Annotated in this window: 62 protein-coding genes (2 of these 62 cut by a window edge); 50 read left to right on the top strand and 12 right to left on the bottom strand. The window is 69.4% G+C overall.

Annotated features, from left to right (window positions below):
• The 3 genes from FDZ84_RS09640 to FDZ84_RS09630 all read left to right on the top strand — a co-directional run.
• Positions 1-510, top strand: the 3' portion of a protein-coding gene (locus FDZ84_RS09640; RefSeq protein ID WP_168585610.1) for a hypothetical protein. The gene continues 669 nt to the left of window position 1, outside the view; 510 of the gene's 1,179 nt are visible here — the last part of the coding sequence; the start codon falls outside the window, past its left edge; it ends in the stop codon at positions 508-510.
• 49 nt (positions 511-559) lie between these two features.
• The gene (locus tag FDZ84_RS09635) at positions 560-1,417 is read left to right on the top strand and encodes a sugar phosphate isomerase/epimerase (protein ID WP_168585609.1); all 858 of its coding nucleotides are present in this window, start codon (positions 560-562) and stop codon (positions 1,415-1,417) included.
• A 207-nt stretch (positions 1,418-1,624) separates the two neighbouring features.
• Complete coding sequence (locus FDZ84_RS09630; RefSeq protein WP_168585608.1) at positions 1,625-2,413, top strand: acyl-CoA thioesterase II; 789 nt, start codon at positions 1,625-1,627, stop codon at positions 2,411-2,413.
• A gap of 299 nt (positions 2,414-2,712) precedes the next feature.
• On the opposite strand, the gene FDZ84_RS09625 is transcribed toward FDZ84_RS09630, so the two are convergent.
• Positions 2,713-4,341 (bottom strand): long-chain fatty acid--CoA ligase, encoded by a 1,629-nt coding sequence (locus tag FDZ84_RS09625; RefSeq protein ID WP_168585607.1) that lies wholly within the window; start codon positions 4,339-4,341, stop codon positions 2,713-2,715.
• 172 nt (positions 4,342-4,513) lie between these two features.
• Between FDZ84_RS09625 and proC the strand changes: the two genes are divergently transcribed.
• The 7 genes from proC (at position 4,514) to FDZ84_RS09590 (ending at position 10,005) form a co-directional block, all read left to right on the top strand.
• On the top strand, positions 4,514-5,335 hold the full coding sequence (proC, locus tag FDZ84_RS09620) for a pyrroline-5-carboxylate reductase (RefSeq protein ID WP_168585606.1): 822 nt from the start codon (positions 4,514-4,516) through the stop codon (positions 5,333-5,335).
• 336 nt (positions 5,336-5,671) lie between these two features.
• Positions 5,672-5,896, top strand: a complete 225-nt coding sequence (locus FDZ84_RS09615) for a helix-turn-helix domain-containing protein (protein ID WP_029535864.1) — start codon at positions 5,672-5,674, stop codon at positions 5,894-5,896.
• 261 nt (positions 5,897-6,157) lie between these two features.
• Positions 6,158-6,259, top strand: a complete 102-nt coding sequence (locus FDZ84_RS09610) for a 30S ribosomal protein bS22 (RefSeq protein ID WP_010241351.1) — start codon at positions 6,158-6,160, stop codon at positions 6,257-6,259.
• A 166-nt stretch (positions 6,260-6,425) separates the two neighbouring features.
• On the top strand, positions 6,426-7,460 hold the full coding sequence (locus FDZ84_RS09605) for an NAD-dependent epimerase/dehydratase family protein (RefSeq protein WP_168585605.1): 1,035 nt from the start codon (positions 6,426-6,428) through the stop codon (positions 7,458-7,460).
• A gap of 64 nt (positions 7,461-7,524) precedes the next feature.
• Positions 7,525-8,457: a lysophospholipid acyltransferase family protein gene (locus FDZ84_RS09600; protein ID WP_168585604.1), complete on the top strand. Its 933-nt coding sequence runs from the start codon at positions 7,525-7,527 to the stop codon at positions 8,455-8,457.
• A 384-nt stretch (positions 8,458-8,841) separates the two neighbouring features.
• Positions 8,842-9,429 carry an HdeD family acid-resistance protein gene (locus FDZ84_RS09595; RefSeq protein ID WP_168585603.1) on the top strand — a complete coding sequence of 196 codons (588 nt, stop codon included), beginning with the start codon at positions 8,842-8,844 and terminating at the stop codon, positions 9,427-9,429.
• Between the two features lie 162 nt (positions 9,430-9,591).
• Entirely contained in the window at positions 9,592-10,005 is a 414-nt protein-coding gene (locus FDZ84_RS09590) for a VOC family protein (protein WP_168585602.1), read from the top strand.
• 106 nt (positions 10,006-10,111) lie between these two features.
• Here FDZ84_RS09590 and FDZ84_RS09585 read toward each other — a convergent pair whose 3' ends face one another.
• On the bottom strand, positions 10,112-10,999 hold the full coding sequence (locus FDZ84_RS09585) for an HAD family phosphatase (protein WP_246869145.1): 888 nt from the start codon (positions 10,997-10,999) through the stop codon (positions 10,112-10,114).
• A gap of 695 nt (positions 11,000-11,694) precedes the next feature.
• Here FDZ84_RS09585 and FDZ84_RS09580 point away from each other — a divergent pair.
• The 8 genes from FDZ84_RS09580 to FDZ84_RS09545 all read left to right on the top strand — a co-directional run bounded on the left by FDZ84_RS09580 (position 11,695) and on the right by FDZ84_RS09545 (position 19,187).
• Positions 11,695-11,931: a glutaredoxin family protein gene (locus FDZ84_RS09580; RefSeq protein ID WP_168585600.1), complete on the top strand. Its 237-nt coding sequence runs from the start codon at positions 11,695-11,697 to the stop codon at positions 11,929-11,931.
• Positions 11,932-12,330: 399 nt separating this feature from the next.
• Positions 12,331-13,185, top strand: a complete 855-nt coding sequence (locus FDZ84_RS09575; RefSeq protein ID WP_168585599.1) for a redox-sensing transcriptional repressor Rex — start codon at positions 12,331-12,333, stop codon at positions 13,183-13,185.
• A complete protein-coding gene (locus FDZ84_RS09570) occupies positions 13,182-14,567 on the top strand; it encodes a glutamyl-tRNA reductase (RefSeq protein ID WP_168585598.1) in 1,386 nt (461 codons plus the stop codon). The genes FDZ84_RS09575 and FDZ84_RS09570 overlap by 4 nt, the downstream gene beginning before the upstream one ends.
• Positions 14,564-15,502 (top strand): hydroxymethylbilane synthase, encoded by a 939-nt coding sequence (hemC, locus tag FDZ84_RS09565; RefSeq protein WP_168585597.1) that lies wholly within the window; start codon positions 14,564-14,566, stop codon positions 15,500-15,502. Before FDZ84_RS09570 ends, hemC begins: the two co-directional genes overlap by 4 nt.
• A gap of 14 nt (positions 15,503-15,516) precedes the next feature.
• The gene (locus tag FDZ84_RS09560; RefSeq protein WP_168585596.1) at positions 15,517-17,049 is read left to right on the top strand and encodes a bifunctional uroporphyrinogen-III C-methyltransferase/uroporphyrinogen-III synthase; all 1,533 of its coding nucleotides are present in this window, start codon (positions 15,517-15,519) and stop codon (positions 17,047-17,049) included.
• A gap of 65 nt (positions 17,050-17,114) precedes the next feature.
• The gene (locus FDZ84_RS09555; protein ID WP_168585595.1) at positions 17,115-17,354 is read left to right on the top strand and encodes a hypothetical protein; all 240 of its coding nucleotides are present in this window, start codon (positions 17,115-17,117) and stop codon (positions 17,352-17,354) included.
• A complete protein-coding gene (locus FDZ84_RS09550) occupies positions 17,338-18,486 on the top strand; it encodes a methyltransferase domain-containing protein (protein ID WP_246868901.1) in 1,149 nt (382 codons plus the stop codon). Before FDZ84_RS09555 ends, FDZ84_RS09550 begins: the two co-directional genes overlap by 17 nt.
• Before the next feature lie 560 nt (positions 18,487-19,046).
• Positions 19,047-19,187: a hypothetical protein gene (locus FDZ84_RS09545; RefSeq protein WP_168585594.1), complete on the top strand. Its 141-nt coding sequence runs from the start codon at positions 19,047-19,049 to the stop codon at positions 19,185-19,187.
• A gap of 673 nt (positions 19,188-19,860) precedes the next feature.
• Here the strand turns inward: FDZ84_RS09545 and FDZ84_RS09540 are convergent.
• The gene (locus FDZ84_RS09540) at positions 19,861-20,154 is read right to left on the bottom strand and encodes a hypothetical protein (protein ID WP_168584087.1); all 294 of its coding nucleotides are present in this window, start codon (positions 20,152-20,154) and stop codon (positions 19,861-19,863) included.
• Positions 20,155-20,178: 24 nt separating this feature from the next.
• Positions 20,179-20,526, bottom strand: a complete 348-nt coding sequence (locus FDZ84_RS09535; RefSeq protein ID WP_168585593.1) for a hypothetical protein — start codon at positions 20,524-20,526, stop codon at positions 20,179-20,181.
• A 231-nt stretch (positions 20,527-20,757) separates the two neighbouring features.
• Between FDZ84_RS09535 and FDZ84_RS09530 the strand changes: the two genes are divergently transcribed.
• From FDZ84_RS09530 to FDZ84_RS09445, 18 genes are all read left to right on the top strand, one after another.
• Positions 20,758-21,603: a helix-turn-helix transcriptional regulator gene (locus tag FDZ84_RS09530; RefSeq protein ID WP_168585592.1), complete on the top strand. Its 846-nt coding sequence runs from the start codon at positions 20,758-20,760 to the stop codon at positions 21,601-21,603.
• A complete protein-coding gene (locus FDZ84_RS09525) occupies positions 21,600-21,821 on the top strand; it encodes a DUF397 domain-containing protein (protein WP_246868900.1) in 222 nt (73 codons plus the stop codon). Before FDZ84_RS09530 ends, FDZ84_RS09525 begins: the two co-directional genes overlap by 4 nt.
• Positions 21,822-21,840: 19 nt before the next feature.
• A complete protein-coding gene (locus FDZ84_RS09520; protein ID WP_168585591.1) occupies positions 21,841-22,047 on the top strand; it encodes a DUF397 domain-containing protein in 207 nt (68 codons plus the stop codon).
• 142 nt (positions 22,048-22,189) lie between these two features.
• Positions 22,190-23,173, top strand: coding sequence for a porphobilinogen synthase (gene hemB / locus FDZ84_RS09515; protein WP_168585590.1), 984 nt, complete (start codon positions 22,190-22,192; stop codon positions 23,171-23,173).
• Positions 23,170-23,757 carry a hypothetical protein gene (locus FDZ84_RS09510; RefSeq protein ID WP_168585589.1) on the top strand — a complete coding sequence of 196 codons (588 nt, stop codon included), beginning with the start codon at positions 23,170-23,172 and terminating at the stop codon, positions 23,755-23,757. The genes hemB and FDZ84_RS09510 overlap by 4 nt, the downstream gene beginning before the upstream one ends.
• Positions 23,758-23,797: 40 nt before the next feature.
• Positions 23,798-24,325 carry a hypothetical protein gene (locus tag FDZ84_RS09505; protein WP_168585588.1) on the top strand — a complete coding sequence of 176 codons (528 nt, stop codon included), beginning with the start codon at positions 23,798-23,800 and terminating at the stop codon, positions 24,323-24,325.
• A gap of 73 nt (positions 24,326-24,398) precedes the next feature.
• The gene (locus tag FDZ84_RS09500; protein ID WP_168585587.1) at positions 24,399-24,953 is read left to right on the top strand and encodes a hypothetical protein; all 555 of its coding nucleotides are present in this window, start codon (positions 24,399-24,401) and stop codon (positions 24,951-24,953) included.
• A gap of 52 nt (positions 24,954-25,005) precedes the next feature.
• Positions 25,006-25,677, top strand: coding sequence for a hypothetical protein (locus FDZ84_RS09495; RefSeq protein WP_168585586.1), 672 nt, complete (start codon positions 25,006-25,008; stop codon positions 25,675-25,677).
• Positions 25,677-26,096 carry a hypothetical protein gene (locus FDZ84_RS09490; RefSeq protein ID WP_168585585.1) on the top strand — a complete coding sequence of 140 codons (420 nt, stop codon included), beginning with the start codon at positions 25,677-25,679 and terminating at the stop codon, positions 26,094-26,096. Before FDZ84_RS09495 ends, FDZ84_RS09490 begins: the two co-directional genes overlap by 1 nt.
• Complete coding sequence (locus FDZ84_RS09485) at positions 26,089-26,523, top strand: hypothetical protein (protein WP_168585584.1); 435 nt, start codon at positions 26,089-26,091, stop codon at positions 26,521-26,523. The genes FDZ84_RS09490 and FDZ84_RS09485 overlap by 8 nt, the downstream gene beginning before the upstream one ends.
• A gap of 83 nt (positions 26,524-26,606) precedes the next feature.
• A complete protein-coding gene (locus FDZ84_RS09480) occupies positions 26,607-26,975 on the top strand; it encodes a hypothetical protein (protein WP_168585583.1) in 369 nt (122 codons plus the stop codon).
• A 34-nt stretch (positions 26,976-27,009) separates the two neighbouring features.
• On the top strand, positions 27,010-28,359 hold the full coding sequence (gene hemL / locus FDZ84_RS09475) for a glutamate-1-semialdehyde 2,1-aminomutase (RefSeq protein ID WP_168585582.1): 1,350 nt from the start codon (positions 27,010-27,012) through the stop codon (positions 28,357-28,359).
• The gene (locus tag FDZ84_RS09470) at positions 28,356-28,991 is read left to right on the top strand and encodes a histidine phosphatase family protein (RefSeq protein ID WP_168585581.1); all 636 of its coding nucleotides are present in this window, start codon (positions 28,356-28,358) and stop codon (positions 28,989-28,991) included. The genes hemL and FDZ84_RS09470 overlap by 4 nt, the downstream gene beginning before the upstream one ends.
• Positions 28,988-29,584: a TlpA disulfide reductase family protein gene (locus tag FDZ84_RS09465; protein ID WP_190820583.1), complete on the top strand. Its 597-nt coding sequence runs from the start codon at positions 28,988-28,990 to the stop codon at positions 29,582-29,584. The genes FDZ84_RS09470 and FDZ84_RS09465 overlap by 4 nt, the downstream gene beginning before the upstream one ends.
• A 296-nt stretch (positions 29,585-29,880) precedes the next feature.
• The gene (locus tag FDZ84_RS09460; RefSeq protein ID WP_168585580.1) at positions 29,881-30,663 is read left to right on the top strand and encodes a cytochrome c biogenesis CcdA family protein; all 783 of its coding nucleotides are present in this window, start codon (positions 29,881-29,883) and stop codon (positions 30,661-30,663) included.
• Positions 30,663-32,285 carry a cytochrome c biogenesis protein ResB gene (locus FDZ84_RS09455; RefSeq protein ID WP_168585579.1) on the top strand — a complete coding sequence of 541 codons (1,623 nt, stop codon included), beginning with the start codon at positions 30,663-30,665 and terminating at the stop codon, positions 32,283-32,285. Before FDZ84_RS09460 ends, FDZ84_RS09455 begins: the two co-directional genes overlap by 1 nt.
• Positions 32,285-33,283 carry a c-type cytochrome biogenesis protein CcsB gene (gene ccsB / locus FDZ84_RS09450; RefSeq protein WP_168585578.1) on the top strand — a complete coding sequence of 333 codons (999 nt, stop codon included), beginning with the start codon at positions 32,285-32,287 and terminating at the stop codon, positions 33,281-33,283. The genes FDZ84_RS09455 and ccsB overlap by 1 nt, the downstream gene beginning before the upstream one ends.
• A 236-nt stretch (positions 33,284-33,519) precedes the next feature.
• On the top strand, positions 33,520-35,142 hold the full coding sequence (locus FDZ84_RS09445) for a MinD/ParA family protein (RefSeq protein WP_168585577.1): 1,623 nt from the start codon (positions 33,520-33,522) through the stop codon (positions 35,140-35,142).
• Positions 35,143-35,185: 43 nt separating this feature from the next.
• On the opposite strand, the gene FDZ84_RS09440 is transcribed toward FDZ84_RS09445, so the two are convergent.
• Positions 35,186-35,377 (bottom strand): hypothetical protein, encoded by a 192-nt coding sequence (locus tag FDZ84_RS09440; RefSeq protein WP_168585576.1) that lies wholly within the window; start codon positions 35,375-35,377, stop codon positions 35,186-35,188.
• A gap of 218 nt (positions 35,378-35,595) precedes the next feature.
• On the bottom strand, positions 35,596-35,820 hold the full coding sequence (locus tag FDZ84_RS09435; RefSeq protein ID WP_168585575.1) for a BldC family transcriptional regulator: 225 nt from the start codon (positions 35,818-35,820) through the stop codon (positions 35,596-35,598).
• 174 nt (positions 35,821-35,994) lie between these two features.
• Here FDZ84_RS09435 and FDZ84_RS09430 point away from each other — a divergent pair, with 174 nt between their 5' ends.
• Genes FDZ84_RS09430 through FDZ84_RS09420 form a run of 3 tightly spaced genes read left to right on the top strand, consistent with a single transcriptional unit; the run spans position 35,995 to position 38,009 of the window.
• Positions 35,995-36,309, top strand: a complete 315-nt coding sequence (locus FDZ84_RS09430) for a DUF4229 domain-containing protein (protein ID WP_256413673.1) — start codon at positions 35,995-35,997, stop codon at positions 36,307-36,309.
• Positions 36,306-37,409 (top strand): PLP-dependent cysteine synthase family protein, encoded by a 1,104-nt coding sequence (locus tag FDZ84_RS09425; RefSeq protein WP_210435494.1) that lies wholly within the window; start codon positions 36,306-36,308, stop codon positions 37,407-37,409. The genes FDZ84_RS09430 and FDZ84_RS09425 overlap by 4 nt, the downstream gene beginning before the upstream one ends.
• Positions 37,410-37,442: 33 nt before the next feature.
• Positions 37,443-38,009: a DUF3558 family protein gene (locus FDZ84_RS09420; RefSeq protein WP_246868899.1), complete on the top strand. Its 567-nt coding sequence runs from the start codon at positions 37,443-37,445 to the stop codon at positions 38,007-38,009.
• Between the two features lie 126 nt (positions 38,010-38,135).
• Here the strand turns inward: FDZ84_RS09420 and FDZ84_RS09415 are convergent, their stop codons facing one another.
• From FDZ84_RS09415 to FDZ84_RS09405, 3 genes are all read right to left on the bottom strand, one after another.
• A complete protein-coding gene (locus FDZ84_RS09415) occupies positions 38,136-39,008 on the bottom strand; it encodes a 1,4-dihydroxy-2-naphthoate polyprenyltransferase (protein WP_168585573.1) in 873 nt (290 codons plus the stop codon).
• A gap of 55 nt (positions 39,009-39,063) precedes the next feature.
• Positions 39,064-40,254, bottom strand: coding sequence for an o-succinylbenzoate--CoA ligase (gene menE, locus FDZ84_RS09410; protein ID WP_168589924.1), 1,191 nt, complete (start codon positions 40,252-40,254; stop codon positions 39,064-39,066).
• 280 nt (positions 40,255-40,534) lie between these two features.
• On the bottom strand, positions 40,535-41,458 hold the full coding sequence (locus tag FDZ84_RS09405; protein ID WP_168585572.1) for a 1,4-dihydroxy-2-naphthoyl-CoA synthase: 924 nt from the start codon (positions 41,456-41,458) through the stop codon (positions 40,535-40,537).
• 133 nt (positions 41,459-41,591) lie between these two features.
• Here FDZ84_RS09405 and menD point away from each other — a divergent pair, with 133 nt between their 5' ends.
• Positions 41,592-43,262 carry a 2-succinyl-5-enolpyruvyl-6-hydroxy-3-cyclohexene-1-carboxylic-acid synthase gene (gene menD, locus FDZ84_RS09400; RefSeq protein ID WP_168585571.1) on the top strand — a complete coding sequence of 557 codons (1,671 nt, stop codon included), beginning with the start codon at positions 41,592-41,594 and terminating at the stop codon, positions 43,260-43,262.
• A 592-nt stretch (positions 43,263-43,854) separates the two neighbouring features.
• Positions 43,855-45,354, top strand: coding sequence for a M1 family metallopeptidase (locus tag FDZ84_RS09395; RefSeq protein WP_168585570.1), 1,500 nt, complete (start codon positions 43,855-43,857; stop codon positions 45,352-45,354).
• Positions 45,355-45,374: 20 nt separating this feature from the next.
• On the opposite strand, the gene FDZ84_RS09390 is transcribed toward FDZ84_RS09395, so the two are convergent.
• Positions 45,375-46,571, bottom strand: a complete 1,197-nt coding sequence (locus FDZ84_RS09390; RefSeq protein WP_246868898.1) for an isochorismate synthase MenF — start codon at positions 46,569-46,571, stop codon at positions 45,375-45,377.
• Between the two features lie 190 nt (positions 46,572-46,761).
• Between FDZ84_RS09390 and FDZ84_RS09385 the strand changes: the two genes are divergently transcribed.
• From FDZ84_RS09385 to FDZ84_RS09375, 3 genes are all read left to right on the top strand, one after another.
• Entirely contained in the window at positions 46,762-47,259 is a 498-nt protein-coding gene (locus tag FDZ84_RS09385; protein ID WP_246868897.1) for a DUF3592 domain-containing protein, read from the top strand.
• 175 nt (positions 47,260-47,434) lie between these two features.
• Positions 47,435-48,310 (top strand): 1,2-phenylacetyl-CoA epoxidase subunit PaaC, encoded by an 876-nt coding sequence (paaC, locus tag FDZ84_RS09380; protein WP_168585569.1) that lies wholly within the window; start codon positions 47,435-47,437, stop codon positions 48,308-48,310.
• A gap of 205 nt (positions 48,311-48,515) precedes the next feature.
• Positions 48,516-49,100 (top strand): hypothetical protein, encoded by a 585-nt coding sequence (locus FDZ84_RS09375; RefSeq protein ID WP_168585568.1) that lies wholly within the window; start codon positions 48,516-48,518, stop codon positions 49,098-49,100.
• 3 nt (positions 49,101-49,103) lie between these two features.
• Here the strand turns inward: FDZ84_RS09375 and FDZ84_RS09370 are convergent, their stop codons facing one another.
• On the bottom strand, positions 49,104-49,964 hold the full coding sequence (locus FDZ84_RS09370; RefSeq protein WP_168585567.1) for an inositol monophosphatase: 861 nt from the start codon (positions 49,962-49,964) through the stop codon (positions 49,104-49,106).
• A gap of 177 nt (positions 49,965-50,141) precedes the next feature.
• Here FDZ84_RS09370 and FDZ84_RS09365 point away from each other — a divergent pair, with 177 nt between their 5' ends.
• From FDZ84_RS09365 to FDZ84_RS09350, 4 genes are all read left to right on the top strand, one after another.
• Positions 50,142-51,266 (top strand): glycosyltransferase family 1 protein, encoded by a 1,125-nt coding sequence (locus FDZ84_RS09365; RefSeq protein ID WP_168585566.1) that lies wholly within the window; start codon positions 50,142-50,144, stop codon positions 51,264-51,266.
• A 188-nt stretch (positions 51,267-51,454) separates the two neighbouring features.
• Positions 51,455-51,622 carry a hypothetical protein gene (locus FDZ84_RS09360; protein ID WP_210435493.1) on the top strand — a complete coding sequence of 56 codons (168 nt, stop codon included), beginning with the start codon at positions 51,455-51,457 and terminating at the stop codon, positions 51,620-51,622.
• Positions 51,543-51,980 carry an N-acetyltransferase gene (locus FDZ84_RS39950; protein ID WP_256413672.1) on the top strand — a complete coding sequence of 146 codons (438 nt, stop codon included), beginning with the start codon at positions 51,543-51,545 and terminating at the stop codon, positions 51,978-51,980. The genes FDZ84_RS09360 and FDZ84_RS39950 overlap by 80 nt, the downstream gene beginning before the upstream one ends.
• A gap of 66 nt (positions 51,981-52,046) precedes the next feature.
• Positions 52,047-52,736, top strand: coding sequence for a demethylmenaquinone methyltransferase (locus FDZ84_RS09350; RefSeq protein ID WP_168585563.1), 690 nt, complete (start codon positions 52,047-52,049; stop codon positions 52,734-52,736).
• Between the two features lie 140 nt (positions 52,737-52,876).
• On the opposite strand, the gene FDZ84_RS09345 is transcribed toward FDZ84_RS09350, so the two are convergent.
• Positions 52,877-53,740 (bottom strand): LysR family transcriptional regulator, encoded by an 864-nt coding sequence (locus tag FDZ84_RS09345; RefSeq protein WP_246868896.1) that lies wholly within the window; start codon positions 53,738-53,740, stop codon positions 52,877-52,879.
• Between the two features lie 91 nt (positions 53,741-53,831).
• Between FDZ84_RS09345 and FDZ84_RS09340 the strand changes: the two genes are divergently transcribed.
• Positions 53,832-54,500, top strand: a complete 669-nt coding sequence (locus FDZ84_RS09340; protein ID WP_168585562.1) for an SLC13 family permease — start codon at positions 53,832-53,834, stop codon at positions 54,498-54,500.
• Positions 54,501-54,958: 458 nt separating this feature from the next.
• On the top strand, positions 54,959-55,199 hold the 5' portion of the coding sequence (locus tag FDZ84_RS09335; protein WP_168585561.1) for a hypothetical protein. Its footprint extends 74 nt past the window's final position; the window shows 241 of its 315 coding nt (coding positions 1-241); it begins with the start codon at positions 54,959-54,961; its stop codon lies off the right edge, out of view.

The raw sequence follows: 55,199 nt of genomic DNA, 5'->3' as shown, positions 1-55,199 counted from the left end.
CCGCGGGTTCCGGTCCCGGCCGAGCCCGACGCGGAAGGCACGGCTGTGCTGGCCTACCCGCAGCCGCAGCAGGTCCAAGCGCAGCCGCAGCCGGAGGACCAGCAGGCCGAACCGGAGGACCCGTACGACTTCGATTCCTACGACGAGCCCGAGGCCGAGTTCGTCGAGGACGAGGACTACGACCCCGAGCTGCCCGCCGGCCTCGACGCGGACGATTACAGCGAGGAAGAGGAAGAGCCCGCCTCCGCGGGCAAGGTGTGGGGCACGCTGGTCCTGCAGGGCGTCGCGGGCCTGGTCGGCGGCGGGCTGGTCTGGGTCGGCTTCCGCTGGTTGTGGGGTACGAACGCGCTGGCCGCGCTGGGCGCCGCGCTGGTGATCACCGGTCTGCTGGTGTTCATCGCGTGGAAGTTCCTGCGCACCAACGATCTGCAGACGATCCTGCTGGCGGTGCTGGTCGGCTTGTTCTGCACGGTGTCCCCAGCGGCGCTGCTGCTGTTCAGCCACTCGTGAGCCACCAGCGCGCCACCACCCACGCACCGTCGGTCATGCTTGGCAGGCGATGACAGTGCAACCGCCACCGCGTGAGGACGTTCCCGGCCGGATCCCGGTCGGGTTGTCCACCGCGTCGGTGTGGCCGCAGCCGGCGAGGGCGGCGTTCGAGATGGCCGCGGACCTCGGCTTCGACGGTGTCGAGGTGATGGTCTGGGCGGACGCGGTCAGCCAGGACGTCTCGGCGCTGCATCGGCTTTCCGAGCGGCACGGAGTGCCGATCCTGGCGATCCACGCGCCGTGCCTGCTGATCACGCAGCGGGTTTGGTCGCCGGAGCCGGAGGAGCGGTTGCGGCGGGCCGTGGTGGTGGCCAGCGAACTGGGCGCGTCGACGGTCGTCGTGCACCCGCCGTTCCGCTGGCAGAAGCGCTACGCCGAGCGGTTCGGCGAGCTGGTCGCGGAGCTGGAGGAGACCAGCGGGATCGCGGTCGCGGTGGAGAATATGTTCCCGCTCCGCCCGCCGAGCACCTTGAACCGGCTGCGCGGCGGCAAGAGCAGCGGGTTGTCGGCGTTCAAGCCTTCGCCGGACCCGACGGAGGTCGGCTACCGCAACTACACGCTCGACCTGTCGCACGCCGCCGCCGCGCACGTGGACGCCATCGACCTGCTGAAGCGGATGAAGGACGGCCTGGCGCACGTGCACCTGGCGGACGGGACCGGAGCGCCGCGGGACGAGCACCTGGTGCCAGGGCAGGGCAATCAGCCGTGCGCGGAGGTGTGCGAGGCGCTGGCCGCCGACGGGTACAGTGGCGCGGTCGTCCTGGAGATCAACACCCGCAAGGCGCGGAATCCCCAGCAGCGCGCGGCGTTGCTGTCCGAGGCCCTGCTGTTCGCCCGGCTCCACCTGGAGCCGCTCCACGCGACCTGAGGTCTCAGGGCCCGTGAGCGCTTTTCGGCGCGGTAGCACCCGAAAGTGCTCACGGCCGTCGGATTCTCGTTCCGCGCGCACGCTTTCCGGTGGTCGGACCGGCTAACCGATGCCTAGTGATCAACTTCTCCGAAGGTCACTAGAATCGGTGACCATGAACCCGTTGCGCGCATCGGCTGCCGAGCGCTTCCGTCCGCTGGACCGCACGTGACCGAGGTCCTGGATCCCTTCGCGGCGGCCACTTCGGTGCGCCCGCTCGGCGACGGCACCTTCGTCGCCAGCCTGCATCCGGAGTGGGCCGTCGGAGAACGCCCGCACGGCGGTTACCTGCTCGCGCTGCTAGCCCGCGCTCTCGGCGACATGACCGGGCTGGCGCCGTTGTCGGTCAGCGCGCAGTTCCTGCGCCCGCCCCGGGTCGGCCCGGTGCTGGTCCGGACCGAGGTGCTCAAGGTGGGCAAGACGGTGACGTCGGCCCGCGCGCTGCTGGAGCAGAGCGGCCGGGTCTGCGTGGACGCCACGGCCACCCTCGGCAAGGTGCCCGAGACGGAGCCGGAGTGGTCGGATCTGCCGGACATGCCGGTGAATCCGCCGTCGACCGCGATCGACCTCGCTGCGACGGAGGCCCGGAAGTTCTTCGCACTTTCGCGGGTCTGCGACATGCGGCTGGACGCGAACACCGCGGACTTCCTCAACGGCGGCACCGGCGAGCCGCGGCTGCGGCTGTGGGTCAAACCCCGCGAGGCGCAGCCGGACCTGCTGTTCGGGCTGGTCGCCGGGGACCTGACGGTGCCGGTGACGCTCAACCTCGGCCGGTTCGGCTGGGCGCCGACGGTGCAGCTCACCGCCCTGCTGCGGGCGCACCCGGCGAACGGCTGGCTGCGGCTGCTGGTGGACTGCCGCGCGGTGCACGGCCAGTGGTTCGACGAGGACATCACGGTGGTCGACTCGGTGGGCCGCCTGATCTGCCAGGCCCGCCAACTCGCCATCGCCCCCTGATCCCCGCAATTTCCATTGAAATTGGACATTCGATTTCAATGGAACTTGCGGACCTCCGGCGTGTCGGGCGACGACACGCCGGAGACTGTGGACAACTCCCGCAAATTCAATGGAAATTGGACATCTGATTTCCATTGAGCTGGTCATACACAAGTCCGGGATCCCGGAGTCGAGAAGGCCGCTGAGGTTCCGCCACTCGTTCCGCCACTCGTTCCGCCACTCGTTCCACCACTCGTTCCGCCACTCGTTCCGCAACGCAAGAAGCGGTTGGAAAAGCTCAATTGAAATCGCGGGGCGCATCAGGTGAGGTTGGTGACGTCGAGCTGGCCGTCGGCGTGCTGCTTGCGGAGGCGCTTCTTGTCGAACTTGCCGACACTCGTCTTCGGCGCCTCCGGGATGAACGTCCAGTACTCCGGCAGCTGCCACCGCGCGACCTTGCCGGCGAGGAAGTCGCGCAGCTCGGCCGCGTCGACCTGGTGGCCGTCGCGCAGCACCACGGCCACCAGCGGTCGCTCCGACCACTTCTCGTCCGGCACGCCGATGACTACCGCCTCGGCAACCGCCGGGTGCCCCATCACCTTGTTCTCCAGATCGACCGACGAGATCCACTCGCCGCCGGACTTGATCACGTCCTTGGCCCGGTCGGTCAGCTGCAGGAACCCGTCGGGCGTGATGTACCCGACGTCGCCGGTGCGCAGCCAGCCGTCGCGGAACTTCTCCGGGTCGTCGTCGCCGTAGTACGCCCCGGCGATCCAGGGCCCGCGAACCTCCAGCTCACCGACGCTCTCGCCGTCGCGCGGCAGCACCGCACCGTCGTCGCCGACCAGCCGGCCTTGCACCCCGGTCGGCAGCCGCCCCTGGCTTGCGCGGTAGGTCCAGCGGTGTTCCTCGGTGGCATCCACCGGCGGTCGGGCCACGCTGCCCAGCGGCGACGTCTCGGTCATGCCCCACGCGTGCAGCACGACGATGTCGTACTTCTCATGGAACGCCTTCATCAGCGACGGCGGGCACGCCGCCCCGCCGACCACGACCTCTCGCAGGGAGGACACGTCGTGCGGGTCGGACTCCAGGTGCTGCAGCACGCCCTGCCAGATCGTCGGCACGGCTGCGGCCATCGTCGGGCGCTCCGCGGCGATCATCTTCAGCAGCGGGTCCGGCTGCAAGAACCGGTCCGGCATGATCATCGTCGCGCCGACCATGAACGCCGCATACGGCAGACCCCACGACATCGCGTGGAACATCGGCACGACGGCAAGCGACCGGTCCGACTGCGAGAGGGCCATGCCGTCGGTCATGCACACCTGCATCGAGTGCAGGTAGATCGACCGGTGCGAGTAGACGACGCCCTTCGGGTTGGCGGTGGTGCCGGAGGTGTAGCACATGGCGGCTGCCGAGCGTTCATCGAGCTCCGGCCAGTCGAACTCGTCCGGCTGCCCGGCCAGCAGCTCCTCGTAGCCGTGCACCGCCACCCCGGCCGGTGCCTCCAGCGCGGCCTTGTCGCCGCCCACGACGATCACGTGCCGCACCGTCTTCAGCTCCGGCAGCAGCTTCTGGAACAACGGCAGCAGCGTCGAGTCGACGAGCACGACGTGGTCCTCGGCGTGGTTCGCGACGTAGATCAGCTGCTCGGGGAACAGCCGGATGTTCAGGGTGTGCAGCACCGCGCCCATGGCCGGCACCGCGAAGTACGCCTCCAGGTGTTCGGCGTTGTTCCACATGAACGTGCCGACCCGCTGGTCGCCGGTGACACCGAGGCCGCGCAGCGCGTGCGCCAGCCGCGCGGTCCGGCGGCCGACCTCCGCGTAGCTGCTGCGTCGCGCCCCGTCGCCGGTCCAGGTCACGACCTCGGCGGACGCGCCGTGCGGTCCGCTGCCCTGCTCGAGGATCCGGGCGATCGAGAGGGGGCTGTCCTGCATCGTGCTGAACATGATCAGGGCTCCTTCAGGCTGGTCACTCAGGCGCGAACGATCGCTCGGCTGCGGGGGCGCTCTGGTGGCAGAAACAGTAGCTGCTGAAAACGACTTTTCGGCAGGGCTCGTCGCGCAGCGTGCACTGGCGGTTCGTGCCGCATGCGCTGCGTGGTCTGGCACCCTGAGCAGCATGACGACGATCGCCGTACTCGGAGCCGGAAAGATCGGTGAGTCCCTGCTGTCGGGGCTGCTGAAGGCGGGGCGCGCCCCGTCGGACCTGCTGTTCACCGAGCGGTTCCCGACGCGTGCCGCGGAGCTGACCAAGACCTACGGCATCACGCACGCCGACGTGGCCGATGCGGTGCAGAGCGCGGACGTCATCGTCGTCGCCGTCAAGCCGCAGGACATCGAGCCGCTGCTGGACGAAATGGCGCCCAACCTGCCCAGCGGCAAGCTCGTGGTGTCGCTGTGCGCGGGTCTGCCGACGAAGCTGTTCGAGCGCCGGCTGCCCGAAGGCACCGCGGTGGTCCGGGTCATGCCGAACACCCCGATGCTGGTCGGCGAGGCGATGAGCGCGATCTCCGGCGGCGCGCACGCCTCGGACGCGGACTTGGCGCTGGTCGAGGAGCTGCTCGACAGCGTCGGCGTGGTCGTGCGGGTGCCGGAGAGCCAGCAGGACGCGGTGACCGCGCTGTCCGGCTCGGGCCCGGCGTACTTCTTCTACCTGGTCGAGGCCATGATCGACGCGGGCATCCTGCTGGGCATCCCGCGGGCCACCGCCGCGGACCTGATCGTCCAGTCCGCGGTCGGGGCGGCGGCGATGCTCCGCGAGGGCGGCGGCCACCCGGTGATGCTGCGCGAGGCGGTCACCTCGCCGGCGGGTACGACCATCGCGGGCATCCGCGAGCTGGAGAAGCATGGCGTGCGCGCGGCGCTCATCGACGCCATCGAGGCGGCTCGCGACCGCTCCGTCGAGCTCGGCAAGGCCCACGAGGATGACGAACCCGCCTGAGCGGCAGCACCTTCTCTGAACTCGTCTTGCGTGGCGATACGGGTGTCGGAACCTGGGACGCCGCCCCGTCTGCAATGCGCGGCCTCGGGGAACTGCCCTCGCCAAGAGCCCCGACGGGCACCGGTCTGCGAGCCCGCTTGCGGGGGTGGGCCCAGGCGGCTGGCGCCGCTTCAACTGCAGGTCGCCGGAGGTGGTGCGAACTACTCAGGAGCAAGGGGGACGTTCGACCATCGCAGGTGTCCCGCGTGTCCCGCTACTCTCGATAGAGCACGTGCGTGAGATTTCCGTCGGAGGGGAAGCCGACGGCGCGACACGTGCCGAAGGGCACGGTGAAGCATGTCTGCGAACTCCGAACCCAGCCAACAGGCGCCGCCGAGCATGGGTCAGGTGCGGTTCCTCACCGTCGCGGAAGTCGCCAAGTTGATGCGGGTGTCGAAGATGACGGTCTATCGGCTCGTGCACGCCGGCGAACTCCCCGCCGCACGGGTCGGGCGATCGTTCCGCGTCGCGGAGAAGGACGTACACGCGTACCTGGAGAGCGCCTACTACAACGCCGGCTGAGACTGTCCGGCTGAGCTGAATGCCCAGGTCATCGGCCGCGGGCCCGTTGGCTTGCCGACGTGGCACGAACGTCGCGGGCCCGAACCGAGGCGCCGCGCGGCGGCGGGTGGAAGGAGCCCGCAGGCGTTTCGAGGACCACGGCGGAAGGGCCGGAGACCTGGGCAGGTAAAGTTTTGGGTTGGTCGTGCCAGGTGTGCGCGTTCATGCGGCTGCACCGGTGCGGGAGACGTTCGAACTGCCGTCAAGAGTGAAGGAGTCCGCATGGGCTCGGTCATCAAGAAGCGCCGCAAGCGCATGTCCAAGAAGAAGCACCGCAAGCTGCTCCGCAAGACGCGCGTCCAGCGTCGCAAGTTGGGCAAGTGACCTGAGCACCGCCGTCGACCGCTGGGTCGGCGGCGGTTGTGTTTTCGCGCCCGGTTCGACCCGGATGCGCAACCGACCCAGTCCCGTAACTTCGAATGCCCGGTGACCGGCGCATTCGGCGGTAGCATCGCAGTCGGCGGCCGTGCCGGAGAAGGCTGGGAGACAGATGGGCCCGAATGTCGTGCTGGTGACAGGGGTCAGCCGTTTCCTGGGCGGATATCTCGCCGCGCGGCTGGCCGCCGACCCGGCCGTGGAGCGCGTTCTCGGCGTGGACACCGTGCAGCCCGGTCGCGATCTGCTGCGCCGGATGGGCCGCACCGAGTTCGTCCGCGCCGACATCCGCAACCCGCTGATCGGCAAGGTGATCGCGAACGCCAAGGTCGACACCGTGGTGCACGCGGCGGTCAACTCCCCTTCCGGGCCCGGTGGGCGGGCCACGGTGAAGGAGATGAACGTCATCGGCACCATGCAGCTGCTGGCCGCCTGCCAGCAGTCGCCGCTGGTGCGCAAGGTGGTGGTCCGGTCGACCTGCGCGGTCTACGGGTCGAGCTCGCGGGACCCTGCGGTGTTCACCGAGGACATCGAGCCGAAGGACCTGCCGTCGTCCGGGTACGCCAAGGACGCGGTGGAGATCGAGGACTACGTGCGCGGCTTCGGCCGGCGGCGGCCCGACGCGGACATCACGACGCTGCGGTTCAGCAACCTGATCGGCCCGCGCATAGACGCGAGCCTGACCCGCTACTTCGCGCTGCCGGTGGTGCCGACCGTGCTCGGCTTCGACGCGCGGCTGCAGATGGTGCACTCCGAGGACGCGTTGGCGGTGCTCGAGCGGGCGACGATGGCGGATCGGCCCGGCGTGTTCAACGTGGCCGGTGAGGGCGTTCTGATGCTTTCGCAGGCGATCCGGCGCGCCGGTCGCATCGCGATGCCGCTGCCGAGCACCGCCGTGTCGCCGCTGGCCGGGTTCTTCCGCAACGCCCGGCTGGTTGACTTCTCACCGGAGCAGTTGCGGTACCTCAACTTCGGCCGGGTACTGGACACCACGAAGCTCCGCGAGGAGTTCGGGTTCATCCCGCGCTGGACCACCCAGCAGGCCTTCGACGACTTCGTTCGTGGCCGGAGCCTGCGGCCGGTGATCGACCCGGAGAACATCATGGCGCTGGAGCGCAGCGTCGGAGACCTGTTGGCGAGGCATCGGTGATGGAGGCGGCATGAGCGGCAGTCGTGCGTTCTGCGCTTGTGCCCGGCCGGGTATGGGGGCGTGAATGGCGGATGCGCAGGTGATCCCGCTGCGTGCGGCGGACCGGGACCGGCTCGATGCGTCCGAGCCGTCGGTGCCGTCGGTGCCGGACGAGCCCGGGTGGGAAGACGCCGTCATAGACGTGCTGGCGTTCGCCCGGCGGCGGTTGCTCGGTGACTACAAGGTCGACGAGTTCGGCTTCGACCAGGAGTTGACCGACGAGGTGTTCCTCCGCTTCCTGCGGCCCTTCTACGAGAAGTGGTTTCGCGTCGAGGTGATCGGCGGCCACCACGTGCCCGCCGAACGCGGCGCGCTGGTGGTGGCCAACCACTCCGGCACGCTGCCGTGGGACGCGTTGATGACCACCGTCGCGCTGCACGACCACCTCCCGGCGACCCGGCACCTGCGGATGCTCGGCGCCGACCTGGTGTTCCGGATGCCGGTGCTCGGCGCGCTGGCCCGCAAGGCCGGCCACACGCTGGCCTGCAACCCGGATGCGGAGCGGCTGCTGACCAACGGCGAACTGGTCGGAGTGTGGCCGGAGGGCTTCAAGGGCATCGGGAAGCCGTTCAAGGACCGGTACAAGCTGCAGCGCTTCGGGCGCGGCGGGTTCGTCTCGGCGGCGTTGCGCACCGGGGCGCCGATCGTGCCCTGCTCGATCGTGGGCGCGGAGGAGATCTACCCGAAGCTGGCGGACATCAAGCCGCTGGCGCGGTTGCTGGGGGTACCGTACTTCCCGGTCACGCCGCTGTTCCCACACTTCGGCCTGCTGGGGGCGGTGCCGTTGCCGTCGAAGTGGTACATCGAGTTCGGCGAGCCGATCGAGACCTCGTCGTACCCGGCGGGCGCGGCGGACGACCCGATGCTGGTGTTCAGCCTCAGCGACCAGGTCCGGGAGATCATCCAGCAAACCCTGTACCGCCTCCTCGCCCAGCGAACCAACGTCTTCCTGGGCTGACACGGCTGACACCGGTTTCAATTGAAACTGCGCTTCACCGAGGCGGTGCGTCGCGGGGGATTGTAAGGCGGGGGCCGGGTCGGTGCCGCGTTGCGGAGGGGGGCCGTCCGGGGGTCTATTTGTGCCGGTAAACGTGCGTCTCCCCGCGCGCTCGAACGCGGAAATCCGGGCAGCGACCAGACATAACGGACGGTGCGTGATGAGCTACCCCTCGGCCTTCGGATCCCAAGATCCCTTCGCGGATCTGCTCAACCGGGCTCGGGCCGGGTTTGAACGCTCGGCTCCCGGTCCCACGCGCCGCCTCGAAGACCGGACTTCCACTCGGATCGGTGATACGAGCGGTTCGGGAATGCACTGATCCACGTCCCGTGGGAAGGATGGATCATGAGTAGCCTTCAGGACGATCCGGGCCGGTCGGCGGCCGGTCGGTTGGCGAAGATGGCATGGCAGTCGGTCCTCGTGGTGGGCGTCTGCTCGCTCGTCGTCGGTGTGCTGGCGCTGGCCTGGCCTCGCGCGACGCTGATCGTCCTCGGGGTGCTGTTCGGCATCTACCTGCTGGTCAGCGGTGTGCTGCAGATCGTCGCGGCGTTCGGCACGCACGTGGCGGCGGCGATCCGGGTGCTGGCGTTCATCAGCGGCGCGCTGTCGATCCTGCTGGGATTGCTGTGCTTCCGGGGTGAGATGCAGTCGATCCTGCTGCTGGGCCTGTGGATCGGCATCGGCTGGCTGTTCCGCGGGGTCACCCAGACGACCGCGTCGGTCGCCGACCGGGCGATGCCCGCGCGCGGCTGGCAGATCTTCATGGGCATCGTCACGGCCCTGGCGGGCATCGTGCTAATCGTCTCGCCGCTGGCCTCGGTGGCGCTGCTGGTCCTGTTCGGCGGGTTCTGGCTGATCATCCTGGGCGTGGTGGAGGTCATCACGGCGTTCCGGATTCACCACGCCGCGAAGCAGTCGGCGACGTCCGGGTGACGCCGATGTCCGGGCGCGCGGGAGGGGCGCGCCCGGCCTTCGGGTGGGCCGGTGCGGTGGGCGGGGACGCCACCGCACCGGCCCGGTTTTCGCGTGGCCGCTGTCGGTGGGGGCGGTCATGCTTTCGCGCAGGCCCGATTCCGCTACCGGTGGGAGGTTCCAATGAGTTCCCGGCTCAACCCGTACATCAGCTTCGACGGCAACGCTCGCGAGGCGATGGAGTTCTACAAGGACGTGTTCGGCGGCAACCTGACGATGAGCACCTTCGGCGAGTTCGGTGCCTCGGATCCGGGCATGACCGACAAGATCATGCACTCGAGGCTGGAGAGCGGCAGCGGCTTCACGCTGATGGCCTCCGACACCCCGCCGGGCATGGAGCACAAGCCGGGCAACAACATCACGGTGAGCCTCAGCGGAGACGCCGCCTCCGGCGACGAACTGCGCGGCTACTGGGCGAAGCTGTCCGAATCGGGCACCGTGTCGGTCCCGCTGGAGAAGCAGATGTGGGGCGACGTGTTCGGCATGTGCGTGGACCGGTTCGGCATCGGCTGGATGGTCGACATCTCCGAATCGTGACCGCAGCGCAGGTGGTTCTCGGGGTCGTGAGTCTGTTAAGCCGCTGCAGCAGCCCGAAAGACTTACGACCCCGCGCTTTCCGGAGCCCCACTGCACCGCGGGGGCGTCAGGAGCGATCGCGGCGGCGGTAGGCGAGGCCCGCGGCCACCGCGCCCGCGATGGCGCTGGCTCCCATGATCGAGTTCAGGCCGATCCGGGCCGCCTTCCGGCCCGTCCGGAAGTCCCGGACCTCCCAGCCCCGGGCCCGTGCGATGTCGCGCAGCCGCTGGTCCGGGTTGACCGCCACCGCCGTGCCCATCGCGGACAGCATCGGGATGTCGTTGGCCGAGTCCGAGTACGCCGTGCAGCGCCGCAGGTCCAGGCCTTCGCTGGCAGCCAGCGCCCGGACCGCGTGCGCCTTCGCTCGGCCGTGCAGCATCTCGCCGACCAGCCGGCCCGTGTACACGCCGTCGGAGCTCTCCGCGACCGTGCCCAGCGCGCCGGTCAGCCCCAGCCGCCGCGCGATGATCTGCGCCAGCTCCACCGGGGTCGCCGTCACCAGCCACACCCGTTGGCCCGCGTCGAGGTGCATCTGGGCCAGCGCCCGGGTGCCCGCCCAGATCCGGTCCGCCATCAGCTCGTCGTAGATCTCCTCGCTGAGCTCCACCAGCTCCGAGACCTTGCGGCCGGCCACGAACGACAGCGCCTGCTCCCGGCTGGCCTGCATGTCCTGCGGGTTCTCCCGGCCGCCGACCCGGAACTTCAGCTGCTGCCAGGCGAACCCGGCCAGGTCGGTGGCGGTGAGGAACTTGCGGGCGGCCAGGCCGCGGGCGAAGTGGAACAGCGAAGCGCCCATCATCATCGTGTTGTCGACGTCGAAGAACGCCGCGGCGGTGAGGTCGGGCGGGGTGGCCAGCGAGCCGTCCGGGCCGGGCGCGGCGGCAACGGCGGCCTCCGCGGACGCGCGGCCCGCTACCTTCGCGCTGTCGATCGGATCGGCACCGGGCGCGCGCAAGCCGTTGTGGTTCGCGCCACCGGCTGAGCCTTGACGTGTCGGCACCGCCGCGCCTCCCCGGGGTCCTCCGGTGTTGTCGTGCGAAGTTCCAGGTCTTGCCGACCCGGGCCGACCCGGCTCAGCAGGCTTCTAGCTTAAGACCTGGCCGCAACCGAACTTGCGCACCTCCACCGGGGTGCGGCAACGGTCCGGTAACTGCTTCGGGGCGACCCGGCGAGCGCCTAGCGGAGATCATCGGGGAGAGTCGCGCCAGCCGTCCGATCGCGCGGTGCTGCAACGCCTTGCGGGGGCGGGGGGTGCGAGCGTCTTCGGGCTGCTCATCTCTTGCGACCTCCTGCCGTCGTTGGCGCCACCGGCGTGGTGCGGGTGGGACGCATCGGTGCCGGTGTCATGCCGCGGTCTCCGGCGGACACCCGCCTCCGGCGGCCGGCGGATCGCTCGCGGCCTCCAGGCCCGTTCTGGTGACGCCGGGGGCGTGGGCGCTGAAGCAGGAGCATACGTGTTGTTACTCGGAAGTAGTTAGCGCGATTCAGTGATTGTTCAGTTACTTAACGTGTTCATGAGTGGGCCCCGCGTCGATCGGGCAGGTGATTTTGGACACTTGACTAGCGTGGTTGGTGCCGCGGCACGTGTCCGCCTGCTGGGTACGTTGGAACCCGCGAAATCAGGCCCGAATACGACCCTGGAGCGAAGGCATGCACGAGGTGACGGTGATGACCCGCGAGGGTTGCCACGCATGCGCGGACGCGATCTCCGACGTGCGGCGGATCTGTGCGGAACTCGGCGTTCCCTGGTCCGGGCAGGACGTGGACGCCGATCCGGAACTGCGCGCCGAGTACGGCGACCGGGTCCCGGTGATCTTGATCGATGGAGTCGAGCACGGCTACTGGAAGGTCGAGGAGGACCGCTTCCGCCGGGCCCTGGCCCGCTGACCGGTGATCTTGCCCCCGCGTCGCGCGGGTTGCGCCCGTCACGTGCGCCAGACCACGCGTTTTGGCACGTCGGGGGGCCATCGGCAATGATGGCGGAGAACGTTTGTGCCTCCGGTGGGGTCTGGCCCTGCGACTTTGTGCATGCGTTCACAAATTGGTTACGGTGTACGGGTCGGGTCGCCGGATTCTCGGTGTGGATCAGCGGATCAGGTGTTAGCCGCCGGATTTCAGCGGCGCTCGCGGACGACGCCGGGGCCGCCGGGTGGCAGACCGGTCGACGTCGGTGCTCCCCGCCTGAGGAACGAAGTCGGGAAGTAGGCGACGACCGTCGCACGGCTGTACCCAAACCGGGTGCGGGCGGGCAGGCCAGAGTAGTAGGTAGGGCGAGGGAGATCCAGCGTGACGGCCCACGGAGCGGACGTGCAGGACGGTGACGGGCAGGCCGGGGCCGATTCCCGGACCGACTCCAAGCAGTCGCCGGCGATCGAGGTTCCCGCGGCGCGGGAGCGCGCCAGGGCTATCCCGGAAGCCGCCGTCGCCCGGCTCGCGGTCTACCTGCGGGCGCTGTCCGGACTCGCCGACCAGAACGTGAACACCGTCTCCAGTGACGAACTGGCCGTGGTCGCCGGGGTCAACTCCGCGAAGCTGCGCAAGGACCTGTCCTACATCGGTTCATATGGCACCCGCGGCGTCGGCTACGAGGTGGCGGTGCTCGTCGGCCAGATCGAGCGCACCCTCGGCCTCACCCGCAAGCACAGCGTCGCCGTCGTCGGTATCGGTAACCTCGGCCACGCGCTGGCCAACTACGGCGGCTTCCCGAGCCGCGGCTTCCCGGTCTCCGCACTGTTCGACCTCGACCCGGACCTGGTGGGGGTGCCGGTCGGCGGCATCCCCGTCAACCACATTGACGACATCGTCGAGGTGTGCTCCGAGCGCGAGGTCACGATCGGCGTCATCGCCACACCTGCGCAGGGCGCCCAGGAGGTCTGCGACGGTTTGGTCGCTGGGGGCGTTACGTGCATCCTGAACTTCGCGCCCGTCGTGCTGCAGGTCCCCGAGGACGTCGAGGTGCGCAAGGTCGACCTGGCGGTGGAGATGCAGATCCTGTCGTTTCACGTGGCCCGACGCCAGCAGGAAGCGGCGGCGGAAGCCGATCGGTCCGATGTGGACGGTGCGGACATCGGTCCGCCGGGCGGCGGCGGTCGGGTGCCAGGCGAGGTCGAATCGGCGAACAGGATGGTGGAACGGCTGTGAACCTGCTCACCGTCGGGATTTCCCACCACAGCGCCCCGGTGCGGATGCTGGAGCGGGTCTCGATCAGCGGAGCGGACGTCCCGAAGCTCCTCGACGAGCTGTTGCAGCGCGAGCGCATCTGCGAGGCGTTCATCGTCTCGACCTGCAACCGCGTCGAGGTCTACGCGGTCGCGGAGACCTTCCACGGCGGCTTGGACGACGTGACGTCGGTGCTCGCCCGGCACGCCGGCGCGGAGGTCGCTGACCTCGCCGATCACCTCTACGTCTACTACGCGGGCGCCGCGGTGGAGCACCTGTTCTCGGTCTCCGCCGGCCTGGACTCGATGGTCGTCGGCGAGGCACAGATCCTCGGCCAGTTGCGGCAGGCCTACGGCACGGCCGACGAGAACGGCACCGTCGGCAGAACCCTGCACGAGCTCGCGCAGCAGGCCCTCCGGGTCGGCAAGCGGGTGCACTCCGAGACCGGTATCGACGCCGAAGGCGCGTCGGTGGTGTCCGAGGCGCTCGCCGACGCCGAGGTCGCGCTCGACGGCTTGGCCGGGCGCAGCGCGCTGGTGGTCGGCGCAGGTTCGATGGGCGGCCTGGCCGCCGCGCAGCTGAAGCGCGCCGGCATCGGCGAGGTCGTGATCGCCAACCGCACCGCGGCCAACGGCGAGCGGCTGGCCGAGTCGCTGCGCGCCGACGGCGTCGCCTCGCGCACCGCCGGCCTCACGGACCTGCGCAGCGCGATCGCCGCGGCCGACCTGGTGGTGGCCTGCACCGGTGCGATCGGCGCGGTGGTGACCGAAGACGTGGTCGCGGCGGCGCTGGCGGTCCGCGACGACCGTCCGCTGCTGTGCTGCGACCTCGGCCTGCCCCGGGACATCGCGCCCGAGGTGGCCGGACTGCCCGGCGTGACAGTCGTCGACCTGGAAAGCCTGCAGCAGCGGCTGTCCGAGAAGCAGGGCGGCAACGAGTCCGAGCGGGCCGCGCAGATCGTCGCCGAGGAACTGCGCAACTACCTTGCCGCGCAACGCTCGGCCGAGGTGACCCCGACCGTGGCCGCGCTGCGCAAGCGCGCCGCCGAGGTGGTGGACAGCGAGCTGCTGCGGCTCGACTCGCGGCTGCCCGAACTGGACGGCGACGTGCGGGACGAACTGGCGCGCACGGTCCGCCGCGTGGTGGACAAGCTCCTGCATGCGCCGACGGTCCGGGTCAAGCAACTCGCGTCGGTGCCGGGCGGTGCCGGTTACGCCGACGCACTCCGAGAGCTCTTCGAACTCGATCCGCAGACGACCGCGGTGCTCGGCACCCCGCAGGCCGACGAGGGCCTGCCCGGCGGGGCCTCTGTCGCCCAGGCGCGGCTGCGGGATCGAGCAGGACAGGACGGTGAGGACCGTTGAACAAGACCCTCCGCATCGGCACCCGCGGCAGCGCCCTGGCGATGGCGCAGAGCTCGCAGGTCGCCGAGGAGCTGGAGAAGGCGGGCTACCCGACCCAGCTGGTCACCGTGTCGACCCCCGGTGACCGCTCGATGGCGCCGATCGCCGAGATCGGCGTCGGCGTGTTCACCTCCGCGCTGCGCGAGGCGCTCGCCGCCGGCGAGGTGGACGTCGCGGTGCACTCCTACAAAGATCTGCCGACCGAACCGGACCCCCGGTTGTCGCTGGCTGCTGTCCCGGTCCGGGAGGACCCGCGGGACGCGCTGGTGGCACGGGATGGTCTGACGCTCGGCGAACTGCCCCCGGGGTCCATTGTGGGCACCGGTTCGCCGCGCCGCGCCAGTCAGCTCCGGGCCCTGGGCCTGGGGCTGGAGGTGCGCAGCATCCGCGGCAATGTGGACACCCGCCTGCGGAAGGTGACCGACGGTGAGCTGGACGCCGTCGTGCTCGCCCGAGCCGGGCTGGCCCGAGTGGGCCGGCTTGCGGTGATCACGGAAACGCTCGATCCACTGCAGATGCTGCCCGCGCCCGCCCAGGGCGCGCTTGCAGTGGAATGCCGCGTCGATGACGTGGACACCGAGCATTTGCTGCAGTCCGTTTTGGACGATCAGGCCAGCCGCGCCGCGGTGGCCGCCGAGCGCGCCATGTTGTCCGCGCTCGAAGCGGGCTGTAGCGCGCCGGTCGGCGCGCTGGCCGAAGTGGTGGATGACCTCGACGAGGACGGGCGCGTGGCGCTGCGACTGTCCGTGCGCGGGGTGGTGGCGACCGACGACGATCAGTTGGTCCGCGCCTCCATCACTGGTGAGACGACCGCCGCCGATCAGCTGGGCCGGGAATTGGCCGCCCAGCTGATCGAAGCCAGGGCCGCTTTGCTCAGCGGACCCGGCAGTAGTTGATGGGGAGTGCCCTGATGACCCGAGCACGTAAGACCCCCGGACGGATCGCTTTCGTGGGCTCCGGTCCCGGTGACGCCGGACTGCTCACCGTCCGGGGGCGGAATGCGATCACCCGCGCCGCCTTGTTGGTGACCGACCCGGACGTACCCGCCGATATCGTCGGCCAGGCCGCTGACGGCGCCGAGGTCCGCCCTGCCGTGGGGGACCCGGCGGACGTGGCCAAGGACCTGGCGAACGAGGCCGCGACCGGTCGCACCGTGGTGCGGTTGGTCGCCGGTGACCCGCTGACCGCCGACGCGGTGGTCCGCGAGGTCCAGGAGGTCGCCAAGACCGGCGCCGCCTTCGACATCATCCCCGGCGTCGCCGGCGGCAGCGCGGTCCCGGCCTACGCCGGCGTCGCGCTCGGCGCGGTGCACACCGAGGTCGATGTCCGAGGCGACGTGGACTGGGCTTCGCTGGCCTCGGTGCCCGGCGCGCTGGTGCTGCACACCACCGGCAGCTACCTGGCCGAGGCCGCTTCGCGGCTGGTGGAGCACGGCAGGCCCGCGACGACTCCCGTCGCGGTGACCGCCTCCGGCACCACCGTGCAGCAGCGCACCATCGACACCACGCTGGCCTCGCTGGCCGCCGACGCCGGTGAGCTGCAGGGCCACCTGGTGGTGACCATCGGCGACGTGGTGTCCGAGCGCAGCAAGCTCTCCTGGTGGGAGTCGCGCGCCCTGTACGGCTGGAAGGTCCTGGTGCCGCGCACCAAGGAGCAGGCCGGCGCGATGAGCGACCGGTTGTGGTCGCACGGCGCCGTCTCGCACGAGGTGCCAACGATCTCGGTCGAGCCGCCGCGCAGCCCCGCGCAGATGGAGCGCGCGGTCAAGGGCCTGGTCGACGGCCGGTATCAGTGGGTGGTGTTCACTTCCGCCAACGCGGTTCGCGCGGTGTGGGAGAAGTTCGGCGAGTTCGGGCTGGACGCCCGGGCGTTCTCCGGCGTGAAGATCGCCTGCGTCGGCGAGGCCACCGCGCAGAAGGTCCGCTCGTTCGGGATCATCCCGGAGCTGCTGCCGTCGAGTGAGCAGTCCAGCGAGGGCCTGCTGCAGGAATTCCCGCCGCACGACGACATCCTGGACCCGGTGGACCGGGTGCTGCTGCCGCGCGCCGACATCGCCACCGAGACGCTGTCGGCAGGGCTACGCGAGCGCGGCTGGGAGGTCGACGACGTGACGGCCTACCGCACCGTCCGCGCCGCGCCGCCGCCGGCCGAGACCCGCGAGATGATCAAGACAGGTGGGTTCGACGCGGTGTGCTTCACCTCGTCGTCGACGGTCCGGAACCTGGTCGGCATCGCGGGCAAGCCGCACGCCCGGACGCTGGTGGCCTGCATCGGCCCGAACACCGCGGAGACGGCCAAGGAGTTCGGTCTGCGGGTCGACGTCCAGCCGGAGATCCCGCGCGTGGAGGACCTGGTGGACGCCCTGGCCGAGCACGCGGCCCGGCTCCGCGCCGAAGGCGCGCTCCCGCCGCCCCGCAAGGCCAAGCGGGCCCGCCGCAGCTGATCCGTTGACGAAGGGCACCTTCCGGCCACCGGTCGGAAGGTGCCCTTCGTGCTTCATCCGATGGGGTGGAAGCCGTCACGTCGAGGCTGATCGGTTTGTGCTCCGTCTTGATGAAAAGCGTTACCGGTCAGGGGGAAGAAGCCTTTTGGTTCTGGGATCCCGATACCGTCGCCAAGACCGGCGACGGCGGAGAGGAGATTCCTATGGTCGACAACAGGCATTCGGTGGAGGACGACAAGCAGACCGGCAAGACCGCCGACGACCTTGACCCCAAGGACTTTGAGAAAGATGACGACGACAGCTAGGAGCGGGGACTCCGCGCTTATCGCGGAATTGCAGTCGGCTGGGCAGTTGTCCGCCAGGTGCGGCTCGGCGTTTCGGGCGGTGGCGCGGGAGTGGTTCGTTTCGGACCGGATATGGGTTCAGGAGGTCGACGGCGGTCCGTACGAGCCGATGGACCGGTCTGCGGAGCCGGAACACTGGCTGCGCAACGTCCACTCGAACCGCGTGATCGTGACGCAGTTCGACGATGGTGCGACATCTTGGCCCGAGGTCGGTTATCGGCCCACCTGTTCGGCATCCATGCCGTCAGCGGTGGCAGGAATGCTCGATGCTCTCGATATCAGCTCTGGACAGTCGGTTCTGGAGATCGGGACGGGCACGGGATACAACGCCGCGCTGCTCGCCGAACTCGTCGGCGTGCGAGGAAAAGTGACGACGATCGAAATTGACGCCGACCTCGCGGCGACCGCCCGGGCGCGGCTCGAGGCGGCCGGGTACGGCCACGTCGCCGTCGTCGTCGGTGACGCCGCGGGGATGGCCGTGACCGAGAAGTTCGACAGGGTCATCGCCACAGCCGGGGTGCATCTCGGGCAGCTTCCCGTTGGGTGGCTCGAGAGCACGCGGATCGGCGGCGTGATCCTGGCACCGATGCGGGCCGATCTCGCCTCGGGCCCGTTGGTCCGGTTCGAGGTCGAGCGGGACGGCGTGGGCCGCGGGCACGCTGTGCGGGGGCTGCGGGTCGGCTTCATGGAGCTCCGCTCGCACCGCGTCGCCGCACTTCCATTCGATGGGCTGCGCTGGGACGACCCGGCCGCCGACCGGTCGATCACTGAGGTCAGCCCGTTCAAGATGCTGATCGACGAAGCGTCCAGGTGGGCGGTGGCGGTGGCGGTTCCCTCCTGCCGGTACAGCCTGGAGAAGAAGACCCCGGAACGCGACCACGGCGTAGCGTGGCTAAGCGATCCGGTATCCGGTTCGTGGGTCAGCGTCGTCCCGGACAACCGGAGCCGCTACACCGTTCGGCAGTCGGGTCCTCGGCGGTTGTGGGACGAGGCGGAAGCCGCGTTCCGGTGGTGGCGGCGTCACGGAGAGCCGCCGCTGGAAGCCTGGCACTGGACAGTTGCTCCTGACCGCCAGACCGTCGCACTGGCCTGACCGCCAGAACAGGGGTGGCCGGTCGTGAGTGCGTAACGTCGTTCTTTACCGCGGCTCCAGCAGCGGTACCGCCAGGGCGTCGTTGTCGGGCCAGCGCGACTCGGGCTCCCGGGAGCCGGTGTCTGCCCTGGCTTTCCCATTGTCGTCGCTCTTCCTCGACGTGCGCGATCAACTGCCACACTGTCAAAGCCCCTTCGGCCACCCTGAGTGCTGCCCGTAGGCGGCGAAGGCGCGCCACGCCCACCCGGGAGGCGGTCAGGACGGTGACCGCGGTGCCGAGGCAGAAGGGCATCTCTGACGGGCCAAACCCGGGCGGAGGTGCCCGTCGCGCTTCACGGTGGTGCGCTGGCAGGCGAGAGACTTCTGCGCCGGGAAAGAAAGAACCCCCGGCGCTTACCCAGTGGGCAGAGGCTGTCCGGGGGACTTCAGCCAAAATGATATCACGCGCAACCCGAGATGCCGGATTGTTGCACTGGCCCGGGGCTGTAGTTGATGATCGCAGTGGTAGAACACCGCACGTGGGATACCACCAGGCGCCACCGGCGGCGGAGCTCGCACCCTTGCTCAGCTCTGAGCGGTTGGCCACCTATGAACGGCACGCTCCGGCATGGGGCTGCAACGCCGTCGAGCTGTACCTGCTCGGTCTTGAGCTGGCCAGCAGCATGCAGGCCGACCTGCACCTTGTCGAGGTGCTCACGTGAAACAGCATGAACGACCAGCTCGCTGCCGTTTACGGACCCCGCTGGTGGGCCGAGTCGACGCTGCTCGACGACCGTTCGCAGACCGCGGTGGCGAAGGCGTGGGAGGACGCCCGCTGCCGGGTCGATTCACCGCCTGGCCAGTTGGTCGCACGGCTGCCGTTCGGTTTCTGGGTGCATCTGCTGGAAGCCGGTGCCTACAGCGGACAGCCGCCGTACCGGCAGCGCCGCAACTACGACGAATTGCTGTGGAAACCCGCCCTGCACCGAGCTTTCCCCGATTCGTCCGGCCGTCGCACTGACGTGCACCAGGCCGTACCTGCTCTACGGAGCGCGAAATCGGATCGCCCACCACGAGCCGATCATCCATGGGGTGCGTCGTCCTGGCGTTCCCCGTACCGCAGCGGGCGCCCACCGGTCGGTGCGCCAGCTCCACGAGGACATCGTCACGGTGGTGCGCTGGTTGTCCGCGCCGCTTGGCGACTGGATCGCGACGAACTCGCGCACGCCGCGACTGTTGGACCACCCCAGACAGTGACATTGAACGGGGTTAGCGGGTGCAGGCATTCTTCTCCGCGAAAAGGATGGCCGGTCGGTGCGTGGGGAGAGGACCGCACCGACCGGCCCGCGTGGGCCGGAGGACGTCGGGGTCGTCAACCGCTCGGCCCGAGGCTTGTCAGATGCGGTACAGGGAGTCCAGGGCTCGTCGTTGCAGCTCCAGCGGCGGTATCGCCGGGTCTCGTTGTCGGGCCAGCGGGGGCTCGGGCTCCCGGAGTCGGTGCCTGCCCTGGTGTTCGCGCTGTTGTCGCTCTTCCTCGACGTGCGCGATCAACTGCCACACCGTCAACGCCCCTTCGCCTCCCCCGGCGTGTTGCCCGTAGGCGGTGAAGGCGCGCCAAGCCCAGCCGGAGGCGGTCAGGGCTGTGACCGCGGCGGCAAGACAGGTGGTGAGAACGAGCAGCGAGGTCATCAGCATTGCTTTTCGGTGATCGGGTCAGTTCACGGAATCGCTGGGAATCCACAGCTCGCTCGGGCGGGAGAGGGTGAGCGCCGGGGCTCCCGGCGAGCCGTGCGGCGGCAGGCCGAGCAGTTCCATCACCACGTCGGCAACCGCGCCGCGGGCGTGCCACAGCGGCGGCGGCGAGGAGTGGAACTCCAGGTCATCGACACGGACCCGAGCCGCCAAGGCGTCGGAGGCCGACCGGGCCAGGTACATGTCCATCGCGCCGTGCCGCACCCGGATCCCTTGCACCGCAAGGACACCGTCGAGCGCCGGGAGGTACGAGAACCGGAACCCGGCCCGAACACTCGCCTCAACGGCCCCAGATGCGGCCGCAACCAAGCCTCCGGCTCCTCGCGCATCCTGTTCTCCTCCCGTGCGTCCGCGCGAAATCGGCAGTGACAATCTGTACCGGCAAGTGCCGGAATGGTCACGGAACGTCACTGATCGACAAAATGAAACAGTCCAACTGCGACGGCACAGTTTGAAGTCGATCGATGGGGTGATCTAGCTGCGTGCTTAGTTGGCGCAGCAGGTCTTCCCTCGATGGCTGGGAGCCGAGAGGATTGGGTCATGGGAAGTTCGCCGTCACCGCTTGCGTATCGACTGGTGCTGGGGCAGTCCTTGCGCACTTATCGCGAGCGTGTCGGGCTGGACGCCAACACCGTTGCCGACAAGCTCGGTTGGTATTCCAGGAAGGTCGACCTCGTGGAGACAGGCCAGCGGAAGCTCGTCGCGACCGAGGTTGACCGCCTCGTCGAGCTCTACGAGCTTTCGGCGGCGGAGCCGCGATATGTTCAGGGCTTGGCCCGCGAAGCCCGGAAACGGGACACGGCCACTCCGCCGGTTGCCGAGTGGGCACAGACATATGTCGCGGTGGAAGTCGCGGCGCAGGAGCTGAAAGTCTTCCACGAAGAGCTGCTTCCGGGCTTCGTGCAGACTGGGGAGTATGCGAGAGCCCTGCTGTCCCAAGGGATCCTGCAGCCGGAGCGTGGGGTCGAGGACGCGGTGGAGCGTCGGATGGCGCGACAGGAACACTTCATCGGGCCGGATGCGCCTCACGTCACGCTCATCCTGGGTGAAGGTGCCGTTCGCCGTGAGGTGGGTGGGCGGAACGTACTGCTGGAACAGCTCAAGTTCTTGCGGACTTTCGCCGAGCTGCCGCACGTCCCGCTGCGAGTCCTGCCGTTTAGCGCGGGCGCGCACACGGCTCTCGGGAACTCGTTCTCCCTGCTGTACGTGGGCGACCCAGTTGTGACGTTCGCCTATGCCGAGACGTTCATCGACGGACAGTGGTACGACCGGCAGCAGCACACCGAGAAGTACGCGATCGCGTTCGATCAAGCTCACAGAACATCGATTGCCGAGCGAGAAACGCTGACTTTCCTCGACCGGCTCATCGAAGAAGGAGGAAAGTGACAGTGAAGCTCGCGCCGGAACTCAAGGTGGCCGCGCCGTGGCGCAAGTCGTCGCGCAGCAACAACGGTGCCGCCAACTGCGTCGAGATCGCGCCGCTGCTGGACTCCGGATCGGGAGTGCGCGATTCCAAGGACCCGGTCGGTCCGGCCCTAGTGGTCACCCAGCCGCAGTGGTCGGTGTTCCTCGGTGCGCTTAAGGCCGGTTACTTCGATCTCTGAAGCTCGATGAGGAGCGACGATGATCTGCGCGTCTGAACTTACCGTCACGTGGCAGAGGAGCAGCCGTAGCCAGAACGGGGCTGACAACTGCGTCGAGGTCGCGTGCCTATCGGACGCCACCGCTGTCCGGGACTCGAAGGAACCTGACGGTCCGGCGTTGGTCTTCGGTGCCGGGGCGTTCAGTGCGTTCCTCGACGACATCAAGGCTGGGCGTTTCCGGGGCTGATGTCGTGAGTGTTCGTTCCGGTTCTTACCGGAACGAACACTCACGACCTTCGTGCGGCTGGCTGAGCCCTCGGCTCGTCCGTTCTGTCGGGTCGTTACGCTCGTGGTGTCACCCCGCCGAGCCTGTTTGGGGAGCCGCCGTCATGTACCCCTCGCACCGTCCGCGTCGACTTCGCCGCAACGCCGCGCTTCGCAGACTGATTTCCGAGACTTCCGTGGAGCCCCGGCACTTGGTGCTGCCGATGTTCGTTCGCGAGGGCGCGACCGAGCCGGTGCCGATCCAGTCGATGCCCGGCGTTGTGCAGCACAGCCGCGACTCGCTGCGCAAGGCCGCCGTCGACGCCGTCAACGCTGGTGTCGGCGGCCTGATGCTGTTCGGCGTGCCGGCCAAGCACGATGCCGAGGGTTCCGGCGCTGTCGACCCGGACGGCATCCTCAACGTCGCCCTGCGCGACCTGCACTCCGAGCTCGGCGACGACACCGTGCTGATGGCAGACCTGTGCCTGGACGAGTTCACCGACCACGGGCACTGCGGCGTGCTGGACGAAGACGGCAACGTCGACAACGACCGCACGCTGCAGATCTACGGTGAGATGGCCGTCGTGCAGGCCCAGTCCGGGGCGCATGTCGTCGGCCCCAGCGGCATGATGGACGGCCAGGTCGGCGTGATCCGCGACTCGCTGGACGCGACCGGCTTCGGCGACACCTCGATCCTGGCTTACTCCGCGAAGTACGCCTCCGCCTTCTACGGGCCGTTCCGCGACGCGGTGGACTCGCAGCTCAAGGGCGACCGCAAGACTTACCAGCAGGACCCGGGCAACGGCCGGGAAGCGTTGCGCGAGGCAGACCTGGACCTCGCCGAGGGCGCCGACATGGTGATGGTCAAGCCCGCGATGTCCTACCTCGATGTGCTGCGGGACGTCGCTGGCGTCGCGGACGTGCCGGTGGCCGCCTACCAGGTGTCCGGCGAGTACTCGATGATCGAGGCCGCCGTCGCCAACGGCTGGCTGGACCGGCAGCGCACCGTGCTGGAAACCCTGACCTCGATCCGGCGGGCCGGTGCCGACATCGTCCTGACCTACTGGGCGGTCGAGGCCGCGCGCTGGCTGCAGGACGCGCGGGCATGACGGACCTGGAGCAGCAGGTGGACGCGTTCGGCCGACCGGTACCCGAGCCGGCTCCCACGCCGCCGCAGGCGCTGCTGGTGGCGCGGTGGCTGTGGATCGGGTCGGTGCTGATCGGCGTCGTGCAGGCGTTCATCCAGCTCCTCGACCGGCCCCAGCTGATCGACAAGCTGCGCCAGCTGCAACCTGACATGTCCCAGCTTGACCTGGAGGCCGCGGCCAACAGCGGCATCATGTTCACGTTCCTGCTCAAGGCGATGATTCTGCTGCTGTACGTGATGCTGTCCCGGCGGATGCTGGAAGGCCGCAACTGGGCGCGCATCGTGCTCACCGTCTTCGGCGGCTTCGGGATCATCAACGCGCTGATCACCGTGCTCACCGTGTCGCTGGTCGGAAGCGCGCTGATCCGCCAGCTGACCGGTGTCGCCGTCAACGGTGTGGACGTCGTGTTCTCGCTGGTCGTGATGCTCGTCGAGATCGCCGCGATCGTGTTCATGTACCGCCCGGACTCGAACCGGTTCTGCCAGGCGATGCGGAACCGGCGGCCCGGTAACGCGCCGACACCGACTGGAAACCGTTGGTCATAATTCCTGGACAGCGGTCGTTGCGGTTCCTAACCTGGGCCACGTGACGCCGCCGCAGGAGCCCGAGCGCGACCCGTACGCCGCCCGGCAGGTGCCCGGCCACGAGCCGTGGCGGCCGAGCTCGATCAACAACGCCTTCTGGGCGGGGATCGCCAGCGTGGTGGTGGGCTTCGCGCTGCTGGCGGCGGCTTTCCTGCTGGTCTCCGACGCCGAGCTGCAACTGGTGCTGGAGGAAACGGCGGCGCAGGGCCAGCCGCTCACGATGGAGCAGGCGCGCGGCATCTACTCCGCGGTGCTGGTGATGTTGACCGTCATCGTGGCCATCATCGCGGCGCTGTGGATCATGTTCCTGTTCTTCATGCGGCGCGGGCGGAACTGGGCGCGGATCGTGATCACGGTGGTCGGCGCCGTGTGGATCCTCCTCACCCTCCCGTCGATCGCCGGTGGCGCGGCGGGCGGCGTCGCGAGCGCGCTGCTCTCGATGCTGCAGGTGCTGACCGTCGCGGCGACCATCGTCTTCGCTTATCTCGCACCGTCGAACCAGTACTTCCAAGCCGGTCGGCACCGGTGACCGCGGCCCCTTCTTCGGCCGGATGCCGGACATTCAGGCAAGTCGGAATGCTGCGCTGTATTACGGTTTCCGGGTGACAGTGCCCCAGAACCCCTGGCAGGGCCAGAATCCCCAGCAGGTCGCGCCGCAGGCGGGCTATCCGCAGCAGATTCCCGCCGGGAAGCCGCGCGTGCCCGGCACCGTGGGCTTCGCCAGCGTCGTCGGGCTCGTGATGCCGCCGCTGTCCGCGGCGCTGAGCGTCCTAAACTTTGTGATCATGATCGTCATGTTCGGCAAGTACATCCCGGACATGTGGTCCGTCCTCCTCACCAACGTGATCTTCGTCGGCATCGCAGTGGTGTCCGCGGTCCTTTGGATCGTGTTCTCCCTGCTGATGCGGCGCGGGCGCGGTTGGGCCCGGACCGTGCTGGTGGTCATGTCCGCGATCTGGCTGATCTACACCAGCTACTCGATCGCCTCGTTCCTGGTGGCCGTCGGCGGGAACATCGGGCCCGTCCTCGGCAATCCTTCGGCGATCATCGGCATGGTCCAGATGTTCATCATCGTCCCGATCACGACGGTGCTCTTCATCGTCCTCGTGTTCCTGAAACCGTCGAACGACTACTTCAAGGCCACGCGGTGCAGGTGAGTTTCCGCAACCAAGTAGACAGCGACTCCGCCCTGTTCATACTGTTTGCCGCGTGACTTCACCGCAAAATCCTTGGCAACAAGGTGGGTACCCGCAGGGCGGGACTCCATCCGGCGGTTTTCCGCAGCAACATCTACAGGGCGGGTATTCGCAGTACCCGCAGTCGAATCCGTTCGCGGCGCCGCCGGTTCCGGCGCAGGAGCTGAGCACGTTCCAGCGGCCGATCACGGTGGAGATCGCGTTCTGGATCGCGATCGTCGTGCCGCTACTGGCCACGGTGCTGTCCGTGCTGAGCTACATGCTGCTGCAGGGCTTCGTGAACGACTCCATCGCCGGCAGCATGGGCGACCCGGATCTCGACCAGCAGATCTCGTCCGTCGCCAACGGGGTCATGCTGTTCTTCTTCGTCTTCATCACGATCATCTACCTGGTCCTGACCGGGTTGTGGATCCTCTTCGGCTTCAAGATGCGGGCCGGGAAGAACTGGGCGCGGATTACGCTCACGGTGTTCGCGGGACTCTGGATGCTGTTCGGCGTCATCGCCCTGATCCAGGGTGGCAGCATGACGATGTCCGGTGACCTGGACGGCGCGAACCTGCCCAGCTCGTACTTCGCGTTGTCCTACAGCCAGACCGGGTTGGGCCTGGTAGGGATGATCGTGTTCCTCACGTTGGCCTACCTGAAGCCGTCGAACTGGTACTTCAAGGCGGCGAGCCGGTTCTGATGGATTCGCCGCGACCGCTGCGCTACGCCATCGTCCTGTGGTGGGTGGTGGCGCTCGTGCTCGCGTGGCAGACGGCGTCGATGTGGTTCGGGCGCGCCGAACTGGCGGGACGGATGATCGAGCGGCGCCAGGCCACACCGGCGGACGCGGTCGAGCGCACGCAGCAACTGCTCGTGACGAACACCGGGATCGCCGCGGCGCTAGTGGCGGCCTACCTGGTGTTGGGGGCGCTGCTGTTCAAGCGGCGCCCCTGGGCCCGCGTCGTGCTGTCGGTGTTCGCACTGCTGCACCTGGTGATGCTGCTGGGCACCGGGGCGGTGTTCAGCGTGAACGTGGTCCTGCTCATCCTGGGGGCCATCGCCGCGGTGCTGATGTGGCGGCGTTCGAGCACGGACTGGCTGACGGGTGAGCATGACTGAACTGGTGCTGTATTCGGAGCGCGGCAGCAGCTGGTGGCCGGTCCTGTGGGGACCGGTGTTCGCGCTGCTCGGGTTCGGCGTCGAGGCGTTGGCACCGGGCTCGGTGAACGCGGCGGCGTGGCTGCTGGTCGGCGGTGTGCTCGCGGCCGCCGCCGCGACCTGGGTGTACGGCCGCCGCCGATTGGTTTCGGTGCGGCTGACGCCGGCAGCGCTGGTGCAGGGGCGGGAAGAGCTCGCGGTCAGCCGCATCGCGGCGGTCACCGAGGTAGGAACGCCCGTGGGGGCACGAGTGCTCGGCGGGAGCTGGACGATCCCGAAGGGAACGGGTGAGGTGCCGCTGCGCCTCGAACCCGACGAAGTGGTCTTGGCCTGGGCGAAGGACCCCGAAGCCCTGTCGGCGGCCCTGGCCCGCCTGGTGGAGGAGTAGTCGTCACGGCTCTGCCCGCGGTTGGAGCAGCGCTTGCTCGGCTGTTTGCGGTGTGCACGGTGAGTCGTGAGACGCTTCTTCGCGTGACGACTCCGGAACCGTGGCCTGCCGACGGGCCGAAACTCACCGTCGACACCGAAAGCGCCGAGCATGCCGACGAACCAACTCGTTCGGCCGGGCTGAACCAGCCGTGGCGGGCCGCCGTTGCCGGGATCGAGCTCGTCGTTGCCGTGGTGCTGCTGCTCGTGGGTTGGTGGGCGTGGCAGCGCGGGACAGTGACGATCTACCTGCCGGGACCGCAAGGCGCCGTCGACGTCGTCACCAGGTCGATCGGGAGCTGGCTGGGCACCTCCGTGGGTGCGGTGACGCTGGCCGGGTTGCTGCTGCTTGACGCGATCCGGCAGTTGGTGCTGGCGTCACGGGCCCGCTGCCGGCAGGCCAACGGGGTGTGACCGGTCACTGCGCCGCGCCTGTCAGACTGGGGACGTGACAGCTCCTGCGAACCCCGCATCGAATTCGAACGACGATCCGGCTCCGCGGTCGCGGCAGCTGTTCGAGCGCGCACTCGCGGTGACGCCAGGCGGCGTGAACTCGCCGGTCCGGGCGTTCCACTCGGTAGGCGGTACACCGCGCTTCATGGCCCGCGGCGAAGGCGCCTACCTGTGGGACGCCGACGACAACCGGTACGTCGACCTGGTGTCCTCCTGGGGGCCAATGATCAACGGCCACGCGCACCCCGACGTGGTCCGGGCGGTGCAGGAGGCCGCTTCGCACGGGCTTTCCTTCGGCACGCCGGGCGCCGGTGAGATCGACCTCGCCCAGGAGATCATCGACCGCGTCGAACCGGTCGAGCAGGTCCGGCTGGTCAACTCCGGCACCGAGGCGACGATGAGCGCCGTCCGGCTGGCCCGCGGGTTCACCGGCCGCCAGAAGATCGTCAAGTTCGCCGGCTGCTACCACGGCCACGTCGACGCGCTGCTGGCCAGCGCCGGCTCCGGGGTCGCCACCCTCGGGCTGCCGACGTCGCCGGGCGTCACCGGTGCCCAGGCGGCGGACACGATCGTGCTGCCCTACAACGACCTCGAAGCCATGCGGCAGGTCTTCGCCGAGCGGGGCGACCAGATCGCCTGCGTGATCACCGAGGCCGCGGCGGGCAACATGGGCGCGGTCGCGCCGCTGCCCGGTTTCAACGCCGGGCTGCGGGAGCTCACCAGCGCCGCCGGGGCGCTGCTGATCATGGACGAGGTCATGACCGGTTTCCGCGTTTCCGCGGCCGGTTGGTTCGGCATCGACGGCATCGCCGGTGACCTCTACACGTTCGGCAAGGTGATGTCCGGCGGGCTGCCCGCGGCGGCCTTCGGCGGACGTGCCGACATCATGGCCCGTCTCGCCCCGTCCGGGCCGGTGTACCAGGCGGGAACGCTGTCCGGGAACCCAGTCGCTGTCGCCGCCGGGCTGGCAAACCTGCGCGCCGCCGACGCTGAGGTCTATGCGGCGCTGGACCGCAACAGCAAGTGGCTCGGCGAACTGCTCGGCGCGGCGCTGACCGCGGAAGGCGTGCCGCACCAGGTCGCATACGCCGCGAACATGGTCAGCGTCTTCTTCAGCGAGACCCCGGTGCACAACTACGAACAGGCGCAGGCCCAGCAGGTCTGGCGGTTTCCCGCGTTCTTCCACGAGCTGCTCCGGCGCGGTGTGTACGCGCCGCCGAGCGCGTTCGAGTCCTGGTTCGTCAACGCGGCGATGGACGAGGCGGCATTCGAGGCGATCGCCGAAGCTCTGCCGCACGCCGCCCGGGCCGCCGCCGCGGCCACCGCCCCGGAGGCGCGCGCATGACCGGCGAGAAGACCGTGGTGCACTTCCTGCGCCACGGCGAGGTGCACAACCCCGACGGCATCCTCTACGGCCGCCTGCCGGGATACCGGTTGTCGGACCGGGGCGAACAGCAGGCCAAGATCGTCGCGGAGTTCCTGACCGGGCGCGAGGTCACGCACGTCGTCGCTTCGCCGTTGCAGCGCGCGCAGCAGACCGCCATCCCGATCAGCGCGGCGTTCCAACTCGACGTGGCCACCGACGAGCGGCTCATCGAGGCCGACAACCGCTTCGAAGGCCTGAAGGTCTCGGTCGGGGACGGTGCGCTGCGGTCGCCGAAGCACTGGCCGAAGCTGTGGAACCCGCTGCGTCCGTCGTGGGGCGAGCCGTACCTGCAGATCGCGCACCGCATGCTGGGCGCGGCGCACCGGGCCCGGGCGGCCGCCGCCGGTCACGAGGCGGTGTGCGTTTCCCACCAGCTGCCGATCTGGACGCTGCGCCGATTCCTGGAAGGCAAGCCGATGTGGCACGACCCGCGGCGGCGGCAGTGCTCGCTGGCGTCGCTGACGAGCCTGGTGTTCCGCGGCGAAGAACTGGTGCGGATCGCTTACGTCGAGCCGGCCGGGGAAACCGATCCGAAGGTGACAGGGGCATGAAACGACTGTTGGTGCGGTTCGGGCTGGTCGCGGCGGCGTTAGCGCTGGTCGCCGGCTGCGCGACCCAGGGCGACGATGCTGTCTCGCAGGGCGGCGGCGGTGAGTTCACCTTCGTCTCGCCCGGCGGGCAGACCCGCATCTTCTACCCGCCGGAGCAGCGCGGCCGGGTTTCCGGCATGTCCGGCGAGAGCCTCCTGGAACCGAACAAGCAGATCGGGCTGGACGACTTCAAGGACAAGGTCGTCGTCCTGAACATCTGGGGCTCGTGGTGCGGGCCGTGCCGGTCCGAGGCGGACGACCTGCAGGCGGTGCAGGACAAGACCGCCGCCCAGGGCGTCCAGGTGCTCGGCATCAACGTGCGGGACAGCCAGACGGCCGCCGCGGACTTCCACCGCGACCGGAAGCTGACCTACCCGTCGATCTTCGACCCCTCGGGTCGCACGCTGCTGGCGCTGCGGCAGTTCCCGCGCAGCACCGTCCCGGCCACGATCGTCCTCGACCGGCAGCACCGTGTCGCGGCGGTCTTCCTGACGGAGATGTTGGAGAGCGAACTGCTCCCCGAAGTCCAGAAAGTCGCCGCCGAGCAGGGCTGAGGGTTCCAGGCCCGTGCCGGTGGGTGAGCGGCGATTTCGCGCGAAAACGCCGCTCTGGACACCCTCCGTACGTGCAGGTGGCGGCCCATGCGGACGCGGGCGCGCGCTAGGCTCCGGCCCGGTGTGATGCTCGCCTCCTGGCCGCCCGGAGGAGTGTGCGGTGGTCCCGAAAACGCGGGACCTAAGGCCCTGGCAGGTTCTCGTCGCGCCTGCGCAAGACGTTCACCAGGAAAGATGTGGGCCGGTTCACCGAGCCCGGTGGTAGATCGCCCTCTTGACTTTCCTACCCTCGAAGTGTGAACCCCACCGAGCTCGCCGCGACCGGTCCGCTGCTGTTCGCGGCGGCGATCGCAGTGCTCGCCGGGGCGATCAGCTTCGCCTCGCCCTGCGTGGTGCCGCTGGTGCCCGGATACCTGGCCTACCTGGCCGGTGTCGTCGGCGCCGAGGCGCCGCCGGTGGACGTCGCGGAGGCCGAGCAAGGCCGCCGCGGGCGCTGGCGGGTCGCCGGAGCCGCCCTGCTCTTCGTAGCCGGGTTCACCGCTGTCTTCGCCTCGGGAACGCTCATCCTCCTCGGTCTGTCAGACGTGCTGTTGGCCAATGAGCTGCTGCTGCAGCGCATCGGCGGGGTCGTCACGGTCGCGATGGGGCTGGTCTTCCTCGGTTTCGTGCCGGCCCTGCAGCGCGACGTTCGGCTGCACCGGGTGCCACGCGCCGGGGTGTGGGGTGCGCCGCTGCTGGGGGCCGTGTTCGGGCTCGGCTGGACGCCGTGCCTGAGCCCGACGCTGGCCGGGGTCACGTCGGTGGCGATCGCCACCGACGCCGGTACCGGCCTGGCGGTCCGCGGCGTACTGCTCGTCCTGGCCTACTGCGTGGGCCTGGGGCTGCCGTTCGTGCTGCTGGCGATCGGGGCCCGGTGGGCGATCCGAAGCGCCGGCTGGTTGCGTCGGCGTGCCCAAGCCATCCAGCTCGTGGGTGGCGTGCTGCTGGTGGTGGTGGGCCTGCTGCTCGTCACCGGTTTTTGGGGAGAGCTGATCGCGGTGCTGCGTGGTCCGATCGCCGGTTTCGAGACGCCGATCTGATGCCCGGATTCCTCAAGGCGACCCTGGCGTTCCTGCGCAACACCTGGCGCGGGCTGACCTCGATGCGCACCGCGCTGGTGCTGCTGTTCCTGCTCGCGCTCGCCGCGCTGCCCGGTGCGCTGATCCCGCAGCGCTCGCTGAACCAGACCGAAGTGGACCGGTACTTCAGCGATTACCCGAATCTCGCGCCGATCCTGGACAAGCTCGGTGCGTTCGAGGTGTTCAGTTCGGTCTGGTTCGCCTCCATCTACGTGCTGCTGTTCATCTCGCTGATCGGTTGCCTGCTGCCGCGCTGCTGGGAGTACTACAAGCAGTGGCGCAGCAAGCCGGTCCGGACGCCGCGCAACCTCGGCCGGATGCCGCACTACGAGCAGGCCACCGTCGACGCCTCGGTCGACGAGGTGATGACCTCCGCCCGCAAGCGGCTGCGCGGCTGGCGCATGGTCGAACGCGAAGAGGCCGATGGCGCGCGTTCGATCAGCGCCGAGCGCGGTTTCCTGCGGGAGATCGGCAACCTCGTCTTCCACTTCGCCCTGGTGGGCATGCTCATCGGCGTCGCGGGCGGCAAGCTGTACGGCTACGAGGGCCAGGTCATCGTGGTCGCCGACGGCTCCGAGTTCTGCAACTCCGGGACCTACAACTACGACTCCTTCCGCGCCGGGCTCACCGTCGACGGCACCCAGCTCAACCCGTTCTGCGTGCGCCTCAACAACTTCGATGTGAAGTACCAGCCGACCGGGCAGGTCGAAAGCTACCGCGTCGACATGCAGTACCAGGCCGGTGGCGACCTCGACACCAACACCTGGCAGCCCTACCTGCTGCAGGTCAACCACCCGCTGCGCATCGCCGGCGACCGCGTCTACCTGACCGGCAACGGCTACGCCCCGAAGTTCACGGTCACGTTCCCCGACGGCCAGCAGCGCACCGGGCTCATCCAGTGGCAGCCGGTTTCCGTTCAGACGATGCTGTCGCAGGGCGCCACCAAGTTCGACCCGCCGGGCGTGCAAGACGAGGCGCAGCGGCGTCGGAGCCAGCTCGCGATCACCGGCCTGTTCGCGCCCACCGCCGCCTTCGACGGCAAGGTCCTGAGCTCCGGCTTCCCGGACCTGCTCGATCCGGCCGTGGCCGTGGACGTGCTGCGCGGCGACCTCGGCCTCGACTCCGGGCGCGGCCAGTCGATCTTCAGCGTCGACCAGTCCATGGTGGACCAGGGCAGGCTCAAGCGGGTCGCCCGGCAGAACCTGCGCCCCGGCGAGGAGATCCGCCTAGACGACGGCACCACGGTCCACTTCGACGGTGTCGAACGCTGGGCCAACCTGCAGGTCTCGTACGACCCGTTCCAGCCGTGGGTGCTCGGCTTCGCCATCGCGATCATCTTCGGCGTCGGGACCTCGCTGACCATCAAGCGCCGCCGGGTGTGGGTCCGTGCCGTGCCGAGCCCGGAACCGGATGATTCCGGTTCCGCGCGTACCGTTGTCGAAGTCGGCGGACTCGCCCGAACCGATCAGGCCGGTTATGGCGAGGAGTTCACCAGGCTTACCGCCGACCTGCTCGGCACGGGTGTCGATCACTCGCCGCAGTCACGCGCGGTCGCAGGGCCCGCGCGCGAAAGGAAGAGCTGATGCCGGTCAATCAGACGCTGTCGACCTACAGCGACATGGCGTACGCGACCTCCGTGGTCGTCTACATCGCCGCGATGTTGCTGTACTTCGGGGAATTCGCTTACGGCAGGGCCGGGGCGGGAGTCCGTAAGCGCGAGTCGGCGCTGGTCAACGCCGGTGGAGGGGCCGCCTCGACCCCGGTGATCGGGCACGTTGAGACCCCGCAGAAGCGCCCGCTGAGCGAGCGACTCGGCGGCATGGCCGTCGCCATGACCGTGCTCGGCGCGTTGGTGCACGCTGCCTCCCTTCTGCTGCGCGGTTTCGCCACCGGCCGGGTGCCGTGGGGCAACATGTACGAGTTCGGTTCGGCGATCTGCCTGGCCGCGGTGGTCGCCTGGGTCATCGTGCTGTTCCGGCAGTTGCGCGCCGAGCGCCGCGAGGCCACCCCGGCGCAGCTGCGCGGACTCGGTGGCTTCCTGATGCTGCCGGTCATCCTGCTGCTGTTCCTGTCCGGCACGGTGCTCTACGCCAAGGCCGCCCCGCTGCAGCCGGCGCTGCAGTCCTACTGGATCGTGATCCACGTCGCGGCGGCGATCGTCTCCAGCGGTGTCCTGCTCTTCGCGGGTGTGGCCAGCGTGCTTTACCTGCTGCGGTGCCGGTTCGAGAACAACCCGCTGAAGCTGGCCAAGTTCGGCTCCCGGCTCCCGACCAGCCAGGCGCTGGACCGGATGGCCTACCGCGCCACCGTGATCATCTTCCCGGTCTGGACGTTCGCGATCGTCGCCGGCGCGATCTGGGCGGAGGCAGCCTGGGGCCGGTTCTGGGGCTGGGACCCGAAGGAGACCTGCTCGTTCATCGCGTGGGTCGTCTACGCCGCGTACCTGCACGCCCGCGCCACCGCCGGCTGGCGGGGCGTCCGGGCCGCGTGGATCAACATCTTCGGTCTGGCCGTCATGATCTTCAACCTGTTCTTCATTAACATCGTCGTCGCCGGGCTTCACTCGTACGCTGGACTGTGAGTTCGTGATCTGCGTCGGTCGGTGCGCCGCCGCGAATCGGCCGCAACGGCCGCATTTCCCGGTGCGCCGCCAGCCACCTGCGCAGTTCGGGCTCCCAGTGCGGCGGCCGTCGGCGGAAATGACCCGCCACCCCCGGTGACTTGTGGGTATATCTGGGACTAGCGTGCCTTGCGGAGACGGGGAGATTTCGATTCGGTCCGGCAGGGCCCGACTCGATTGTTGGAGGGACGGCAACGGTGACCGGTCAGTACGAAGAGCCCGGAGCGCGGCGCGAGACGGGTACCGCCTCCACGCAAGCCGACGGTGCGGTCGCCGAGCCGCAAACCAGGGGCAACGGCGCGTCGTCGGCTCCGGACGGTCAGTACGTCGAGCCCACGACGTCGCCGGGGCAACCGCGCCCGGCGGACGAGCAGCCGACACCGTCCTACACGGACACGTCGCAGCCCGAGCAGTCCGGGACTTCCTCGATGGGCGACGCGCCGCAGCCGTACTACCCGGGCGGTGCGCCGAGCGGCGCCGCAGCGCCGCCGCAGTACGCCGACCCGAACCATTCCGGCCCGCAGCAGTTCCCGCCGGGGCCGGCCGCCGGTCCGCAGCAGCAGCCGAACACCTCGGGTCCGCACCCGGTGCCCGGAGCGCAGTCGGGTCCCTACTCGGTTTCTGGTGGACCCTCCGGACCGTTGCCGCCAGTTTCCGGAGGGCAGTCCGGACCGTTGCCGCCGCCAGTTCCCGGAGGGCAGTCCGGGCCGTACGCGCCGGTGTCAGGTGGGCAGTCCGGGCCGAATCCGAGCGAGGGCGATCAGCCCTTCCCCGCGCACCCGTACGCGCCGCAGAACCCGCAGGGCGGGCCCCAATCGGGCCCGCAGCAGTCGTTTTCGTCATACCCCCAGGCTGCCCCGTCCGGCGGCGCCGGGGATCAGCCGTTCGGCCAGGACCTCTCGTCCGCTCAGCTGCTCCGGCCGACCAAACGGTCACCCCAATCGGGTTGGCGCAAGGCCGTCTACCTGGCCAGCGGGAAGAGCGTGAACCTCGGCGAGGGGCCGGCCGATCGGCAACGCCGCGAGCTGATCACCCGGATCAACCAGCCGCTGCAGGGCTGTTACAAGATCGCGATGCTGAGCCTCAAGGGCGGTGTCGGCAAGACCACGGCCACCGCGACGCTCGGCTCCACGTTCTCGTCGCTGCGCGGCGACCGGGTGATCGCCGTCGACGCGAACCCGGACCGCGGCACGCTGAGCCAGAAGATCCCGCTGGAAACCACCGCGACCGTGCGGCACCTGCTGCGTGACGCGCACCGGATCCGCAAGTACAGCGACGTCCGCTCTTACACCTCGCAGGGGCCGAGCCGACTGGAGGTCCTCGCCAGCGAACAGGATCCGGCCGTTTCCGAGGCGTTCAGCGAAGACGACTACCGGCGCACCGTCACGCTGCTTGAGCACTTCTACAACGTGGTGCTGACCGACTGCGGCACCGGCCTGATGCACTCCGCGATGAAGGGCGTGCTCGACATGGCGGACTCGCTGGTCATCGTGTCGTCCAGCTCGATCGACGGGGCGCGCAGCGCTTCGGCCACATTGGACTGGCTGGACGCGCACGGCTACGGCGACCTGGTGTCCCGGTCCGTCGCAGTGATCAACTCTGTGCGCCCGGGGTCCGGCAAGGTCGACGTGGACAAGGTGGCCGCGCACTTCGCGGCTCGCTGCCGCGCGGTTTCGAAGATCCCGTTCGACCCGCACCTGGAAGAAGGTGCGGAAGTGGAGCTGGATCGGCTCGACGCGCCCACCCGGATGGCGCTGCTGGAACTGGCCGCGATCGTGGCCGACGACTTCCCGCACGCCCTGGGCCGCAACCGGGGCTGATGTCGCGTTGGTGTGGGCACTGCCGCCCACACCAACGGCACGCTCAGTCGTCCTCTCCAGATCGCGGCTTGCGCTGCTGTTCGCCGAGCCGGCGCAGGAACTCGGGGTCGTCGTCCGGAGCGATGGGGGCCCGCCGGGGACGTCGCCCTGCCGCCCCGCTCGCCTGGGGGCCGAAGGCCTTCCACATCAGCACGACGACGGTGAGCGCACCGATCGCTGCCAGGACGTAGATCATCGTGGCCACCTCCAACTGTTCCGCTTCGAGATTAGCCAATCCCGGGTGCGGTTGTCGTCGTCGCAGGTGGCACTGCCAAGGGTGGATCCAGGTGGCGCCTCGCGTGGTGGGCGAGGCGCCACCTGGATCGGCGGTCGCCGGGACCGCCGGCGATCTTCAGATCTCCGGTGGCGGGGTGCTATCCGGCGGCCGAGGCGCCGGGCCGCACCGATCGCCGCTCAGGCTGACCGGTTGACGTCGTTGGTCAGCTCGGCCAGCAGGGTGCGGACCTCGGACTCGCGGAAGCGGCGGTGGCCGCCGGGGGTCCGGATGGAGCCGATCCGGCCGGCGGTCGCCCACCGGGTCACGGTCTTGGGATCGACCCGGAAGAGCGCGGCGACCTCACCGGGGGTGAGGAGCTGCTCCTGACCGTTCTGGCGAGGCTGCTGGGTCGTCGCGGTCACAGGTGACCTCCACGTTGCGAGTAGTGGTTTTTCGGGCATTCCGGTCGCATCCTGACACCTCGATGGTCAGGTACTCGAACATTTGGGTTTAGGTAAAGGGAAGGTAAGGGACGAAAACGGCGCTTCGGGCGGGGTCCCACGGGGCGCCGCCCTGCTTGCTCTACCCTGGATGACGTGCAGGAACAGCAAGAAGTCGGAACCGCGGTCCAGGGCTCGAAGCCGAATCTCGCGCGCGACATCGTGCTCTACACCGTCGCCAGGTTGGGAATGGTGGCCGCGGTGGCCGCAGTGTTGATGCTGGTGCACGTTCCCGCCCTGGTCGCGTTCGCGGTGTCCGTCGTGGTCGTGATGCCGTTGTCGATGCTCGTGTTCGGTCGGCTTCGCCGCAGGGTCGCCGTCGGCATGGCAGACCGTGCGGCCGAACGCCGGGAGCGCCGAGAAGAGCTCCGCGCGCAGCTGCGCGGCGAGAGAACTTCGGAAGCCCAGTGACCGACAGCACTCAAATCGACCGTTCCTGCACCCGAACGCGCAGCTGGACCAGCGAAGCGGTCCGCATCATCGAGGCCGACGCGAACCGCAGCGCGGACACCCACCTGCTGCGCTTTCCGCTGCCCGCGGAGTGGGGCGTCGATCTTTACCTCAAGGATGAGTCAACACATCCGACTGGTTCGCTCAAGCACCGGTTGGCCAGATCGCTGTTCCTGTACGCGATCTGCAACGGTTGGGTGACGGAAAACACGCCGGTCATCGAGGCCTCGTCGGGCTCCACGGCGGTTTCCGAGGCCTACTTCGCACGCCTGCTGGGGTTGCCGTTCATTGCCGTGATGCCCCGATCCACCAGCCGCGAGAAGGTGTCGCTCATCGAGTGGCAGGGCGGCCGCTGCCACTTCGTGGACGAGCCGGGCGCGATCTACACCGAGTCCCGCAGGTTGGCCACCGAGCTCGGCGGCCACTTCATGGACCAGTTCACGAACGCCGAGCGGGCCACCGACTGGCGTGGCAACAACAACATCGCCGAGTCGATCTTCGAGCAGCTCGCGCTGGAACCGCACGCCGAACCGGCGTGGGTGGTGGTCGGTGCGGGCACCGGCGGCACCAGCGCGACGATCGGGCGCTATCTGCGCTACCGCAGGCACAACACGCAACTGGCCGTCGTGGACCCCGAGCACTCGGTGTTCTTCGACGCCTGGCGGGACAGCGATCCGACGCGCACCAGCGACTCCGGGTCGCTGATCGAGGGCATCGGGCGGCCGCGGGTGGAGCCGTCGTTCGTCGGACAGGCGATCGACCGGATGATCAAAGTGCCGGACGCGGCATCGATCGCCACGATCCGCTGGGTCGAAAAAGTTCTGGGGCGGCGCGTCGGTGGCTCCACCGGGACGAGCCTGTGGGGCGTGTTCGGCCTGATGTCGGAGATGATCCGGCAGGGCCGCAGCGGCAGCATCGTGACGCTGCTCTGCGACGGCGGGGAGCGCTACTCGCACACTTATTACGACGACGAATGGGTCGCCGAGCGCGGCCTGGACCTGACCGTGCCGACCAAGGTCCTGGACCACTTCCACGCCACCGGCGAGTTCCGGGCAGACTGAGCGCGGAGCCCACGCAGGAAGGTTGGTGTGTCGGTGAGGCGTTGGGGTTGGCTTTCCGCGGTCGCACTGCTCGGAACGGTGGCCGGCTGCACGCCCGGCGAGCAGGCTCCGCCGACCGCCGCGCCGACTACGCAGACCGCTCCGGCGGAGCATTCCACGACGGAATCCGCGGTGCCGTCGATCACCCGGAACGTGCCGCCCGAACAGCGGAAACGGCTGGCAGACCTGCCTGTCGACCAGCTCTGCGGGCTGGTCGACCAGGAGGAGCTGAGTGCGCTGGCGTTCCCGGTGGAAAGCGGTGCCTCGCGGGAAGTCGGGTTCGATCCGCCGGTGCGCGGTTGCACCTTCCAGGCCCGTTCCGGCGCGCGTTCCGTGGTGATCGGCGCCCAACCGGAGGGTTTCGCGAAGCTCGGTCGCGACGAGGTGGATCTGGGCACCGTCCGCGGGACGCGGACCATGCACGCGAACGACTGCACCGTCTTCGCCGGCGTGACGGGCGCAACGCTGCAGGTCGCTGTGACGGCGAGCGACGTGGGTACCGACCAGTGCGAGAAAGCCCAGCAGGTTGCGCAATACGTGCTCGCCGCCGTCGTGGTGTGACCTGGTTCCGGGGCGGGTGGCTCCGTTGGGCGTGCGGAAACGCCGACCACGGCTCGATGACGGTCGCGCGCATCGCTGCGGGGACTTGAGTCGTGCCCCACTTCGTCCGGCGGGGCACAGCCGCAATCAGCCGAAGGCCACGGCGAGGGCGGTGAGAATCGACCAGGCCAGCATGGCGAAGCCGGTGTCGCGCAGCGCCGGGATCAAGGCGCGTCCCTGCGAGCCGCCGGCCACCGCGCGCAGCGGGACGATGAGCAGCGGCAGCGCGAGGAACCCGAGCAGCGCCCAGGAATTGCGCAGCCCGATCAGGACCGTGATCAGGAACGGGATAAGCGTCAGCGCGACGTAGAGCGTGCGGGTGTCGCGGTCGCCCAGCATCACCGCGAGGGTGCGTTTGCCGGTGACCCGGTCGGACGGAATGTCGCGGAGGTTGTTGGCGACCAGAACCGCGCTGGACAGCGAGCCGATACCCACCGCGGCGCCGATGCCCGAGCCGGAGATCGTGCCGGCCTGCACGTACATGGTGCCCAGGACGGCGACCAGGCCGAAGAAGACGAACACGGCGATCTCGCCCAGGCCCGCGTAGCCGTAGGGGCGCGTGCCGCCGGTGTAGTACCAGGCCCCGGCGATGCAGAGCGCGCCGATGGCCAGCAGCCACCATTGTCCACTTAGGACCACCGCGCCGAGGCCGGCGACCGCCGCGAGCCCGAAGCAGGTCCAGGCCGCCATGCGCACCCCGGCCGGCCTCGCCGAACCCGAGCCGACAAGGCGGAACGGCCCGACCCGGTCGTCGTCGGTGCCGCGGATGCCGTCGGAGTAGTCGTTGGCGAAGTTCACCCCGATGATCAGCAGCATGGAGACGATGAGCGCTAGAACCGCGATCACGGGGTCGAACTTGTCGATCCCCGCCGCTGCGCCGGTGCCGGCGAGCACTGGTGCGATCGCATTCGGGAAGGTGCGGATGCGAGCGCCTTCGATCCATTGAGCGACAGTCGCCATGGAGGCCATCTTCGCGCACCCGTGCGGGCCGTCGGCGAGAGCCTCCCCGCCAGAGTCAGGAATCGAGCCGGGCGGCCAACGCGCGTCGGTCCGGCTTTCCGGGCCCACGCAGCGGCAACTCCGCGAGGAAAGCGACGCGCTTCGGCGTGGCGGCCGCGCCGAGGCGCTCGCGGACCGCGGTGCGGAGGGCGTGCGGAGCCGGCGGATCAGCCGGGTCCGCCGGCACGACCGCCGCGACCACTGCCTGGCCCCATTCCTGGTCCGGCACGCCGAGCACGCATGCCTCGCGGACCCCGTCCTGCTCGGTGAGAACCCGCTCGACCGCCAGCGGCGCGACGTTCACCCCGCCGGTGATGATCATGTCGTCGGTGCGGCCCAGCACCTCCAGCCGGTCGCCCCGCCAGCGGCCCAGGTCGCCGGTGCGGAACCAGCCGTCGGTGAACGCCACCGCGGCTGGCTGGTGCCGATAACCCCTGGCCAGCATCGGTCCGGCCAGGCGGATCGGTCCGGTCTCGCCGTCGATGTGGACCTTCGCGAGATCCAGCGGCTGCCCGTCGTAAACGCAGCCGCCCGAGGTCTCGCTCATCCCGTACGTCGTGGTGACGCCGATTCCGCAGTCCCGGGCCCGCCGCAGCAAGGCTGGTGGGGTGGCCGCGCCGCCGAGCAGCACCGCGTCGAATTTCCGCAGCGTGGCAAGGCCATCGCCGCCCGCGTCGAGCAGCCGGGACAGCTGGGTGGGCACCAGGGCCGTGTAGTGCGGGCCGTCCGCGGCGAGCACCTGGCTGGCGGCTTCGGCGAACCGGTCGGGGCGGAACCCGGCGGAGGTGTCGGCGGCGTGCGGGCTGGTCCCCGCCAGCAGTGCCCGGACCAGGACCTGGATGCCCGCGACGTGGTGCGCGGGCATGGCCAGCAGCCAGTGGCCGGGGCCGCCGAGGCGGCGGTGGGTGGCTTCGGCGGAGGCGCGAAGCGCCGATGCCGGGAGCAGCACGCCCTTCGGCGTGCCGGTGGAGCCTGAAGTGGCGATGACCAGCGCGGTTGGGTCGTCGGGGTGGTCTTCGGCACCGGCCAGCGGCGAGCCGTCGGCGAGGGCTGCGACGAGCCGCTGGGCTTCCTCCGCGTTTCCTGCGGCGACCGGCAGCAGGGCCGGGCCGTCGCCGTCCAGTGCCCGCGTCAACGCAGGCAGCACGTCCAAAGCGCCGGTGCCGGGTGGCACCGGAAGCGGCTGCAGGTCGCGGGCTTTCGGCATCTGCCCATTGTCGGCGAGCACCGGCCCCACAGGCTGCGCCACCTCGGCGAGAACTTCGACACTCGATCACCTGTTCTAGCGATCAAGTGTTCGAATTTCCGGCCGATGAAATTGGTACGCGCTTGGAAGGGAGCCGAAAATGATGGTTCTGATCGTGCTGGTGTGCCCGGCCGACCTGCTGGTGGACCTCTTAGGCCGATGGCCGGCAGGCGATGGCGAGCAGGACCGGTTCCGTGCCGGGAAAAGCGGTGCGAGCCCGCCCGGAACCGATCCCGACGACTCAGAAGTACCAGGGGAAGGCGGACCAGTCCGGGGTCCGCTTCTGCAGAAACGAGTCGCGTCCTTCGACGGCTTCGTCGGTCATGTAGGCGAGGCGGGTGGTCTCACCGGCGAACAGTTGCTGGCCGACCAGCCCGTCGTCGATGGCGTTGAACGCGTACTTGAGCATGCGCTGCGCAGTCGGCGACTTGCCGTTGATCTCGCGGGACCACTGCAGCGCGGTGGCCTCCAGTTCGTCGTGCGGGACGACGACGTTGACCATCCCCATCTGGTGAGCCTGCTCGGCGGTGTAGGGGCGCCCGAGGAAGAAGATCTCCCGGGCGAACTTCTGGCCTACCTGGCGGGCGAGGTAGGCCGAGCCGAATCCGCCGTCGAAGCTGCCGACGTCGGCATCGGTCTGCTTGAAGCGGGCGTGCTCGGCACTGGCGATGGTGAGATCGCACACGACGTGCAGGCTGTGGCCGCCGCCGGCGGCCCAGCCCGGTACGACCGCGATGACGATCTTCGGCATGAACCGGATCAGCCGCTGCACTTCGAGGATGTGCAGCCGCCCGGCGCGGGCCGGGTCGACCGAATCGGCGGTCTCGCCGTCGGCGTACTGGTACCCGGAACGACCGCGGATTCGCTGATCGCCGCCGGAGCAGAAGGCCCAGCCGCCGTCCTTGGTGGACGGGCCGTTTCCGGTGATCAGCACGCAGCCGACGTCGCTTGTCATGCGTGCGTGGTCCAGGGCTCGGTACAGCTCGTCGACGGTGTGCGGGCGGAAGGCGTTGCGGACGTCCGGGCGGTCGAACGCGATGCGCACGGTGCCATTCCCGGGGCCGTCCTCGACGCAGCGGTGATACGTGATGTCGGTGAAGTCGAAGCCCGCCACGGGCTCCCACGAAGCCGGATCGAACAGCTCAGAGACACGGGGATTCTGCACACCTGGGACAATAGGCGCAGCAAGCGCTCGGGGCGGGGGCCTCCCCGCAGCAACCCGGCGCTTGGGGACGACGGCGAGGGGGACCATGGCTCCCTCGGCCGGCGTTCGCCGAGCGATGTTCAGAGGTGATCGGTTGAATCCGTCCACGGCCCAGGCTGAGGTCATCGTCGACGAGCTCGTCCGCAACGGGGTGCGGCAGGTGGTGCTCTCCCCGGGATCACGCAACGCACCGCTGTCTTACGCGCTGCACCGAGCCGCACACGCAGCGCGGTTGCGGCTGCACGTACGCATCGACGAGCGCAGCGCGGGTTTTCTCGCGTTGGGGTTGGCGGCGCGGACGCAGTTGCCGGTGGCGGTCGTCTGCACATCGGGTACCGCCGCGACGAATCTGCACCCGGCGGTGAGTGAGGCATACCACTCGGGTGTCCCGCTGATCGTGCTGACCGCGGATCGCCCGCCGGAGCTGCGCGCAGCGGGCGCCAACCAGACCATCGATCAGCACCGGCTGTTCGGTGCCGAGGTCCGGATGTTCGACGAGCTCGCCGTCGCCGAGAGCCGCCCGGGGCAGAACGCGTACTGGCGAAGCCAGGTGTGTCGCGCCTGGCACGCCGCGGCCGATGGAACGCGGGGCGGCCCGATGCACCTGAACATCCCGTTCCGGGAGCCGCTGGTGCCCGACGGCGACGACCAGTGGTGCGAGCCGCTGACCGGACGCCCGGGCGACGCCCGGTGGACGGAGGTCTCCCAACGAGGCAGCACGCCGAGTGAACTGTCGCAAGTGCACGCTCGACGCGGCCTCGTGCTGGTCGCCGACTGGGGTGTCGAGAGCGCCTACGAATGGGGCGATCGTCACGGCTGGCCGGTGCTGTCCGAGTCCGGCGGTGTGGGCTTAGGCGGCTCGGCAGCGATCAGCACCGGGATGTGGCTGCTGAACCTGCCCGAGTTCATGCGGGACCACCGGCCAGAACAGGTGTTGTGCGTCGGCCGCCCGACGGTGTTCCGGCAGGTAGAACGATTGCTGGCGGACACCGACGTGGAAGTGCTGCTCGCGCACGGTGGGGTGGACTGGACTGCGCCGGCGCACAACTTGCGGGAGGTCGCGGCGACTTTCGGCGCCGCGCCGGGACACGCCGATCCCAACTGGCTCACCGCGTGGCAGCACGCCGACCAGAAGGCGTCCGAGGCGCTGCACGCGGCTCTTGACCTGGAGCGTTGGCCGAGCGGTGCCGCCGTGGCGCGCGAGGTCGTGGACATGTTGCCCGAGCACGCCCTGCTGGTTCTGGGTTCGTCGAACCCGAGCCGGGACGTGGCGCTGGCCGCGCGCCAACGGCCCGATGTGGTCGTGCACCGCAACCGGGGTGTGGCTGGGATCGACGGCATGGTGTCGACGGCGATCGGCGCCGCGGTCGCGCACGGCCGCCCGGCCTACGCGCTCCTGGGTGACCTGACTTTCCTGCACGACAGCAACGGCCTGATGCTCGGACCGTACGAACAGCGGCCAGATCTGACGATCGTGGTGTTGAACGACGACGGTGGCGGCATCTTCGCCTTGCTGGAACACGGAAGCCCCGAGCACCGGGACGCCTTCGAGCGGGTCTTCGCGACACCGCACGGAACCGGCATCGGCCAGCTCTGCGCGGCGCATGGCATCGAGCACGTGCTGGTGCAGGAGCGTTCCGAGTTCACCGCTGCCCTGCAGTGGCGGCCGGGATTGCGGGTCGTCGAGGTGCGGGCGGATCGCGCCAAACTGCGTGCGGTACACCAGCGGTTGCTGACTGCGGTTCGGTCTGCCCTGGTCGGCTGACGGCTCGGCATGCCGCCTGACCGCGGGATATCGTGGCCGGGTGCGTGGTGGCGATCCGGCGGAGCCGTGGCAACGGCGCCGGATCTCCTGCCGTCGCGGACCTTTGAGCTCCCCGTGAACCACCGGTGTCCGCAAGCGCACACCTATGTTGATCACGAAGACGGGACTCTTGGGTGCGCCTCCCTCTTGCGGCGGTAGGAAGATCGATCCGGAGCCGCCGTGATCAGGGGCTGCCGATGGTGTCCAATGCCGCTTCGAGGACGAAGGCCGGATCGACTTCCCAAACAGCCGACTAGCGCGGCCTTTTCGGCCGTGCCCGGTTGATCTCAACGTTCGGGAATTCGGTCGGTCCCGTCGTTCGGGCGGGCGGCGTCACACGTTGGTTTGGCGTCACCGGTGCGCCGATGTCGCTCGAAAGGTGGTTGTTTCTCCGACGATCGGGGTGGTCGTGCGGCAGCCGTCGGTGTTTTTGGTGCCTGCGTTCGCGGTTTTCCGCTGCACAGTGGGAAAAAACGGTGATCCGAAAACATGCCTGGTAGATAAGAGCTTCCTTATTCTCCTACCGGACCAAGAAGTTCGGAGGAGGTGGCAGGTGTTTCGACGACACGGCCTGCGAGCCACGGCGGCGGCGTGCTGCGCGACGGCTTTGCTCGCCACACCGGCGTTGGCCGGCAGCGACGGACCGGGGGCGCCGGGCGCGGGTGACGACTACTTCCCGGGTTACGGGAACGGTGGGTACGACGTCTCCCACTACGACATCCAGGTGCATTACCAGCCCGCGGACGACCATCTGCAGGGCACCACGACGATCGTCGCGAAACCGACGCAGAACCTGACCGCGTTCAACTTGGACTTCGCGCTGACCACCAAGTCGGTGCGGGTCAACGGGGTGCCCGCGCAGTTCTCGCAGGCCGGCACGGAACTGACGGTGACGCCGCCGGTGACGTTGCGCGAGGGAAGCCTCGCGACCTTCGTCGTCGAGTACGAGGGCGTGCCGTCGACGGTCGAGGTGGACGGCCTCAAGCCGTGGATCCGCACTTCCGACGGTGCGCTCGCGGTCGGCGAACCGGAGATCGCGGCCTGGTGGTTCCCGAGCAACGACCACCCCAGGGACAAGGCGACCTTCGACGTCTCGGTCGCCGTTCCGGACGGCACCGAGGTGGTGTCCAACGGCGTGAACACCAAGAGCTCCAGCCTGGCGGGCTGGACGACCTGGCAGTGGCGCACGACGAAACCGACCGCCACCTACCTGGCGTTCATCGGCGTCGGGCAGTACGGGATCAGCACCAAGACCGGCGCGTTCGGGCAGCCGTTCGTCAGCGCGTACTCCGACAACCTCGGCGAGTTCGAGGGCGCGGCGAAGGCCAGCGTCGAACGCACCCCGGAGGTCGTGGAGTTCCTGAGTGGGTTGCTCGGCGAGTACCCGTTCGAGGCGCAGGGCGGACTGGTCTCATCCGAGGGGATGAGCTTCGCGCTGGAGAACCAGACCCGGCCGACCTACAGTCACAAGTTCTTCCGGAACGGCGCCAACACCTCAGTGGTGGTGCACGAGAACGCGCACCAGTGGTTCGGCGACTCGGTGTCGGTGGACACCTGGCGCAACATCTGGCTGAACGAGGGCTTCGCGTCCTACGCGGAGTGGCTCTGGTCGGAGAAGCAGGGCACCGGAACCGCGCAGGAACTCTTCGACTACTACTACGGGCTGCACCCGGCCGACGACCCGTTCTGGCAGGTCCTGCCGGGTGATCCCGGTGCGGAGGCCGTGTTCGACGACGCGGTGTACGACCGCGGCGCGATGACCGTGCAAGCCTTGCGCAACGTGGTCGGAGACGCGCTCCTGCAGGACATCGTCCGGACCTGGGTGTCGGAGAAGCGCTACTCCACCGGCACGATCGAGGAGTTCATCGCGCTCGCCGAGCGGCGCTCCGGCAAGCAGCTCGACGAGCTGTTCAACACCTGGTTGTTCACCAACGGCAAGCCGCCGGTCGGCGAAGCGACCGGTGTACTGCCGCGCGCGAACCACGTCATGATGGCGCCACCGAAGGCCGTGGCGGAGCTCGACCGCACGCACGCCCTGCTGCACGAGCACTAGTTACTAGTGAGCGGTTCGCGCTAGCGGACGCCTTCGAGGGCCTCGCGGATGGGGAGAAGCTTCGCTTCCGCTTCCGCGACCTCGAGGTCGGGGTCGGAATCAGGGACGATTCCGCACCCCGCGAACAGCCGCACCTTGCCGCCGCCACGCCCGGCCTCGACGCCGGGCGTGGCGGCCGCTTCAACTTGGGCGCAGCGGAGGGCTATGGCGAACTCGCCGCTGCCGCTGCCGTCCAGCCAGCCGACCGGGCCCGCGTAGCGCCCCCGGTCCATCCCTTCCAGCTCGCCGATCGCCAGCACCGCGTCATCGGTCGGCGTTCCCCCGACTGCAGCCGTGGGGTGCACCGCGGCGACCATGCGCAACAGCGTTGCGGGGCCGGTGGTCGCGTTGCTTTCGCTGAGCTTGCCCTCGACGTTCGTCGCGAGGTGCAGGACGTTGCGCAGCTGGAGGACCTCCGGCTCGTCCGGCACCGTGAGATCACTGCAGAAGGGGCGGAGTCGGACCGCCAACGACTCTGCCGCGTAGGCGTGTTCGCTTCGGTTCTTGGCGGACGCCAGCAGTTCGGCGGCGAGCTGTTCGGCGGTGTGCCCCTCGCGGGGCCAGACCGTGCCGGCGAGCACCCGGGACCGCACTTCGTATCCCATGCGTTCGAGCAGCAGCTCCGGGGTGGCGCCGAGGAGACCGTCCACCGCGAACGTCCAGCAGGTCGGGTACCGGGCGGCGAGGTTGTGCAGCAGGTACCGCGCGTCGAGCGGTTCCGAGGTGCTGGCCAGCAGGTCGTGGGAGAGCACGATCTTGTCGAGATCGCCGGTTTCCTGCATGCGGCGCACCGCCTCGGCCACGGCCTGGCGGTAACCGGTCGCGGAGAGTTGCCCGTCGCTGTAGGACACGGTGCCGGGCGGGTGCACGGGCTCGGGCTGCTGCGGCTGGGCGGAGCCATCGCCGATCGTGGTGATCCAGCGCACCCCGTCGCGTTGTCCGATGACGACCTCGGGGACGATCAGCACCGAATCCCCGGGCTCGTCGGCGAAGGCCAGGCTGGCGAACGCCACCGGCCCGCAGCCGGGCAGCCCCACCGAGTCTTCGACCTCGAACTGGTGACAAAGCTCTTGCCACCAGGCGTCGGCCTGGCTGAAGCGGTCGCGACCGGAAACGTCGAGGCGGGCCGCGCAGCCCCAGCCGACGAGCCCGGAGCCGTCGCGGACCCAGCTGAGCACGCCGGCTGCGGGAAGCAACTCTAACAGGGGACGGTCGTATCGAGGGTCGTCTGGTTCGAGCCGTCGGGTTCGCGCCGTCAGCAGCCGGGGTGTATTCGCCACTCATGGAGGGTATGCGCCGCCCCCGAAGCGGTGGGCGGCACCGAAGGCCTGCGACTCGCCGATGGCGGGATGCCTACAATCGGTCACCGTGGCGAGCGAAGCGGTGGCGCAGAACGCGGCCGACTCGGCGACCGATTCCAGCACGGACGGTGACCAGCCGGTGGCGGTGCCGACCCGTGGCCGGGGGCGGATGCGTGCCCGCCGGGGCGTGCTGGTGCTCGGCCTGCTGCTGACCGTAATGGGACTGTCCATCATCGGGGCGTGCTTCATCAACGATCGGACCATCGAGGAGTCCAAGGGCGAAGCGGTGGCCGAGGTGGTGGACACCTCGCTGACCCGGACCGTGGTGCGTTTCAACACCGACGAGGGCCGCGTCTACATCCCGCCGAACGGCGTGCTGTACCCGGCCGACCTGCAGGCCGGCCAGCTGGTCCGGGTCGAGTACGACTCGCGGAACCCGGATCTGGTCCGGGTCGCCGGGCGCAACGCGGTCTTGTCGCTGCTACCGGTGTCCAGTTCGCTCGCCGTTGTTTGGGCGGTTCTGCTGCCGGTGTACTGGCTGCTGCGGCGGCCGACTGCGCGATGAGTCGTTGTGCCCTTGTACCGCTGATCAGGCTTCCCTAACTCGGTCGGGCGGTGTGACACTGAATTCCCGCTGGAAGGGGGGCTGGCGGCGGGTTCGCACGACCGTTGTGGAGCCGGGGTGGGGGTAGCGGCCCATCCGTTCCTGCCGGCCGCCGTCTCGCGTCTGCGAGGTCGCCATGAACATGCCTGAAGTGCAGTCCGGTGCGTCGGATGTGCAGCAGTGGGTGCTCGGCGCACCTTCGATGACCACTGTGGATAGATCGGTTCCGGATGGCGTGGCCACTTCGGACCTCTCGCAGTACTGCCTGATGCTCGGCGATGATGCGCTGATCCTGTCGCACCGGTTGTCCGAGTGGGGAATTCGCGCCCCGGAACTGGAAGAGGCTGCCGCGATCGGCGCGATCGCACTCGACCTGTTGGGGCAGGCCAGGATCCTGCTGCACCGCGCGGGCGAGGTGGAAGGTGCGGGGCGGGACGAGGACAGCCTCGCCTACCTGCGGACGTCCGAGGAATTCCGCAACGTCCGCCTGGTCGAGATCGACTGCGGGCCTGGCCAGGTCGGGGATTTCTCGGCGACAGTCGCGCGGCTGCTGCTGTTCGCCGCTTGGAGGGTCGCGGTGTTCGAACGGCTGGCGCGGAGCCGGGACGCGGTGCTGGCCACCTTGGCGGCGCGGTCGCTCGCGGAGCTGACGCGGCACCGGGACCACGCCGCCCAGTGGGTGATCCGACTCGGCGATGGCGGCACCAGTTCATCCCGGCTCATGGCGGCTGGGTTCCAGCGGGTGTGGCCGATGACCGGCGAGCTGTTCGTCCCGCACCCGGTCGAGGCGCGGTTGGCGGACGCCGGCTGCGGGGCAGATCCGGCGGACGTGCGCGGCGACGTGAGCGGGGTGCTCGACGAGGTGTTCTCGGTGGCCCGCCTTCAACGGCCGGATCCTGTGGAGTTCGGTGGGTTCGTCCGACCCGGTGGCCGGGACGGGGTGCACACCGGCGGGCTGGAGTTCCTGCTCGCCGGAATGCAGTACCTGGCAAGATCCGCCGCACAGCCATGATCGGCCGGGCCGAACGGGAGAGAGTCACGGCACACGCGATCAGATTGAGTACTTTCCCCCAAGAACTTCGGGGCTCGGCGGGCGCAGAGTGATTCCTGGGGGGCGCTCGGGAACTTCGGTTCGGTCGACATCGTCGGATCGGTGCCCACGGGCGGGACACCGGTTTCGAATGCCTCTGCGGCCAAGTGGAAGGACACAACTCGACATGGACGGAATCTGGGTGCAAGCTCTGGTCGCGCTGATCGCCGGGGCGTGCGGGGCAGGAGTGATGCTCGCCGTTGTCTGCGCCCGGAGAGTGAGAACCGCGCCCGCCGCCGCGCGCCCTGCTGCGCCGCCCGGTTTGTCTCCGTCACCCTTGCCTGACAAGTGGTTGCAAGAGGTCCAGCGGTGCGAGCAGGCGGTGTACCGAGCCGCCCGCGCCGTCGACGCGGTGTCCTCCACGCAGGCGCGCCACCAGTTGCAGACGGTCGTTCGGCGGATGGATGCGGAATTGCCGAACATTCGCGCGCTTTCCGAGGTGGGGCGAGGTCTGGCGGGCAGCGAGCCGCGGGACGACGGAGTTGTGCGCCGGGTGCAGAGCCAGCTCGATGACGCCGCGACCAGGTTCAGCATGGTCACCGATCACGTGTTGGAGACGGTCGTGGAGCTGGTCGCAGCACCCGATCTCAGCCGGGTCCACCAGCAGGTGGCGGTGCTGCGCGAGCAGTTCCCGCTGCTGCGGCCGATGTCGGCGGTGTTCGGTCCGAAGCCGGGTTCGGCTCCGGCCCGCGCGCTGGTTCGGGCCGCCTAAGGGTCAGCTCGGCCCGAACGCCTGCCGCCACCAGTCGTGCACGTCGGCGGCGACGCCGGGGGCAGCCACCAGCAACCCGTCCAGCGGGAGCGCGGTTGCGTTGCCCCGGCGGTCCAGCACGGTGGCACCGGCTTCGGTGGCCAGCGCGAGCGCTCCGGCGACGTCCCATTCCTGATAGGAGTCCAGCACCGCCGCGACCGCGTGGCCGAGGGCGACCTGGGTGATCGCCAGCGCCGGGGAGCCCAGTAATCGAACCCCGACCTGGGCGCTCGCGGCATTGGTGATGAACCGGTCCATGCCGTGCCACGGCCCGTCCTTGGTCAGTTCCGTGCACACGATGCCCCCGCGCGCCTCGCCCGGTACGGGCAACCGCACGGGCGTGCCGTTGGCGCGCATGCCACGGCCGCGCGCCGCGGCGTAGATCTGCGTGCGGTACGGGTCGGCGACCACCCCGACCACCGGGCCGTGCTCGTCGAGCATGGCGAGGCTGTAGGCGCACCAGGGCAGGCCCGCGACGTAGTTGGCGGTGCCGTCGACCGGGTCGACCGACCAGCGGAATCTCGCGGAACCGGCGCGGGCGGCCCAGTGCTCGGCGATCGTGGTGGGCGCTGCGTCGAATTCCTCGCCGAACACCGGGATTCCGGGGAATTCGTCGGCGAGGATCCGCCGGGTGTGGCGTTCCAGGGTGCGGCCGGTGTCGGTGACCCAGTCGAACGGCGACTCGGTGGGCTCGGGGCGCGCTCCCCGGCCCGCGGTCGCGATGATCACGTCTGCGGCGTCGTTCGCGAGTCGGCCGGCGACCTCGAATGCCCGCGACACCAGTGCGGGATCGATCTGCGCGGGCGGGGAAGGCAGGACCGTCATGCCGTCCCAGGCTCCGTGCGGTGGGTAACCGGAGCGCAACGCTCAGGTGACCGGTTGTGGAGGGGCAGGTCACGATTGCGCGCCGCCTGACGAGTTGGCGCGGTCTTCGGCTGGCGTTGGCGATGCCGTCACGTTGCGGTCGACTGTTCGCCGGTCCGGGGCGTCACGGTTTTCGGCGTGCGCATAGCGATCGTGACCGAGAGCTTCCTGCCGCAGATCAACGGGGTGACGAATTCCGTGCTCCGGGTGCTGGAGCACTTGCGCCGTCGGGGCGACGCGGCACTGGTGATCGCCCCAGGAGCGGGCCCGGAGGAGTACGCGGGCTTCCCGGTGATCCGGCTGCCCGCGGTGGATCTGCCGCTGGTTTCGTCATTGCCGATCGGCTTCCCGACGCGGCGGTTGCTGCGCGGGTTGCAGGAATTCCGCCCGGATGTCGTGCACCTCGCGTCGCCGTTCATCGTCGGGGCGCGCGGCCTGGCCGCCGCGAGGCGGCTCGGTGTCCCGACCGTCGCGGTGTACCAGACCGACGTCGCGGGCTTCGCCGAGTCGTACGGCTTGGGCCTGACCGCGCGAGCCGCGTGGCGCTGGATCCGCCGCTTGCACGGTGCCGCCGACCGGACGCTCGCGCCGTCGACTTGGGCCGTGGACATGCTGCTGGAGCACGGCGTTCCACGGGTGCACCGGTGGGGGCGGGGCGTGGACACAACGCGTTTCTCGCCGCAGCACCGGGATTCGGGCTTGCGCGGCGAGTTGGCGCCGAACGGTGAGTTGCTCGTCGGGTACGTGGGGCGGTTGGCTCCGGAGAAACGCATCGAAAGGTTGGCGGCGCTGGGCGGGATGCCGGGCGTGCGGCTTGTCGTCGTGGGTGACGGGCCTGAACGCCAGAATCTCAGCGCGGCGTTGCCAGGTGCGGTGTTCCTGGGGCAGCGGACCGGGGATGAGTTGGCGCGGATCTACGCGAGCCTCGACGTTTTCGTGCACACCGGGCCGCACGAGACGTTCTGCCAGGCGGTGCAGGAGGCAATGGCTTCGGGCGTCCCGGTCATCGCCCCGGACGCGGGCGGCCCCCGGGATCTCGTCGACCACGGCCGCACCGGTTACCTGCTGCCCGCAGCCGATCCCGCTGTGCACGCTGATGCCCTGCACACCGCTGTCACGGCGTTGCAAGATCCGGCGGTGCGGGAGCGGTTCGGCGAAGCGGCGCGCGTAGCGGTCGCCGGGCGGACCTGGCCCGCGCTGTGCCAACAGCTGATCGGGCACTATGCCGACGTGACGACCCGCGTGGAGCCGTTGGCCGCTTGACCCCTTCGCGCTGCGTGGCGGCTCTTGCGGGAGTTCGGCTTCCCGGGCTCCGGCCTGACTTCGGAACAGCTACCGCTGCTCACCGGATCGATCCCTGAAACCACGTGCGCCTCGATCGGGCGAACTTGCTTCCCCGGCAAGGAAAAATCGGTGGTACCTGAACGCTTCTACCGCTCATCATGGGTTCCATGGTCTTGGTGTTGGTGCGGCGAGTGATCGACAGCGAACTGAACGCTTTGCGGGAGGCGAGGCTGCACGCACTCGCGGCCGACCCGGATGCCTTTGGGTCCACTTTGGACCGTGAGCGGGCGGAGCCGATGGAGTTCTGGCGGGCGCGGCTCGCCCGCGGCCCGTGATTCCTGGACGGGACGGCGGCGGTGGGGGTGGTCGCTGCGGTGGCCGGCTCGGACCTCGGGGGAGCACCAGCTCGAAGCGATGTGGGTCGCCCCCGAGTGGCGCGGCAAGGGCGTCGCGGAAGCCTTGGTCGCCGCGGTCCTGTCGTGGTCGCGGACAAACGGCGCCACCTCTGTGACGCTGCGCGTCTTCGACGCGAACCTGGCTGCCCGGCGCTTCTACGAGCGCATCGGATTCCGCCGGACGGGACAGCGGGAGTCCCACCCCGGGAAGCGGGCGTTCCGGGAATGCCAGCGGATCCAGTTGCCACCGAGAGGTGATCCGCGGGGGCCGGGTTCCGACGATCGAAAAGGAGCATGACTTCCGCGATGCGGATTCGACGGGCGTGATGGTGATCTTGGCGGTCCCGCCACGTACGCTTCGGCTGTGTCTAGGGCCGGTTTGGACAAGAACCCTCGCGAGGTCGCCGCGATGTTCGACGGCGTCGCGCGCAGGTACGACCTGACCAACACGGTGCTGTCCTTCGGGCAGGACCGGCGGTGGCGGGACGTGACCCGGCGGGCCTTGGCGCCCAAGCCCGGCGAGCGGGTGCTCGACCTGGCGGCCGGCAGCGGCGTGTCGACGGTGGAGTTCGCCCGCTCCGGCGCGTGGTGCGTGGCCGCGGACTTTTCGCTGGGCATGCTGTCGGTCGGCCGACACCGAGGGGTGCCGATGGTGGCGGCGGACGCGCTCCGGCTGCCGTTCGCCGACGATGTCTTCGACGCCGCGACGATCTCGTTCGGGCTCCGGAACCTCGCAGACACGGCTGCTGGCCTGCGGGAGATGCTCAGGGTGGTGCGCCCCGGCGGTCGGCTGGTGGTGTGCGAGTTCTCGACCCCCACCTGGCAGCCGTTCCGGACGATCTACCTGAACTACCTGATGCGGGCGCTGCCGCCGATCGCCCGCTCGGTGTCGTCAAACCCGGACGCCTACGTCTACCTAGCGGAATCCATCCGCGATTGGCCGGACCAGCGCGAGCTCGCGGAGCTGATCGCCGAGTCCGGCTGGACCGGCGTGCAGTGGCGCAACCTCACCAGCGGTGTCGTGGCGGTCCACCGGGCGGTCAAGCCCTCCTGATCCGCTACGCCAACGGGCGCAAGGCCGATGACCGCTTTGGTCGCGCGGATTCGCCGTCGGAGCCTTCGGCGCTCGCCGTCAGAGCCAGGTCGTTTCCGGGGCCAGGGGGTCGGCGGAGCGCTGGGTCCGGCCGATCGCGGTCATGAACGCCTCCGATGCCGCGGCGAGGGGGCGGTTCGGATCGCGGACCACCGCGATGCGCTGATCTTGGGCCGGCCCAACGCCCGGTGCTCCAGGCCGGCGAACCGGACGAGCGGCAGCACCAGCCCAGGCATCACCGCCACGCCGAGCCCGGCCGCGACGAGCCCGGCGACGGTGGTGATGTTGCGCGACTCCAGCACCAGGACCGGTCGAACCCGGGCCGTCGCGAAGGCCTGTTCGGCGTGCTGCCGGATGCTGCTGCTGGGTTCGAAGGCGACGTGCGGCTGGTCGGCCAGTTCCGCCCAGTCGAGCCGACGGCGTTCGGCGAAGGGGTGCGACGGCGGGAAAACGCAACAGAACCGGTCGGCGGCGATCGGCTGGACCTGCAGGTCCGGAAGCGGTTCGGGCACCACTGTGACGGCCAGGTCGACCGCGCCGGTACGGACCCGCCGCAGCACCCCGTCGGACATGTCGTCCTCGATGGACAGTTCGACCTCGGGGTGCTCCGCGCGGTAGGCGGAGACCACGGGCGGCAGCAGGGTCGCCGCCAGCGACGGCAGCGCCGCGATCCGCACCCGGCCGCGGCTGCGGCTGCCGGCCAGGAACCCCTCAAAGTGGTTGATCCCGGCGTCGAAGGCTTCGACCATGCGCCGCGCCACCCGGCAGAACTCGCGGCCGTCCGGCGTGGTGATCAGGTTCCGCGTGGTGCGCTCGAACAGCGTGATACCGAGCTTGCGCTCCACCTCGCGGACCGTGCGGCTCATCGAGGACTGCGCCAGGTGCAGCTGCTGGCCGGCGAGCGTGAAGCTCCCGGCGTCATGCACCGCGAGCACCAGTCGGAGCTGTTGAAGCGTCAGATCCATGCTCACAGCGCATTAATTTATCAACAACTTTTGCTTGAACCGCATGAGCGAGGTGGATCACAGTACCTCCGTCCGGCTTCGGAGGTACTGCATGCTCGCCGCAAGTGGATTCCTGACCATCAGACTCTTCCTGGCCCTGGCCCTGGCCCTGGCCCTGGCCCTGGCCCTGGCCCTGGCCCTGGCCCTGTCCCGTCGCGTCTCGGTGTTCTTCGCACTCACCCTGGTGCCGATCGCGGCCGCGCTCTCCACCGGCTTCGGCGGCCGGCTCGGCCCGCTGATCGCCGACGGGCTGGTCACCGTCGCGCCGGTGGCCATCATGGTCACGTTCGCGGTGCTGTATTTCGGCCTGATTGTCGACACGGGGCTGTTCGACCCCGCCGTGACCCGCATCCTGCGCTGGGCCGGCGGCGATCCGCTGAAGATCACGGTCGGCACCGCGTTGTTGACGCTGCTCGTCGCGCTCGACGGCGACGGCGCCTCGACCTTCCTGATCACCGTGTCCGCGCTGCTGCCGATCTACCAGCGGTTGGGCATGCGGCGCATCGTGCTGACCGGGGTGATCTGCCTGGCGGTGGGCGTGATGAACATGGTCCCGTGGGGCGGCCCGACGGCCCGCGCGATGGCCGTGCTGAACCTCGACAGCGGTCGGCTGTTCGTACCGGTGCTGCCCGCGATGGTGGCCGGGATCCTCTGGGTGCTGGTGGCGGCCTACCTGATCGGTCGCGCGTACCGCACTCCGTGGTTTTGGACTTCCGCGTAGTGCGCGCGGAACAGGCCGGCGCCGACCGGGTTCGGATCAGCGGCGCGGCCGGCCGTGCGCGCCCCGCGGAGTTGAAGGTTGAGCGTCGGCTACCGCGCGGGGTACCGGGCGGAGTGCGGCATCAGCTACGCCGGGCCGAACGCCGCCCGCCGGGCGCGGCTGGCCGCGGACGTCGTCACCACCAGGCTGCGTGGCACGGGGCTGCGAATCAGAGCGGATGTCCTGGGCGCGTTCGGGGAGTCGGGCGAGCCGGCGGACGAGTGCCGCCTGCGGGTGGCCGCGATGGCACCTGACCCGGAGGCGGCCGACGTGGTGTGCCACGAGGTCGACGCTCTACACGAACGGGCCGACGGGCGGTGGTGGCGTCCGCGCCGATGTCCGCGAGGTGATCGGAATCGTCTCGGCGCTCATCCCCCGATCGGGCGTCGAGACCCGGGTGACCGTGTTGGAGGTCGACGGTGCTGCTGCATGACATCGCCCACCGCCGGGCCGGGGACAAGGGCGATACCTCGACGCTGTCGCTGTTCCCCTACCGGGACGAGGACTTCGACCTGCTTGTCCGGGAGGTCACGGCCGACCGGGTCCGCGCGCACCTCGCCGACCACGTCCGAGGCGAGGTGCTGCGCTACGAACTCCCGAACCTGTGCGCCCTGCGGTTCACCTGCCGCCAAGCCCTCGATGGCGGGGTGACGACCTCCC

This window comes from Saccharopolyspora sp. ASAGF58, assembly GCF_012277335.1.
Lineage (GTDB): Bacteria > Actinomycetota > Actinomycetes > Mycobacteriales > Pseudonocardiaceae > Saccharopolyspora > Saccharopolyspora hattusasensis.
The sequence above is the reverse complement of the archived record's forward strand: the minus strand, read 5'-3'. Positions and strand labels throughout refer to the sequence as shown.

Excerpts from the sequence above, each read along its gene's own strand:
- FDZ84_RS09635 (WP_168585609.1), top strand. The coding sequence starts at position 560 with ATGACAGTGCAACCGCCACCGCGTGAGGACGTTCCCGGCCGGATCCCG.
- FDZ84_RS09625 (WP_168585607.1), bottom strand. The coding sequence starts at position 4,341 with ATGTTCAGCACGATGCAGGACAGCCCCCTCTCGATCGCCCGGATCCTC.
- proC (WP_168585606.1), top strand. The coding sequence starts at position 4,514 with ATGACGACGATCGCCGTACTCGGAGCCGGAAAGATCGGTGAGTCCCTG.
- FDZ84_RS09615 (WP_029535864.1), top strand. The coding sequence starts at position 5,672 with ATGTCTGCGAACTCCGAACCCAGCCAACAGGCGCCGCCGAGCATGGGT.
- FDZ84_RS09610 (WP_010241351.1), top strand. The coding sequence starts at position 6,158 with ATGGGCTCGGTCATCAAGAAGCGCCGCAAGCGCATGTCCAAGAAGAAG.
- FDZ84_RS09605 (WP_168585605.1), top strand. The coding sequence starts at position 6,426 with ATGGGCCCGAATGTCGTGCTGGTGACAGGGGTCAGCCGTTTCCTGGGC.
- FDZ84_RS09600 (WP_168585604.1), top strand. The coding sequence starts at position 7,525 with ATGGCGGATGCGCAGGTGATCCCGCTGCGTGCGGCGGACCGGGACCGG.
- FDZ84_RS09595 (WP_168585603.1), top strand. The coding sequence starts at position 8,842 with ATGAGTAGCCTTCAGGACGATCCGGGCCGGTCGGCGGCCGGTCGGTTG.
- FDZ84_RS09590 (WP_168585602.1), top strand. The coding sequence starts at position 9,592 with ATGAGTTCCCGGCTCAACCCGTACATCAGCTTCGACGGCAACGCTCGC.
- FDZ84_RS09580 (WP_168585600.1), top strand. The coding sequence starts at position 11,695 with ATGCACGAGGTGACGGTGATGACCCGCGAGGGTTGCCACGCATGCGCG.
- FDZ84_RS09560 (WP_168585596.1), top strand. The coding sequence starts at position 15,517 with ATGACCCGAGCACGTAAGACCCCCGGACGGATCGCTTTCGTGGGCTCC.
- FDZ84_RS09550 (WP_246868901.1), top strand. The coding sequence starts at position 17,338 with ATGACGACGACAGCTAGGAGCGGGGACTCCGCGCTTATCGCGGAATTG.
- FDZ84_RS09540 (WP_168584087.1), bottom strand. The coding sequence starts at position 20,154 with ATGACCTCGCTGCTCGTTCTCACCACCTGTCTTGCCGCCGCGGTCACA.
- FDZ84_RS09530 (WP_168585592.1), top strand. The coding sequence starts at position 20,758 with ATGGGAAGTTCGCCGTCACCGCTTGCGTATCGACTGGTGCTGGGGCAG.
- FDZ84_RS09520 (WP_168585591.1), top strand. The coding sequence starts at position 21,841 with ATGATCTGCGCGTCTGAACTTACCGTCACGTGGCAGAGGAGCAGCCGT.
- hemB (WP_168585590.1), top strand. The coding sequence starts at position 22,190 with ATGTACCCCTCGCACCGTCCGCGTCGACTTCGCCGCAACGCCGCGCTT.
- FDZ84_RS09510 (WP_168585589.1), top strand. The coding sequence starts at position 23,170 with ATGACGGACCTGGAGCAGCAGGTGGACGCGTTCGGCCGACCGGTACCC.
- FDZ84_RS09490 (WP_168585585.1), top strand. The coding sequence starts at position 25,677 with ATGGATTCGCCGCGACCGCTGCGCTACGCCATCGTCCTGTGGTGGGTG.
- FDZ84_RS09485 (WP_168585584.1), top strand. The coding sequence starts at position 26,089 with ATGACTGAACTGGTGCTGTATTCGGAGCGCGGCAGCAGCTGGTGGCCG.
- FDZ84_RS09470 (WP_168585581.1), top strand. The coding sequence starts at position 28,356 with ATGACCGGCGAGAAGACCGTGGTGCACTTCCTGCGCCACGGCGAGGTG.
- FDZ84_RS09465 (WP_190820583.1), top strand. The coding sequence starts at position 28,988 with ATGAAACGACTGTTGGTGCGGTTCGGGCTGGTCGCGGCGGCGTTAGCG.
- FDZ84_RS09455 (WP_168585579.1), top strand. The coding sequence starts at position 30,663 with ATGCCCGGATTCCTCAAGGCGACCCTGGCGTTCCTGCGCAACACCTGG.
- ccsB (WP_168585578.1), top strand. The coding sequence starts at position 32,285 with ATGCCGGTCAATCAGACGCTGTCGACCTACAGCGACATGGCGTACGCG.
- FDZ84_RS09440 (WP_168585576.1), bottom strand. The coding sequence starts at position 35,377 with ATGATCTACGTCCTGGCAGCGATCGGTGCGCTCACCGTCGTCGTGCTG.
- FDZ84_RS09415 (WP_168585573.1), bottom strand. The coding sequence starts at position 39,008 with ATGGCGACTGTCGCTCAATGGATCGAAGGCGCTCGCATCCGCACCTTC.
- menE (WP_168589924.1), bottom strand. The coding sequence starts at position 40,254 with ATGCCGAAAGCCCGCGACCTGCAGCCGCTTCCGGTGCCACCCGGCACC.
- paaC (WP_168585569.1), top strand. The coding sequence starts at position 47,435 with ATGAACATGCCTGAAGTGCAGTCCGGTGCGTCGGATGTGCAGCAGTGG.
- FDZ84_RS09375 (WP_168585568.1), top strand. The coding sequence starts at position 48,516 with ATGGACGGAATCTGGGTGCAAGCTCTGGTCGCGCTGATCGCCGGGGCG.
- FDZ84_RS09370 (WP_168585567.1), bottom strand. The coding sequence starts at position 49,964 with ATGACGGTCCTGCCTTCCCCGCCCGCGCAGATCGATCCCGCACTGGTG.
- FDZ84_RS09360 (WP_210435493.1), top strand. The coding sequence starts at position 51,455 with ATGGTCTTGGTGTTGGTGCGGCGAGTGATCGACAGCGAACTGAACGCT.
- FDZ84_RS39950 (WP_256413672.1), top strand. The coding sequence starts at position 51,543 with ATGCCTTTGGGTCCACTTTGGACCGTGAGCGGGCGGAGCCGATGGAGT.
- FDZ84_RS09345 (WP_246868896.1), bottom strand. The coding sequence starts at position 53,740 with ATGGATCTGACGCTTCAACAGCTCCGACTGGTGCTCGCGGTGCATGAC.
- FDZ84_RS09340 (WP_168585562.1), top strand. The coding sequence starts at position 53,832 with ATGCTCGCCGCAAGTGGATTCCTGACCATCAGACTCTTCCTGGCCCTG.